Source organism: Leclercia sp. GHBNCSD (genome assembly GCF_055805075.1).
The window spans coordinates 2,294,169-2,351,839 of record NZ_JBQVYO010000001.1 but is presented as its reverse complement, the minus strand read 5'-3'; the positions used below and the strand labels follow the sequence as shown (position 1 = coordinate 2,351,839).

General features: G+C 57.0%; 49 protein-coding genes (2 of these 49 cut by a window edge). 10 read left to right on the top strand and 39 right to left on the bottom strand.

The genetic code is table 11. The annotated features are described in order from the left end of the window. Positions 1–829 carry the 3' portion of a gluconate transporter gene (gene gntT, locus ACT3IC_RS11305; protein ID WP_103177324.1) on the top strand. The gene continues 488 nt to the left of window position 1, outside the view, so only the last 829 of its 1,317 coding nucleotides appear in the window; its start codon lies beyond the left edge, outside the window; it ends in the stop codon at positions 827–829. Between the two features lie 126 nt (positions 830–955). Here gntT and malQ read toward each other — a convergent pair whose 3' ends face one another. Next, a complete protein-coding gene (gene malQ, locus ACT3IC_RS11300) occupies positions 956–3,040 on the bottom strand; it encodes a 4-alpha-glucanotransferase (protein ID WP_420193801.1) in 2,085 nt (694 codons plus the stop codon). A gap of 9 nt (positions 3,041–3,049) precedes the next feature. Then, on the bottom strand, positions 3,050–5,443 hold the full coding sequence (gene malP, locus ACT3IC_RS11295) for a maltodextrin phosphorylase (protein WP_473477466.1): 2,394 nt from the start codon (positions 5,441–5,443) through the stop codon (positions 3,050–3,052). Between the two features lie 584 nt (positions 5,444–6,027). On the opposite strand from malP, the gene malT reads away from it, so the two are divergent. Continuing rightward, entirely contained in the window at positions 6,028–8,733 is a 2,706-nt protein-coding gene (gene malT / locus ACT3IC_RS11290) for an HTH-type transcriptional regulator MalT (RefSeq protein ID WP_103177327.1), read from the top strand. 131 nt (positions 8,734–8,864) lie between these two features. Here malT and ACT3IC_RS11285 read toward each other — a convergent pair whose 3' ends face one another. Genes ACT3IC_RS11285 through glpE form a run of 3 tightly spaced genes read right to left on the bottom strand, consistent with a single transcriptional unit; the run spans position 8,865 to position 10,846 of the window. Beyond that, positions 8,865–9,623, bottom strand: a complete 759-nt coding sequence (locus ACT3IC_RS11285; RefSeq protein WP_103177328.1) for a DeoR/GlpR family transcriptional regulator — start codon at positions 9,621–9,623, stop codon at positions 8,865–8,867. Between the two features lie 18 nt (positions 9,624–9,641). Continuing rightward, positions 9,642–10,472, bottom strand: a complete 831-nt coding sequence (glpG, locus tag ACT3IC_RS11280) for a rhomboid family intramembrane serine protease GlpG (protein ID WP_103177329.1) — start codon at positions 10,470–10,472, stop codon at positions 9,642–9,644. 44 nt (positions 10,473–10,516) lie between these two features. Continuing rightward, a complete protein-coding gene (gene glpE, locus ACT3IC_RS11275; protein WP_103177330.1) occupies positions 10,517–10,846 on the bottom strand; it encodes a thiosulfate sulfurtransferase GlpE in 330 nt (109 codons plus the stop codon). 205 nt (positions 10,847–11,051) lie between these two features. Between glpE and glpD the strand changes: the two genes are divergently transcribed. Beyond that, the gene (glpD, locus tag ACT3IC_RS11270; RefSeq protein ID WP_473477462.1) at positions 11,052–12,560 is read left to right on the top strand and encodes a glycerol-3-phosphate dehydrogenase; all 1,509 of its coding nucleotides are present in this window, start codon (positions 11,052–11,054) and stop codon (positions 12,558–12,560) included. A gap of 140 nt (positions 12,561–12,700) precedes the next feature. Here glpD and glgP read toward each other — a convergent pair whose 3' ends face one another. From glgP to asd, 6 genes are all read right to left on the bottom strand, one after another. Next, positions 12,701–15,148, bottom strand: coding sequence for a glycogen phosphorylase (glgP, locus tag ACT3IC_RS11265; RefSeq protein ID WP_103177332.1), 2,448 nt, complete (start codon positions 15,146–15,148; stop codon positions 12,701–12,703). Between the two features lie 19 nt (positions 15,149–15,167). Then, complete coding sequence (gene glgA / locus ACT3IC_RS11260; RefSeq protein ID WP_103177333.1) at positions 15,168–16,601, bottom strand: glycogen synthase GlgA; 1,434 nt, start codon at positions 16,599–16,601, stop codon at positions 15,168–15,170. Further along, positions 16,601–17,896 (bottom strand): glucose-1-phosphate adenylyltransferase, encoded by a 1,296-nt coding sequence (gene glgC / locus ACT3IC_RS11255; RefSeq protein WP_103177334.1) that lies wholly within the window; start codon positions 17,894–17,896, stop codon positions 16,601–16,603. The genes glgA and glgC overlap by 1 nt, the downstream gene beginning before the upstream one ends. A gap of 18 nt (positions 17,897–17,914) precedes the next feature. Further along, entirely contained in the window at positions 17,915–19,888 is a 1,974-nt protein-coding gene (glgX, locus tag ACT3IC_RS11250; RefSeq protein WP_159340213.1) for a glycogen debranching protein GlgX, read from the bottom strand. Next, the gene (gene glgB / locus ACT3IC_RS11245; RefSeq protein WP_103177336.1) at positions 19,885–22,071 is read right to left on the bottom strand and encodes a 1,4-alpha-glucan branching enzyme; all 2,187 of its coding nucleotides are present in this window, start codon (positions 22,069–22,071) and stop codon (positions 19,885–19,887) included. Before glgB ends, glgX begins: the two co-directional genes overlap by 4 nt. Positions 22,072–22,321: 250 nt before the next feature. Continuing rightward, positions 22,322–23,425 carry an aspartate-semialdehyde dehydrogenase gene (asd, locus tag ACT3IC_RS11240; RefSeq protein WP_103177337.1) on the bottom strand — a complete coding sequence of 368 codons (1,104 nt, stop codon included), beginning with the start codon at positions 23,423–23,425 and terminating at the stop codon, positions 22,322–22,324. Positions 23,426–23,602: 177 nt separating this feature from the next. Between asd and yhgN the strand changes: the two genes are divergently transcribed. Then, positions 23,603–24,196: an NAAT family transporter YhgN gene (gene yhgN / locus ACT3IC_RS11235; protein ID WP_103177338.1), complete on the top strand. Its 594-nt coding sequence runs from the start codon at positions 23,603–23,605 to the stop codon at positions 24,194–24,196. A 463-nt stretch (positions 24,197–24,659) separates the two neighbouring features. On the opposite strand, the gene ACT3IC_RS11230 is transcribed toward yhgN, so the two are convergent. The 6 genes from ACT3IC_RS11230 to ACT3IC_RS11205 all read right to left on the bottom strand — a co-directional run bounded on the left by ACT3IC_RS11230 (position 24,660) and on the right by ACT3IC_RS11205 (position 30,773). Beyond that, positions 24,660–25,106, bottom strand: a complete 447-nt coding sequence (locus ACT3IC_RS11230; RefSeq protein ID WP_103177339.1) for a hypothetical protein — start codon at positions 25,104–25,106, stop codon at positions 24,660–24,662. A gap of 726 nt (positions 25,107–25,832) precedes the next feature. Beyond that, positions 25,833–27,173: a gluconate transporter gene (gene gntU / locus ACT3IC_RS11225; protein ID WP_103177340.1), complete on the bottom strand. Its 1,341-nt coding sequence runs from the start codon at positions 27,171–27,173 to the stop codon at positions 25,833–25,835. Between the two features lie 3 nt (positions 27,174–27,176). After that, the gene (gene gntK, locus ACT3IC_RS11220) at positions 27,177–27,704 is read right to left on the bottom strand and encodes a gluconokinase (RefSeq protein WP_103177341.1); all 528 of its coding nucleotides are present in this window, start codon (positions 27,702–27,704) and stop codon (positions 27,177–27,179) included. Positions 27,705–27,830: 126 nt separating this feature from the next. Further along, on the bottom strand, positions 27,831–28,826 hold the full coding sequence (gene gntR, locus ACT3IC_RS11215) for a gluconate operon transcriptional repressor GntR (RefSeq protein WP_103177342.1): 996 nt from the start codon (positions 28,824–28,826) through the stop codon (positions 27,831–27,833). A 90-nt stretch (positions 28,827–28,916) separates the two neighbouring features. Then, positions 28,917–29,612, bottom strand: a complete 696-nt coding sequence (locus ACT3IC_RS11210) for a pirin family protein (protein ID WP_103177343.1) — start codon at positions 29,610–29,612, stop codon at positions 28,917–28,919. Positions 29,613–29,735: 123 nt separating this feature from the next. After that, positions 29,736–30,773, bottom strand: a complete 1,038-nt coding sequence (locus ACT3IC_RS11205; RefSeq protein WP_159340211.1) for an oxidoreductase — start codon at positions 30,771–30,773, stop codon at positions 29,736–29,738. Between the two features lie 225 nt (positions 30,774–30,998). Between ACT3IC_RS11205 and ACT3IC_RS11200 the strand changes: the two genes are divergently transcribed. Both ACT3IC_RS11200 and yhhY read left to right on the top strand, forming a co-directional pair. Further along, the gene (locus ACT3IC_RS11200; RefSeq protein WP_473477456.1) at positions 30,999–31,646 is read left to right on the top strand and encodes a bactofilin family protein; all 648 of its coding nucleotides are present in this window, start codon (positions 30,999–31,001) and stop codon (positions 31,644–31,646) included. Between the two features lie 217 nt (positions 31,647–31,863). Continuing rightward, positions 31,864–32,352 (top strand): N-acetyltransferase, encoded by a 489-nt coding sequence (gene yhhY, locus ACT3IC_RS11195; protein WP_156655315.1) that lies wholly within the window; start codon positions 31,864–31,866, stop codon positions 32,350–32,352. Between the two features lie 82 nt (positions 32,353–32,434). Here yhhY and ggt read toward each other — a convergent pair whose 3' ends face one another. Continuing rightward, entirely contained in the window at positions 32,435–34,180 is a 1,746-nt protein-coding gene (gene ggt, locus ACT3IC_RS11190) for a gamma-glutamyltransferase (RefSeq protein WP_197431827.1), read from the bottom strand. 122 nt (positions 34,181–34,302) lie between these two features. On the opposite strand from ggt, the gene ACT3IC_RS11185 reads away from it, so the two are divergent. Beyond that, a complete protein-coding gene (locus ACT3IC_RS11185; RefSeq protein WP_156655316.1) occupies positions 34,303–34,683 on the top strand; it encodes a DUF2756 family protein in 381 nt (126 codons plus the stop codon). Here the strand turns inward: ACT3IC_RS11185 and ugpQ are convergent. The 10 genes from ugpQ to livK all read right to left on the bottom strand — a co-directional run bounded on the left by ugpQ (position 34,680) and on the right by livK (position 44,713). Further along, positions 34,680–35,420 (bottom strand): glycerophosphodiester phosphodiesterase, encoded by a 741-nt coding sequence (gene ugpQ, locus ACT3IC_RS11180; RefSeq protein ID WP_156655317.1) that lies wholly within the window; start codon positions 35,418–35,420, stop codon positions 34,680–34,682. The two genes, ACT3IC_RS11185 and ugpQ, sit on opposite strands and share 4 nt — an antisense overlap. After that, the gene (locus tag ACT3IC_RS11175) at positions 35,417–36,487 is read right to left on the bottom strand and encodes a sn-glycerol-3-phosphate import ATP-binding protein UgpC (RefSeq protein WP_103177348.1); all 1,071 of its coding nucleotides are present in this window, start codon (positions 36,485–36,487) and stop codon (positions 35,417–35,419) included. Before ACT3IC_RS11175 ends, ugpQ begins: the two co-directional genes overlap by 4 nt. Before the next feature lies 1 nt (position 36,488). Next, positions 36,489–37,334, bottom strand: a complete 846-nt coding sequence (gene ugpE, locus ACT3IC_RS11170; protein WP_156655318.1) for a sn-glycerol-3-phosphate ABC transporter permease UgpE — start codon at positions 37,332–37,334, stop codon at positions 36,489–36,491. Then, entirely contained in the window at positions 37,331–38,218 is an 888-nt protein-coding gene (gene ugpA / locus ACT3IC_RS11165; protein WP_103177350.1) for a sn-glycerol-3-phosphate ABC transporter permease UgpA, read from the bottom strand. The genes ugpE and ugpA overlap by 4 nt, the downstream gene beginning before the upstream one ends. Before the next feature lie 98 nt (positions 38,219–38,316). Next, positions 38,317–39,633 (bottom strand): sn-glycerol-3-phosphate ABC transporter substrate-binding protein UgpB, encoded by a 1,317-nt coding sequence (ugpB, locus tag ACT3IC_RS11160; protein WP_103177351.1) that lies wholly within the window; start codon positions 39,631–39,633, stop codon positions 38,317–38,319. Positions 39,634–39,876: 243 nt separating this feature from the next. Then, the gene (gene livF, locus ACT3IC_RS11155; protein ID WP_103177352.1) at positions 39,877–40,590 is read right to left on the bottom strand and encodes a high-affinity branched-chain amino acid ABC transporter ATP-binding protein LivF; all 714 of its coding nucleotides are present in this window, start codon (positions 40,588–40,590) and stop codon (positions 39,877–39,879) included. Between the two features lies 1 nt (position 40,591). Then, positions 40,592–41,359, bottom strand: coding sequence for a high-affinity branched-chain amino acid ABC transporter ATP-binding protein LivG (gene livG / locus ACT3IC_RS11150; protein ID WP_039032512.1), 768 nt, complete (start codon positions 41,357–41,359; stop codon positions 40,592–40,594). Then, complete coding sequence (livM, locus tag ACT3IC_RS11145; RefSeq protein ID WP_103177354.1) at positions 41,356–42,633, bottom strand: branched chain amino acid ABC transporter permease LivM; 1,278 nt, start codon at positions 42,631–42,633, stop codon at positions 41,356–41,358. The genes livG and livM overlap by 4 nt, the downstream gene beginning before the upstream one ends. Beyond that, on the bottom strand, positions 42,630–43,556 hold the full coding sequence (gene livH / locus ACT3IC_RS11140) for a high-affinity branched-chain amino acid ABC transporter permease LivH (protein WP_013099131.1): 927 nt from the start codon (positions 43,554–43,556) through the stop codon (positions 42,630–42,632). The genes livM and livH overlap by 4 nt, the downstream gene beginning before the upstream one ends. A 47-nt stretch (positions 43,557–43,603) precedes the next feature. After that, positions 43,604–44,713 carry a high-affinity branched-chain amino acid ABC transporter substrate-binding protein LivK gene (gene livK / locus ACT3IC_RS11135; RefSeq protein WP_103177355.1) on the bottom strand — a complete coding sequence of 370 codons (1,110 nt, stop codon included), beginning with the start codon at positions 44,711–44,713 and terminating at the stop codon, positions 43,604–43,606. 423 nt (positions 44,714–45,136) lie between these two features. On the opposite strand from livK, the gene panM reads away from it, so the two are divergent. Next, positions 45,137–45,529 carry an aspartate 1-decarboxylase autocleavage activator PanM gene (gene panM, locus ACT3IC_RS11130; protein ID WP_103177356.1) on the top strand — a complete coding sequence of 131 codons (393 nt, stop codon included), beginning with the start codon at positions 45,137–45,139 and terminating at the stop codon, positions 45,527–45,529. Between the two features lie 8 nt (positions 45,530–45,537). Here the strand turns inward: panM and ACT3IC_RS11125 are convergent, their stop codons facing one another. The 10 genes from ACT3IC_RS11125 to ftsY all read right to left on the bottom strand — a co-directional run bounded on the left by ACT3IC_RS11125 (position 45,538) and on the right by ftsY (position 56,304). Next, positions 45,538–46,248 carry a GntR family transcriptional regulator gene (locus tag ACT3IC_RS11125; protein ID WP_103177357.1) on the bottom strand — a complete coding sequence of 237 codons (711 nt, stop codon included), beginning with the start codon at positions 46,246–46,248 and terminating at the stop codon, positions 45,538–45,540. Between the two features lie 65 nt (positions 46,249–46,313). Then, positions 46,314–47,165, bottom strand: a complete 852-nt coding sequence (locus ACT3IC_RS11120; protein WP_473477447.1) for a DUF7916 family protein — start codon at positions 47,163–47,165, stop codon at positions 46,314–46,316. A 4-nt stretch (positions 47,166–47,169) separates the two neighbouring features. After that, positions 47,170–48,204: an oxidoreductase gene (locus ACT3IC_RS11115; protein WP_103177359.1), complete on the bottom strand. Its 1,035-nt coding sequence runs from the start codon at positions 48,202–48,204 to the stop codon at positions 47,170–47,172. A 9-nt stretch (positions 48,205–48,213) separates the two neighbouring features. Further along, positions 48,214–49,914 (bottom strand): PTS transporter subunit EIIC, encoded by a 1,701-nt coding sequence (locus tag ACT3IC_RS11110; protein ID WP_473477444.1) that lies wholly within the window; start codon positions 49,912–49,914, stop codon positions 48,214–48,216. Next, positions 49,911–50,084 (bottom strand): PTS lactose/cellobiose transporter subunit IIA, encoded by a 174-nt coding sequence (locus tag ACT3IC_RS11105; protein WP_139156308.1) that lies wholly within the window; start codon positions 50,082–50,084, stop codon positions 49,911–49,913. Before ACT3IC_RS11105 ends, ACT3IC_RS11110 begins: the two co-directional genes overlap by 4 nt. A gap of 498 nt (positions 50,085–50,582) precedes the next feature. Then, positions 50,583–51,680: a branched-chain amino acid ABC transporter substrate-binding protein gene (locus tag ACT3IC_RS11100; protein WP_103791337.1), complete on the bottom strand. Its 1,098-nt coding sequence runs from the start codon at positions 51,678–51,680 to the stop codon at positions 50,583–50,585. 297 nt (positions 51,681–51,977) lie between these two features. After that, positions 51,978–52,835, bottom strand: a complete 858-nt coding sequence (gene rpoH / locus ACT3IC_RS11095) for an RNA polymerase sigma factor RpoH (protein WP_032614938.1) — start codon at positions 52,833–52,835, stop codon at positions 51,978–51,980. A gap of 253 nt (positions 52,836–53,088) precedes the next feature. Continuing rightward, entirely contained in the window at positions 53,089–54,147 is a 1,059-nt protein-coding gene (gene ftsX / locus ACT3IC_RS11090) for a permease-like cell division protein FtsX (protein ID WP_103177362.1), read from the bottom strand. Then, positions 54,140–54,805 carry a cell division ATP-binding protein FtsE gene (gene ftsE / locus ACT3IC_RS11085; RefSeq protein WP_103177363.1) on the bottom strand — a complete coding sequence of 222 codons (666 nt, stop codon included), beginning with the start codon at positions 54,803–54,805 and terminating at the stop codon, positions 54,140–54,142. Before ftsE ends, ftsX begins: the two co-directional genes overlap by 8 nt. 2 nt (positions 54,806–54,807) lie before the next feature. Continuing rightward, positions 54,808–56,304 carry a signal recognition particle-docking protein FtsY gene (ftsY, locus tag ACT3IC_RS11080; protein WP_156655322.1) on the bottom strand — a complete coding sequence of 499 codons (1,497 nt, stop codon included), beginning with the start codon at positions 56,302–56,304 and terminating at the stop codon, positions 54,808–54,810. Positions 56,305–56,441: 137 nt separating this feature from the next. Between ftsY and rsmD the strand changes: the two genes are divergently transcribed. Together rsmD and ACT3IC_RS11070 are read left to right on the top strand one after the other, a co-directional pair. Continuing rightward, the gene (gene rsmD / locus ACT3IC_RS11075; RefSeq protein WP_103177365.1) at positions 56,442–57,044 is read left to right on the top strand and encodes a 16S rRNA (guanine(966)-N(2))-methyltransferase; all 603 of its coding nucleotides are present in this window, start codon (positions 56,442–56,444) and stop codon (positions 57,042–57,044) included. Further along, complete coding sequence (locus tag ACT3IC_RS11070; RefSeq protein ID WP_103177366.1) at positions 57,028–57,309, top strand: DUF1145 family protein; 282 nt, start codon at positions 57,028–57,030, stop codon at positions 57,307–57,309. The genes rsmD and ACT3IC_RS11070 overlap by 17 nt, the downstream gene beginning before the upstream one ends. Positions 57,310–57,372: 63 nt before the next feature. On the opposite strand, the gene ACT3IC_RS11065 is transcribed toward ACT3IC_RS11070, so the two are convergent. After that, a protein-coding gene (locus ACT3IC_RS11065; protein WP_103177367.1) for a DUF2500 domain-containing protein crosses the window boundary here: on the bottom strand, positions 57,373–57,671 show its 3' portion. 61 nt of this gene lie beyond the right edge of the window; only the last 299 of its 360 coding nucleotides appear in the window; its start codon lies beyond the right edge, outside the window — the gene reads right to left on this strand; the stop codon is at positions 57,373–57,375.

Genomic DNA, 57,671 nt, shown 5'->3' with positions numbered 1-57,671 from the left:
CGCCACCATCTTCCATGCGGACATGGGTAAAACCCTGCTGTTCGGTACTATCCTTGCGATCCCGACCGTCATTCTGGCAGGCCCGGTGTTTGCGCGCTGCCTGAAAGGAATCGACAAGCCGATCCCGGAAGGGTTGTATAACGCCAAAACCTTTACTGAAGCCGAAATGCCAAGCTTTGCCGTCAGCGTCTGGACCTCTCTGGTACCGGTTGTGCTGATGGCCCTGCGCGCCGTCTGTGAAATGGTGCTGCCGAAAGGCCATCCGGTTCTGGGCGTGGCGGAGTTCCTGGGCGACCCGGTAATGGCGACGCTGATCGCGGTTCTGATTGCGCTCTTCACCTTTGGTCTGAACCGTGGCCGCTCCATGGATCAGATTAACGACACCCTGGGCTCCTCGATCAAAATCATCGCCATGATGCTGCTGATCATCGGTGGTGGCGGTGCGTTCAAACAGGTTCTGGTGGATAGCGGCGTGGACAAGTACATCGCCTCCATGATGCATGAAACCAACATCTCTCCTATCCTGATGGCCTGGTCTATCGCGGCGGTTCTGCGTATCGCGCTGGGTTCTGCCACCGTGGCCGCTATCACTGCGGGCGGTATCGTGGCGCCACTGATTGCGACGACGGGTGTCAGCCCTGAGCTGATGGTTATCGCGGTGGGTTCCGGTAGCGTGATCTTCTCTCACGTCAACGATCCGGGCTTCTGGCTGTTCAAGGAGTACTTCAACCTGACCATCGGTGAGACCATCAAGTCCTGGTCGATGCTGGAGACCATCATCTCCGTCTGCGGCCTGATTGGGTGTCTGCTGCTGGGTATGGTGGTGTGATGTGATAGTGCCGGGTGGCGGCTGCGCCTTACCCGGCCTACATAAACAGAACATGCACATTCCGTAGGCCCGGATCGCTACGCGTCACCGGGCAATAAAAAACCCGCCATCCGGCGGGTTTTTTTATCACTTCTTCGCAGCCGCTTTTCGCCGCTTATCCAAATCCTTAATCAGCTTGTTCACGCCGTCATCGGCAAACATCGCCTCAAGGGAGGTGGAGAGCTTGCGACGCCAGTTCTTGTACTGGTAGCTGGTGCCCGGGATGTTAACCGGCTCCGCCATACCCAGCCAGTCTTCCGGCTGCAATCCCAGCAGCGCACTGTTGCTGTCGGCAATGTAGCGCTGCAAACCGCGGTTGAGCGTGGCGGTCATCGACATCAACGACGCCTTATGCCCGGTGCGTTTTGGCAGGCAGCCGTGCTCATGCAACGCATCCAGCAGCCCCTGCTTCGACAGCTCACGATCCTGATAGAGCCCGCGGAGCATCACTTCGTCAGGGTAGAGACCCAGCGTCTTGCCCAGGGTAAGGTCGCCGCTGTCCCACCAGCCACGAAGCGTAGGAAGGTCATGCGTCGTCGCGACTGCCATTGATTGTTCTGGATACGCCTCCGGCGCGCGGAAGTTCTTTTCAAGGTCGTTTTCAAAATAGAGCACCTTGTAGGAGTACACGCCGCTGTCACGCAGCTTGCTGACAATTTCTACCGGTACGGTACCGAGATCTTCGCCGATCACCATACAGTTATGGCGCTTACTCTCCAGCGCAAGGATAGAGAGCAGATCGTCCACCGGATAGTGAACGTAGGCGCCGTGGTCGGCGGTTTCGCCGTAGGGGATCCACCACAGACGCAACACCGACATCACATGGTCGATACGCAACGCACCGCAGTTCTGCATGTTGGCGCGCAATAGTTCGATAAAGGGCTCATAGGCGCGAGCCGCAATCACGTGCGGGTCCATCGGCGGCAGACCCCAGTTCTGGCCGAGCGGGCCCAGAATATCCGGTGGTGCGCCGACCGAGGCTTTCAGGCAGTAGAGCTCGCGATCGCACCAGGTTTCCGCCCCGCCTTCAGCCACGCCAACCGCCAGGTCACGGTAGAGACCAATCGGCATGTCGTAACCCTGGCTCTCCTGCCAGCAGGCTGCGAACTGGCTGTAGGCCAGCCACTGCAGCCAGAGGTAAAAATCGACCTCATCGGCATGTTCGTCGCAAAACGCTTTCACCGCCGGGGACTCGACGGACTGATACTGCTCAGGCCAGACCGGCCAGCCCCAGCGCATTTCATCCTCTTGCACCTGATGCGCATGCAGCGCGTCGAACGCCGCCTGCCAGTAGAGGCTCTCCCCTTCGCGGGCAACAAACGCCCGGAAGGCCGCCATCTGGTCGTCGTCACGCTGCGCAAAGCCTTTCCACGCCATACGCAGCGCGGCCATCTTCAGCGCGGTGACGGAGGCATAATCGACCCACTCGGCATCGCGGGCGCGTTGCAGCGTCTGCCGGGTAGTCTCCATCTTCCACCACGCCTGCGCCTCGTCGCTGTTGCGAAAATCCTCTACGGCGTTCACGTCGATATAAATCACGTTCAGCCAGCGACGGGACGACGGGCTGTACGGGCTGGCGCTCTCCGGGTTGGCCGGATAGAGCGCATGGATCGGGTTAAGGCCGATAAAGGCCCCGCCGCGCTTGCCAACGTCCGCCAGCATCTTTTTCAGATCGCCAAAATCGCCGATCCCCCAGTTAGCCTCCGAGCGCAGCGTGTAGAGCTGCACACAGGCGCCCCACAGCTTTTTGCCCTCTTTCAGCGCCTGCGGCTCGTAGCAGCGTTTTGGCGCCACAATCACCCGGCAGTGCCAGCGCTGGCCGTCCTGGGTGAGCGTCAGCGTGTGGTAGCCCTCCGGCAGTTTTGCCGGAAGGTTGAGGTTTTTGCCGCCCGTGGCGTGGCCCTTGTGCTGATGTCCCTCTTCGGTGGTCAGTAGCCAGCTAAAGTCGCCGCTGCCTTCGATCGTCAGCGGCATCTTTTTCCCGGCGGTGTAGACCATCACGTTCGGGACGGGGGTGACCGCCGCTTTCGCGACGGGTTTGGCTTTATGCATGGCATCCAGCAAACGCCTCTTGGTTTCAGCACCAATAGACTGCGGTTTACCATGAGCATTGATGTAGCTGGGGCTGATGCCCGCCGCCAGTGCGGCATTATCGAGACGTTTACTTTCCATCGCGCTTCCTTAGCGTTTTGCCTGCCAGATGCGGGCCTGGTAGTCGCGGATTGAACGGTCAGAGCTGAACATGCCACAGCGCGCGGTGTTCAGAATGCACGCCCGGGTCCAGGCTTCCTGGTCGCGGTACAGAACATCGACCTGTTTCTGCGCCTCAACGTAGCCGGCAAAGTCCGCCATCAGCAGGTACGGGTCGCCGCCCTCTTTGCCGATGCTGTGCAGCATCTGGTCGAACGCATGCTTGTCGCCATCGCTGTATTTGCCGCTCTCCAGCTCTTTCAGTACCGCATCCAGCAGTTTGTCTTTTTTACGCCATTTCACCGGGTCGTAACCTTTGGCTTTAATGGCTTTCACCTCTTCCACAGTATGGCCGAAGATAAAGATGTTCTCGTCGCCCACCTGCTCGGCAATCTCAACGTTCGCCCCGTCCAGAGTACCCACCGTCAGCGCGCCGTTCAGGGCCAGCTTCATGTTGCCGGTGCCGGAGGCCTCTTTACCGGCAGTAGAAATCTGCTCAGAAATGTCCGCTGCCGGGATTAACAGCTCGGCCGCCGAGACGCAGTAATCCGGCAGGAAGACCACTTTCAGCTTGTCGCCCACTTTCGGATCGTTGTTCACCGCGTCGGCCACTTTATTGATAGCGAAGATGATGTTTTTTGCCAGGTAGTAGCCCGGCGCCGCTTTCGCGCCAAACAGGAACACGCGCGGCACGCGATCGGCCTGCGGGTTCTCGCGGATCTCTTTGTACAGCGCCAGAATGTGCAGCAGGTTCAGGTGCTGACGCTTGTACTCGTGCAGACGTTTAATCTGAATATCAAACAGCGCGTTCGGGTTGATCTCAATCCCGGTACGGGCTTTGACGTACGCCGCCAGGCGCACTTTGTTGTCCTGCTTGATGGTGCGGTAAGACTCGCGGAATGCCGCATCGTCGGCATATTTCTCCAGGTTGATCAGCTGATCGAGATCGTTGGCCCACTCTTTATCCAGCGAAGAATCCAGCAGCGCGGAGAGTGCCGGGTTGCACTGCTTGATCCAGCGACGCGGGGTGATGCCGTTGGTCACGTTGTGGAACTTGTTCGGCCACAGCTGGTGATATTCCGGGAACAGATCTTTCCCCACCAGGTCGGAGTGCAGCGCAGCCACGCCGTTTACCGCAAAACCGCTCACCACGCAGAGGTTAGCCATGCGCACCTGTTTGTCGAACACCACTGCCAGCTTCGCCCATACCGCTTTATCGCCCGGCCAGGTTTTCTCGACCCGCTTTTTGAAGCGGTTGTTGATCTCGGTGATGATCTGCATATGGCGAGGCAGCAGGGTTTTAATCAGCTTCTCGTCCCAGCACTCCAGCGCCTCTGGCATCAGGGTGTGGTTGGTGTAGGCGAAGGTCTTGCTGGTGATCGCCCAGGCGTCGTCCCAGCTCAGCTGATGCTCGTCGATCAGCACGCGCAGCAGTTCCGGAATGGCGATGGTTGGGTGGGTGTCGTTCAGCTGGATCACTTCGTAATCCGCCAGCTCCGCCAGTTTGCGGCCTGCCTGGTGGTGGCGACGGAGAATGTCGGCCACGGAGCAGGCGCACTGGAAGTACTGCTGCATCAGGCGCAGCTTTTTGCCCGCCAGATGGTTGTCGTTCGGGTAGAGAACCTTGGTCAGCTTGTCGGCGTCGATCCCCTGCTGCTCGGCACGCAGGAAATCGCCGTCGTTGAATTTGGTCAGGTTGAACGGATGGGCATGGGTCGCCTGCCACAGACGCAGCGGCTGCGCCACGCCGTTACGGTAGCCCAGCACCGGCAGATCCCAGGCCTGGCCGGTGATGGTGAAGCCCGGCTCCCACTGGCCCGCTTTGGTCACTTTACCGCCAATACCCACCTGCACATCCAGCGCTTCGTTGTGGCGGAACCACGGGTAGCTGCCACGATGCCAGTCATCCGGGGCTTCCATCTGCTGGCCGTCGGCAAAGGACTGACGGAACAGGCCGTACTGATAGTTCAGACCATAGCCGATCGCCGACTGGCCTACCGTCGCCATGGAGTCCAGGAAGCAGGCCGCCAGACGCCCCAGGCCGCCGTTGCCGAGCGCCGGGTCGATCTCCTCTTCCAGCAGGTCGGTCAGGTTAACGTTATGCGCGTTCAGCACATCGCTCACCTCCTGATACCAGCCCAGGTTAAGCAGATTGTTGCCGGTCAGACGGCCAATCAGGAATTCCATTGAGATGTAGTTAACGTGGCGCTGATCTTTCGCCGGTTCTACTGCGGGTTGGGCGCTCAGTAACTCGGCGAGCGCTCCACTGACGGCCTGCCACCACTGGCGGGAGGTCATCTCTTCAGCGGCATGTAAACCAAAACGCTGCCACTGACGCGTCAGGGCAGCCTGGAATTGAGCTTTGTTGAAAGTAGGCTGTGACATAGGGAATCTGCATCCTGTAGAGAGAAAATAAAACGTTGGCGCTAGTGTGCCTGGCTACTTATGGCTCTTCCTCCTCCTGCCGGGGATTAGGCGGGGAGGAGTAGCGGGGATGAGCGATAAAGTGTGATCGCGGCCACTTTCCACAGCCAGAGTGTGGGGCATTGCAGACGAGATTACCGGGAAGAGTGTCAAAAAATGAAACAGGTTTTCAGAAGAAATATATGAGCGCAGTAATAATTACTTACCTGAAATAATAACTGTAGGATTTTACTGTATCGCAGAGGGTTATTTTACCAGGGTAACCATCCCGAGACTTTATTAACTTTTCACAGCCTTTACGATTCTATATTCCTTTTTATGCTTAACCTTCCGCATGCTCGCCAAACCAGTATCCATGCGCTTTCGAGGCCCATCGGAAAAGTTCCCGCACCCCAGCATATATTTTTGTGACCGAGTGCAAATTAAGGGATATAAAACCCGGACATAACTTGCAATAAAGAGGTTTCTGACCGACCTTATATGCATTAATTACGAAGCGCAAAAAAAATCAAAAATCTCGATTTCCACACAGTGAAGTGAAAACTATGTTGATTCCGTCCAAATTAAGTCGCCCGGTTCGTCTTGACCATACTGTGGTCCGCGAACGCTTGCTGGCGAAACTTTCCGGCGCGAACAATTTTCGACTGGCGCTGGTAACGAGCCCTGCCGGCTACGGCAAAACCACGCTCATTTCGCAGTGGGCATCCGGCAAGACCGATCTTGGCTGGTACTCCCTTGATGAGGGCGATAACCAGCAGGAGCGCTTCGCCAGTTATCTGATCGCCGCCATTCAGCAGGCGACCAACGGACACTGCGTAACCAGCGAAAGCATGGTGCAAAAGCGGCAGTACGCCAGCCTCTCCTCACTGTTTTCCCAACTGTTTATCGAGCTGGCCGAATGGCATCGCCCGCTCTATCTGGTCATTGACGATTATCATCTGATCACCAACCCGGTGATCCATGAGTCGATGCGCTTCTTCCTGCGCCATCAGCCGGAAAACCTGACCCTGGTGGTACTGTCGCGCAACCTGCCGCAGCTGGGCATTGCTAACCTGCGCGTGCGCGATCAGCTGCTGGAAATCGGCAGCCAGCAGCTCTCCTTTACCCATCAGGAGGCGAAGCAGTTCTTTGACTGCCGCCTGAAATCCCCTATCGAGGTGGCGGAAAGCAGCCGCCTGTGCGACGACGTAGCAGGCTGGGCGACCGCCCTGCAGCTTATTGCGCTGTCGGCGCGGCATAACAATAGCCCGACGCAGCAGTCCGCCCGTCGTCTGTCGGGGATCAATGCCAGCCACCTCTCCGATTACCTGGTGGATGAAGTGCTCAACAGCGTCGATCAAACCACCCGTCAGTTCCTGCTGAAAAGCTCCCTGCTGCGCTCGATGAACGATGCCCTGATTGTGCGCGTCACCGGCGAAGACAACGGCCAGATGCGCCTGGAAGAGATTGAGCGTCAGGGGTTGTTCCTGCAGCGTATGGACGACTCCGGCGAATGGTTCAGCTACCATCCGCTGTTTGGCAGCTTCCTGCGCCAGCGCTGTCAGTGGGAGCTGGCGACCGAACTGCCGGAAATCCACCGCGCCGCGGCAGAAAGCTGGATGGCGCAGGGGTTCCCGAGCGAGGCGATTCATCACGCGCTGGCAGCGGGCGATGCCCATATGCTGCGCGATATCCTGCTCAACCACGCCTGGAGCCTGTTTAATCACAGCGAGCTGGCCCTGCTGGAAGAGTCGCTGCGCGCCCTGCCGTGGGAGAGCCTGCTGGAAAATCCACGCCTGGTGCTGCTCCAGGCCTGGCTGATGCAGAGTCAGCATCGCTACAGCGAAGTGAACACCCTGCTGGCCCGCGCCGAGCAGGAGATGAAGGGCGAGATGGATGCCGCCCTGCACGGCGAGTTTAACGCCCTGCGCGCGCAGGTGGCGATCAATGACGGCGACCAGGAAGAGGCCCAGCGCCTGTCGATGGTCGCGCTGGAAGAGCTGCCCCTGGCGAACTTCTACAGCCGTATCGTTGCCACCTCGGTGCATGGGGAAGTGCTGCACTGTAAAGGCGATCTCACCCGCTCCCTGTCGCTGATGCAGCAGACCGAACAGATGGCGCGCCGTCACGATGTCTGGCACTACGCGCTGTGGAGCCTGATCCAGCAGAGCGAAATTTTGTTTGCCCAGGGCTTCCTGCAGGCCGCCTGGGAGACGCAGGAAAAAGCATTCAACCTGATCCGCGATCAGCATCTGGAACAGCTGCCAATGCACGAGTTCCTGCTGCGCATTCGCGCCCAGCTTCTGTGGGCGTGGGCACGTCTGGACGAAGCCGAAAGCACCGCCCGTCTTGGGGTCAATGTGCTCTCCACCTATCAGCCGCAGCAGCAGTTGCAGTGTCTGGGCCTGCTGGTGCAGTGCTCCCTGGCGCGCGGCGATCTCGACAACGCCCGGAACCATCTCAACCGCCTGGAAAACCTGCTCGGCAACGGTCAGTACCACAGCGACTGGGTATCGAACGCCGATAAGGTGCGGGTGATCTACTGGCAGATGACCGGCGACAAGAAATCGGCGGCCAACTGGCTGCGCCAGACGCCGAAGCCGGCGTTCGCCAATAACCACTTCCTGCAGAGCCAGTGGCGCAACATTGCCCGGGCGCAGATCCTGTTAGGCGAATTTGAACCGGCCGAGATGGTGCTGGAAGAGCTGAACGAAAATGCCCGCAGCCTGCGTCTGATGAGCGATCTCAACCGCAACCTGCTGCTGCAAAACCAGCTTTACTGGCAGTCAGGCCGTAAGAATGACGCCCAACGCGTGCTGCTGGAAGCGTTGCAGCTGGCGAACCGCACCGGCTTTATCAGCCACTTTGTGATTGAAGGCGAGACTATGGCGCAGCAGCTGCGCCAGTTGATTCAGCTCAACACGCTGCCGGAGCTGGATCAGCACCGTGCCCAGCGCATTCTGCGTGAGATTAACCAGCATCATCGCCACAAGTTTGCCCACTTCGACGAGACCTTTGTGGAGCGTCTGCTGAATCACCCGGAAGTGCCGGAGCTGATCCGCACCAGTCCGCTGACCCAGCGCGAGTGGCAGGTTCTGGGGCTGATTTACTCAGGCTACAGCAACGAGCAGATTGCCGGTGAGCTGGCGGTGGCGGCCACCACCATTAAAACGCATATCCGTAACCTGTATCAGAAGCTGGGCGTCGCCCACCGTCAGGATGCGGTGCAGCATGCGCAGCAGCTGTTGAAGATGATGGGGTACGGCGTGTAGGGCATTGCCCGGCGGCGCTGCGCTTGCGCGGGTCTACGGTTTTGTTGCCATTTATTGCCCGGCGACGCTACGCTTGCACGGGCCTACGGTTTTGTAGGCCGGGTAAGGCGAAGCCGCCACCCGGCACAAACTCAGCACAGTTCTAACTGCAACTTATGATCGCGAATCACTTTTAACACCCCTTCCGGCGGCATCACATCCGTATAGACCGCATTCACCATACTTATGCTGCCCATATTCACCATCGCGTTACGGCCAAACTTGGAGTGATCCACCACCAGCATGACATGGCGCGAGTTCTCAATGATCGCCCGTTTGGTGCGCACTTCGTGGTAGTCAAACTCCAGCAGCGAGCCGTCCGTATCGATACCGCTGATGCCGAGAATGCCAAAGTCGAGGCGGAACTGGGAGATGAAGTCGAGGGTCGCCTCGCCAATAATGCCGCCGTCACGGCTGCGCAGCTCGCCGCCCGCCAGAATGATGCGAAAGTCCTCTTTCTGCATCAGGGTGGTGGCGACGTTGAGGTTGTTGGTCACGATACGCAGGTTTTCATGGCCGAGCAGGGCATGCGCCACCGCCTCCGGCGTGGTGCCGATGTCGATAAACAGCGTCGCGCCGTTGGGGATCTGACTGGCGACCTTACGGGCGATACGCTCCTTTTCCGAGGTCTGCGTCGCCTTGCGGTCATGCCAGGGGGTGTTGACCGAACTGGAGGGCAGCGCCGCGCCGCCGTGGTGGCGCAGGATACGGTTCTGATCGGCCAGGTCGTTGAGGTCGCGGCGGATGGTCTGCGGGCTGACGGCAAACTGCTCCACCAGCTCTTCGGTACTGACGTATCCCTGCTTTTTCACCAGGTCAATAATGGCATCATGACGTTGTGTTTGTTTCATCGGAGTTCCCTGCCAGATTTATGTTCGTTTTCGCGCATTGAGCGTATCGGCAAACGCCATCGCCAGCCCGACCGCCAGCCCGGCAACGTGAGCACCGTTGGCAATCGCCATACCAAACAGATCAAACCATCCGGCAATAATCCAGATTAACGCGAAAGTCATTAACCCGCGCTGCAGGTAGATACCGCTCTCTGGATCGCGCTCGCCGCGCAGCCAGACATAGCCCATCAGCGCGTAGACCACGCCAGAAAGCCCGCCAAACCACGGGCCGCTGAATTTATGCTGGATAAAGCCGCTAAGCAGCGCGCTGATGAGGGTGAGCACGATGAGCTTGCCGCTGCCGAGCCGTTTCTCCACCGCCCCGCCGAGATACCACCACCACAGCAGGTTAAAGAGAATATGCAGGAACGAGAAGTGCATCAGCGCGTGGGTGAAGTAGCGCCAGAATTCGAACTCTAACGAGGCGTCATAGGGCCAGGCCAGCAGCAGCATGATCTGCTGATCGCCCACCACGCTCATCATAATGAAGACCAGAATGCAGGCCGCCATTAACCCCAGGGTAAACGGCCCCGCGCGTTCGCGCACGGTCGCAAGGAAAGGAAAGCGCTGATAACGCAGGCCGCTACCGGTATGGCCGGACTGCCAGCTCGCCGCCAGATAGCGCGCATCGCCGGGATTTTCCAGAAAACGCGCCAGCTCTGCCTCAACCCGGGCAGCCTGGCTCTCATCCGCCAGCCAGACGTCGGTTTGCGTATGTTGTTGAATGGTAAGAATGACACCCTGCGTCGCCATGTAGTCGACAAACGCCTGGGCGACGCGCGGGTTGTTAAAAGAGGTGATCAGTAGCATCGGCGGCAGTCGCTTATTCCACACAAAAGGGGACAGTATATACCCTAAATGCCCGCGTGCTCGACTTCTGCCGGGAAATGACGGTGCCAGGCATCGAAGCCGCCGTCCACGCTGTAAACCGAGTCATAGCCCTGTTGCAGCAGATATTGCGCCGCCCCCTTACTGCTGTTGCCGTGATAGCACATCACCATCACCGGGGTGTCGAAATCGTTGTCACGCATAAACTCGGCGAGCGAGGCATTGGTCAGATGGAATGCGCCCGGGGTGTGGCCCATCGCAAAACTTTGCGGATCGCGAATATCCACCAGCACTGCGGTGCCCTGGTGCATCTTCTGATGGGCTTCTTCTACGTTAATACATTCAAATTGTTCCATGGTGCTCTCTGTTGTCTGTTCACGTGCCGTGCGGCCTGGGACCGCACTATTTTAACGGTTAGTGTACGTCGTGGCGGCGGGTAAACGCCATTATGTTAGCTCTATCACTCAAAAATGTTTTTTTGATGTTACTAAAATCCATTTCCTTTGCTAATATGAGCGATATCGAACATTTTTGAGCTTTAACGAAAGTGCTGAGGGTACAATGGAAACTAAAGATCTGATTGTAATAGGTGGCGGTATCAACGGTGCAGGCATTGCGGCTGATGCGGCCGGGCGCGGGTTATCTGTCCTGATGCTGGAAGCGCAGGATCTCGCCTGTGCCACCTCCTCCGCCAGCTCCAAACTGATCCACGGTGGCCTGCGTTACCTGGAACACTACGAGTTCCGCCTGGTGAGTGAAGCCCTGGCGGAACGTGAAGTGCTGCTGAAAATGGCTCCCCATATCGCCACGCCGATGCGTTTTCGTCTGCCGCACCGCCCGCATCTGCGCCCGGCATGGATGATCCGCATTGGTCTGTTTATGTACGATCACCTGGGCAAACGCACCAGCCTGCCCGCCTCTGCCGGTGTGCGTTTTGGCGCAGACTCGGTGCTGAAGCCTGAGATTGTGCGCGGATTCGAATATTCCGACTGCTGGGTGGACGATGCCCGCCTGGTACTGGCCAACGCGCAAATGGTTGAACGTAAAGGCGGCGAGGTGAAAACCCGCACCCGCGCGGTCTCGGCGCGCCGGGAAAAAGGGCTGTGGATCGTCGAAGCGGAAGATATCGATACCGGCGAGCGCTTCAGCTGGCAGGCACGCGGGCTGGTGAACGCAACCGGCCCCTGGGTGAAGGAGTTCTTTGACCAGGGGATGCAGCTGCCGTCGCCGTATGGCATCCGCCTGATCAAAGGCAGTCACATTGTAGTGCCGCGCGTCCATACCCAGAAGCAGGCCTATATTCTGCAAAACGAAGACAAGCGCATCGTGTTTGTCATCCCGTGGATGGATGAGTTCTCCATCATCGGCACCACCGACGTGGAGTACAAAGGCGATCCGAAGAACGTTGAGATCGACGAGAGCGAAGTCAGCTATCTGCTGGAGGTCTATAACGCGCACTTTAAAAAGACGCTGGCGCGCGAGGATGTGGTCTGGAGTTACTCTGGCGTACGTCCGCTGTGCGACGACGAATCCGATTCACCGCAGGCTATTACTCGCGACTACACGCTCGATATTCACGACGATCACGGCAAAGCGCCGCTGCTGTCGGTGTTTGGCGGCAAGCTCACCACCTACCGTAAGCTGGCGGAACATGCGATGGAAAAACTGGCCCCCTTCTACCAGGGTATCGGCCCGGCATGGACCAAAGGCGCGGTGCTGCCCGGCGGTGATATCGGCGGCAACCGCGATGACTATGCGGCAAAACTGCGCCGTCGCTATCCGTTTATCAGCGAATCCATGGCCCGCCACTTTGCCCGCACCTACGGCAGCAATAGCGAGCTGATCCTGAACGGGGCGAAGGATCTGACCGATCTGGGCGAACATTTTGGCCATGAGTTTTACGAGGCGGAACTGCGCTACTTAGCCGACCACGAGTGGGTACGCCGCGCGGACGATGCGCTCTGGCGTCGCACCAAAGAGGGGATGTGGCTTAATGCGGAACAACAGTCGCGCGTGGCGCTGTGGCTGGCGCAGCGTATGGGAAAGCGTGAGCTGTCGTTAGCATCATAAAAAATGCCCGGTGGCGCTAACGCTTACCGGGCCTACAGGTTTCATGCGGGCTTCGTGCCCGGTGGCGCTGGCGCTTACCGGGCCTACAAAAGACAAATGAACGTAGGCCGGGTAAGGCGCAGCCGCCACCCGGCGTTTTTTTACAACCGCACCGGTTTGATATGCCAGATGTTCTCGGCATACTCCTGAATGGTGCGATCCGACGAGAAGTAGCCCATATTGGCGATGTTGTGCATCGCTTTGGTGGCCCACTCTTCCGGCTTACGGTACAGCTCGTCCACCCGGTCCTGACAATCCACATAGCTGCGGTAGTCCGCCAGCACCTGGTAGTGGTCACCGAAGTTAATCAGCGAATCCACCAGGTCGCGATAGCGGCCAGGCTCATCCGGGTTAAATACCCCGGTGCCGATCTGGGTCAGCACCTGACGCAGCTCTTCATCCTGCTCGTAATAATCACGCGGTGAGTAGCCCTTAGCACGCAGCGCCTCCACCTCTTCTGTGGTGTTACCGAAGATAAAGATGTTCTCTTCACCCACGTGCTCCAGCATCTCAACATTGGCGCCATCCAGCGTGCCGATGGTCAGCGCGCCGTTGAGGGCAAACTTCATGTTACTGGTGCCCGACGCCTCGGTGCCTGCGGTGGAGATCTGCTCCGAGAGATCGGCGGCCGGAATGATCAGCTGGGCCAGACTCACGCTGTAGTTCGGGATGAAGACGACCTTCAGCTTGTCGCCAATCTGCGGATCGTTATTGATCACCTTCGCCACATCGTTGATCAGATGAATAATGTGCTTCGCCATGTAGTAGGCCGACGCCGCTTTCCCGGCGAAAATGTTCACGCGTGGCACCCAGTCCGCATCAGGGTCGGCCTTGATGCGGTTGTAGCGGGTGATCACGTGCAGCACGTTCATCAGCTGACGCTTGTACTCGTGGATACGTTTGATCTGGACGTCGAACAGCGCTTTCGGGTTAGCGACTACGTTCAGATGCAGCGCCATCCACACCGCCAGCCGCTTTTTATTGAGCAGCTTGGCATCACGCACCGCTTTATTCACCGTCGGGAAGTCAGCATGCTGCTCAAGCTCGCTCAGCTGGCTTAAATCGGTCCGCCAGGTGCGACCGATGTTCTCGTCGAGCACATCGGAGAGCGGCTGGTTCGCCAGCGCCAGCCAGCGGCGCGGCGTTACCCCGTTGGTGACGTTGCAGAAACGCATCGGGAAGATTTTCGCAAAGTCTGCGAACAGCGACTGCACCATCAGGTTCGAGTGCAGCTCAGACACGCCATTGACCTTGTGGCTGATCACCACCGCCAGCCACGCCATGCGCACCCGGCGGCCATTGGATTCATCAATGATCGAGGTGCGGCTCAGCAGGCCGGTGTCGTGCGGATACTGCTCCTGCAACGTTCTCAGGAAGAAGTCGTTAATCTCAAAGATAATCTGCAGGTGGCGCGGCAGGATTTTGCCCAGCATATCCACCGGCCAGGTTTCCAGCGCTTCGCTCATCAACGTGTGGTTGGTGTAGGAGAAGACCTGGCAGGTCACCTCAAACGCCTCGTCCCAGCTGAACTTATGCTCGTCAATCAGCAGGCGCATCAGCTCAGGGATCGACAACACCGGGTGGGTATCATTCAGGTGAATCGCGATCTTATCCGCCAGATTGGCGTAGGTTTTGTGCAGCTGGTAGTGACGGCTCAGGATATCCTGAATGGTCGCGGAGACCAGGAAGTACTCCTGACGCAGGCGCAGCTCGCGCCCGGAGTAGGTGGAATCATCCGGATAGAGCACCCGGGAGACGTTCTCGGAGTGGTTTTTATCTTCCACCGCCGCGAAGTAGTCGCCCTGGTTGAACTTACCGAGGTTAATCTCGCTACTGGCCTGGGCGTTCCACAGGCGCAGCGTGTTGGTGGCGTCAGTGTCGTAGCCGGGAATGATCTGATCGTAAGCCACGGCCAGGATCTCTTCGGTCTCGACCCAGCGGCTCTTCTTGCCTTCCTGCTGAATACGGCCACCGAAGCGGACTTTATAACGGGTATTGTGGCGCTTGAACTCCCACGGGTTGCCGTACTCCAGCCAGTAGTCCGGAGACTCTTTCTGTCGGCCATCGACAATGTTCTGTTTGAACATGCCGTAATCGTAGCGGATACCGTAGCCACGCCCTGGCAGGGCGAGGGTCGCCAGCGAATCGAGGAAGCAGGCTGCCAGACGACCCAGACCACCGTTGCCGAGGCCAGGGTCGTTCTCTTCGTCAATCAGCTCTTCTAAATCTAACCCCATCTCTTCCAGCGCGGTTTTGACGTCGTCATAGATACCCAGCGACAGCAGCGCGTTGGAAAGGGTGCGGCCAATCAAAAACTCCATCGACAGATAGTAAACCTGGCGAGTCTCCTGTGAGAGCTGAGCGCGGTTGGAGCGCAGCCAGCGCTCAACCAGCCGGTCACGCACCGCAAACAGGGTGGCGTTGAGCCATTCATGTTTGTTGGCGATGACCGGGTCTTTGCCAATGGTGAACATCAGCTTGTAAGCAATGGAGTGCTTTAACGCCTCAATGCTTACCGTGGGAGACGCATAGGAAAAGGGTGCATTCATATCTCTGATTCCAGCATTGTTACATCAAGCGTTGATAAAGATCGCGGTAGGACTGCGCCGCAACTTGCCAGCTAAAATCCATGGCCATCGCCTGACGTTGAACAAAACGCCATAAAGAAGGACGTGACCACAACACGAAAGCACGACGAATCGCGCGTAACAGCGACCAGGCATTACTGTCTTCAAAGACAAATCCGGTGGCGATCCCATCCGCCAGATTCTCCAGCGAGGTGTCGGATACGGTATCCGCCAGCCCGCCAGTACGCCGCACCAGTGGCAGTGTGCCGTACTTCAGACCATACAGCTGGGTTAAGCCGCAGGGCTCAAAACGGCTCGGCACAAGAATAACGTCTGCGCCCGCCATGATGCGGTGCGAAAACGCTTCGTGATAGCCAATCTGCACACCCACCTGTCCCGGATGTTCGGCGGCGGCGGCGAGGAAGCCCTCCTGCAGTACCGGATCGCCCGCCCCCAGCAGCGCCAGTTGCCCGCCCTGCTCCAGCAGACCCGGCAGCGCCTCGAGCACCAGATCGAGTCCTTTCTGGCTGGTCAGACGGCTTACCACCGCAAACAGCGGCACCTTGTCGTTGACCTTCAGTCCCATGGCAACCTGCAGCTGACGTTTGTTCTCGGCCTTATCTTCCACGGAGTCGCGGTTATAGCGCGCGCCCAGCAGCAGATCGGTTTCCGGACTCCAGATTTTTTCATCCACGCCGTTGAGAATGCCCGACAGTCGGCCTTCGCGATGACGCTGACTGAGCAGCCCCTCCATCCCATAGCCAAACTGCGCTTCGGTGATCTCCCGCGCGTAGGTTGGACTGACGGCGGTAATGTGATCGGCGTAGTAAAGCCCGGCCTTGAGGAAGGAGATCTGCCCCTTAAACTCCAGCCCGTGCATATTAAAGAATGACCATGGCAAATCGATGTCATCCATATGTTTGGCGAAATACATGCCCTGGTATGCCAGGTTATGCACGGTAAAGACCGACTTCGCCGGATGGCCGCGTGCCGCCAGATAGGCTGGCGCTAACCCGGCGTGCCAGTCGTGGGCATGCACCACGTCCGGACGCCAGAACGGATCCAGCCCACAGGCCATCTCCGCCCCTACCCAGCCGAGCAGCGCGAAACGCAGCACGTTATCGGTATAGGCAAACAGGTTAGTGTCGTGGTACGGGCTCCCTGGGCGGTCATAAAGATGCGGCGCGTCAATCAGGTAGATGCCCACGCCGTTGTAATGGCCAAACAGTAATGTGATGCGCCCGGCAAAGGTCTCGCGGCGGCTGACGATCTGCGCGTCAGGCACGCCGCGACGAATATCTGGAAAAGCGGGTAACAGCACGCGGGTATCAACCCCACCTGCAATTTGCGCCGCCGGTAACGCCCCTATCACATCCGCCAACCCGCCGGTTTTGAGCAACGGGAACATTTCAGAACAAACGTGTAAAACCTGCATCATCGCTCCTGTTTGATCTGCAGTTTACGCAGCATTTCACGCGTAACCAGCACGATACCTTCTTCTGAGCGGTAGAAACGGCGCGCGTCCTCTTCCGCATTTTCTCCAATTACCATGCCTTCCGGAATCACGCAGGCACGGTCGATAACGCAACGACGCAGGCGGCACGAGCGGCCCACCCAGACGTCGGGTAACAGCACTGATGAATCAATATTGCAGAAGGAGTTCACCCGCACGCGCGGGAACAACACCGACTGCACCACCACCGAGCCGGAGATAATGCACCCGCCGGAAACCAGCGAGTTCAGGGTCATGCCGTGGCTGCCCGAACGGTCCTGGACAAATTTTGCCGGCGGCAGAGACTCCATATGAGTACGAATCGGCCAGTTATGGTCGTACATATCCAGTTCCGGCGTGACAGAGGCCAGATCGAGGTTAGCCTTCCAGTACGCCTCCAGGGTTCCTACATCGCGCCAGTACGGTTCTGAATTCGGATCGGACTGCACGCAGGAGAGCGGGAAAGGATGTGCATAGGCCATGCCAGATTTGGTGATTTTAGGGATGATGTCTTTGCCGAAGTCGTGGCTGGATTTTTCATCCTTGTCGTCCTCTTCCAGCAGCTGGTAAAGGTAATCTGCATCAAAGACATAGATACCCATGCTGGCAAGCGCTTTAGTGTCATCGCCCGGCATTGAAGGTGGGTTTGCCGGTTTTTCCACGAAATCGATCACCTTGTCGTTTTCGTCCACCGCCATGACGCCAAACGCCGTCGCCTCGGCAACGGGCACCGGCAAACAGGCTACGGTGCAGCGCGCCCCTTTTTCGACATGGTCGATAAGCATGCGCGAGTAGTCCTGCTTGTAGATATGGTCCCCGGCAAGGATCACCACATACTCGGCGTTATAACGGCGGATGATATCGAGGTTCTGCGTGACCGCATCGGCGGTGCCGCGGTACCAGTTTTCGCCATGTACGCGCTGTTGGGCAGGCAACAGATCGACAAACTCGTTCATCTCCTCACTGAAGAACGACCAGCCGCGCTGAATGTGCTGCACCAGAGTGTGTGACTGATACTGGGTAATGACGCCAATACGGCGAATGCCTGAGTTGAGGCAATTGGACAGAGCAAAATCGATAATACGGAATTTACCGCCGAAGTGGACGGCGGGTTTGGCGCGCTTGATCGTTAAATCTTTTAATCGGGTACCGCGGCCGCCAGCAAGAATCAGGGCAACAGACTTCAATGGCAGCTGACGCGCCAACATTAGAGGGTCGTTCTTATCTAACCTAACCATGATCAACTCCTTTTATTATCATCTCTGGAATACACATACACCGTGCGCAGGCCCATGCCAGACAGTCATAACGACCGGATTATCCTCTCCGGCAAATGGGGGGATAGCCCGCCACTCCCCTTCAGGTAAAATAATTTCTGCGACCTCATCTGTGGCATTGAGGGTGATGAGCCAGCAATCCGAAAGCAGGATTTGCAGGCGCGGCACACCGTTCTGCCACTCGTGCGCACCTAACGGTTGCGCCATTTTATTTAACCAGCGAACGTTGCCGTCGCCCTCTTCCCACCACCGATCCTCGGTGAGCGCCGGGAGCTGCTTACGCAGATGGACCAACGCGGCAGTAAAGGCGACGAGTCCCTCGTTTGCCTGCTGCCAGTCAAGCCAGGTTAACGCGTTATCCTGGCAATAAGCATTGTTGTTGCCGTGCTGACTGTGGCCATGTTCATCGCCCGCCAGCAGCATCGGCGTACCCTGTGACAGTAAAAGCGTCGTCAGCAGCGCATGCACGCTGGCGCGGCGCCGCTCGATCACATCCAGATTGCCACTTAACCCTTCAACGCCATGGTTAAAACTGTGGTTACTGGAGGTGCCGTCACGGTTCTCTTCACCGTTTGCTTCATTGTGTTTCTGATTGAAACAAACGCAGTCGCGCAAGGTGAAACCGTCGTGCGCCGTCAACAGGTTGATCGACGCGGAAGGCAAGCGCCCGTTGCGTTTAAACAGATCGCTGGAAGCGGCGAAACGTCCGGCAAATGTTCCCAAAGAGAGATCGCGCGCCAACCAGAAGCGGCGCGCCGCATCACGATAGTGATCGTTCCACTCCGCAAACGGCGGCGGGAAATTTCCCACCTGGTAGCCGCCCGGGCCGATATCCCAGGGTTCTGCAATCAGCTTCACACCTGAGAGCAGCGGGCAGTTTTTTATCGCCTCAAACAGCGGCGACTGCTGGCTGAATTCCGGCGTGCGTCCCATCACCGACGCAAGATCAAAACGAAAACCGTCGACATGGAAGGTTTCAACCCAGTACTTCAGGCAGGCATACGCATAGTCTGTCACTGCCGGATGGCTGAGATTGAGAGTGTTACCGCAACCGGTCCAGTTGTGATAATCACCATCCTCTCTTAACCAATAATAGCTAGGGTTATCAATTCCGCGCAGGGAGAACGTCGGCCCCTCAAGATCCAGCTCGGCGCTGTGATTGAGGACGATATCCAGAATGACCTCGATACCCGCTTCGTGCAGCGCCTTCACCGCGTCACGAAACTCATCTCTTGCCCGGTCGGGATGCGAGGCATAGCGCGGTTCAAGGGCGAACATCGCCATTGGGTTATAGCCCCAGTAGTTACTGAGACCGAGGCGTTGCAGGCGCGGCTCGCTGGCGAAATGGGCCACCGGCAATAATTCCAGCGCAGTGATGCCGAGGTGCTTAAAATAAGCAATCATCACCGGGTGGCTGAGCGCTTTGTAGGTGCCGCGGATATCTTCGGGGAGGTCAGGGTGCAGCCAGGTCAGCCCTTTGACATGGGCTTCATAGATAACCGTTTTGCCCCACGGTATGTTGGGCGGGGCGTCCTCTTCCCAGTCGTAGTGATCGCTGACCACGACGCTTTTTGGCGCAACGGCCGCGCTGTCACGGTGATCCGGGGTATCTTTGCCGCTGTGCAGCAGGGGATCATCATTCAGCGTGCCTTCGACCTGATACGCGCGCGGATCAAGCAGCAGTTTTGCCGGGTTAAAGCGCAGCCCCTTTGCTGGATCCCACGGGCCATAAACCCGAAAGCCATAGCGCATGCCGGGGCGGGCATGTTCCAGATAGCCATGCCAGATATCGCCGCTGCGCGCCACCATATCGTACCGATGTTCAATGCCTTTGCCGTCAAACACGCAGAGTTCAACCCGATCAGCGTGGGCGGAAAAGAGAGTGAAATTCACTCCTTTTCCGTCATAGCATGCGCCGAGCGGAGCGGGTTTACCTGCGGCGAGTTGCGTCATTCCCCCTCCCGGACCAGCCAGATAGTGGCTAGCGGCGGCAACGTAATGCTCAGAGATTGTGGACGACCGTGGCTCTCCTGCTCATCGCTCTGTACCAGCCCCCCGTTACCCGCGTTGCTGCCGTGATAGTGCATGGAGTCGGTATTCAGCACTTCACGCCATTTGCCTGGCTGATTGATGCCGAAACGGTAGTGATGGCGCGTCACCGGGGTGAAGTTACTGGCGACGATAATTTCGTTACCCGCCTTGTCGCGACGGACAAAGATCAGCACCGAGCGCTCGTGGTCATCTACCACCAGCCACTCAAAGCCGTAATCATCAAAGTCGAGTTCGTGCAGGGCTTTGTGGTGACGGTAGGTATGGTTGAGGTCGCGCACCAGGCGCTGAACGCCGTGGTGCCAGTTGTCGCCCCCTTCCAGCAGATGCCAGTCGAGGCTCGCATCGTGGTTCCACTCGCGGCCCTGGGCGAACTCGTTGCCCATAAACAGCAGCTTTTTCCCCGGGAAGGCGAACATCCAGCCGTAGTAAGCGCGCAGATTGGCAAATTTCTGCCACGCGTCTCCTGGCATACGGTCGAGAATCGATTTTTTGCCGTGCACCACTTCATCGTGGGAGAGCGGCAGGACAAAGTTCTCGGTGCCGTTATAGAGCATGCCGAAGGTCAGTTTGTCGTGATGATACTGACGATGCACCGGATCCAGCTTCATGTAATCCAGGGTGTCATGCATCCAGCCCAGGTTCCACTTGTACCAGAAGCCCAGCCCGCCCATTGACGGCGGACGGGAGACGCCCGGGAAGTCGGTGGACTCTTCAGCCATCGTGACCGCCCCTGGCGCCTGTTCGCCAAGAATGCGGTTGGTGCTGCGCAGAAACTCAATCGCTTCCAGGTTTTCACGGCCCCCGAACTCGTTCGGGATCCACTCGCCCTCTTTGCGGCTGTAGTCGCGGTAGATCATCGAGGCGACGGCGTCCACGCGCAGGGCATCAATGCCGAAACGCTCGATCCAGTAGAGGGCGTTGCCCACCAGGTAGTTGGTCACTTCCCGACGGCCATAGTTATAGATCAGGGTATTCCAGTCCTGGTGATAGCCTTCCCGCGGGTCGCTGTGCTCATACAGGCTGGTGCCGTCAAATTGCGCGAGGCCAAAATCATCGGACGGGAAGTGGCCCGGCACCCAGTCGAGGATCACGTTCAGCCCGGCGGCGTGCGCGGCGTTGATAAAATAGCGGAAGTCGTCGCGGGTGCCGAAACGGCGGGTCGGGGCATACATCCCGGTTGGCTGGTAGCCCCAGCTGCCGTCAAACGGATGCTCGTTAATGGGCAGCAGTTCCAGATGGGTAAAGCCCATCCACTTCACATAGGGGATCAGCTGGTCGGCCAGCTCCCGGTAGCTGAGCCAGAAGTTGTTGTCGGTATGACGACGCCAGGAGCCAAGATGGACTTCGTAAATAGAGATCGGCATATCGAACTGGTTCGCCCGAATACGCTCTTCGCTCTGGGCGACTTTCTCCGGCAGGCCGCAAATGAGTGACGCCGTTTCCGGGCGCATCTGCGCTTCGAAGGCATACGGATCAGCCTTGATGCGCAGCTTGCCCTGCGCATCGATCAGCTCATATTTGTAGAGCTGGCCGTTCAGGGCTCCGGGGATAAATAGCTCCCAGATGCCGGTTTCACGCCGCAGACGCATCGGATGGCGACGGCCATCCCAGTAGTTGAACTGCCCCACCACGGAGACGCGCTGGGCATTCGGCGCCCAGACGGTAAAACGGGTGCCGGTGACGCCATCCATGGTGTCGGCATGGGCGCCAAGCGTTTCATAAGGACGCAGGTGCGTACCTTCAGACAGTAGCCAGGCATCCATCTCCTGCAACAGTGGACCAAAGCGATAGGGATCGTCGATCAGATTCTGTTGTCCATGCCAGATCACAGCGAGCTGGTAGCGGAAGAAATTTTTACGGCGGGCCATCACGCCAGCGAAAAAGCCGCGTGAATCGAGACATTCGAGTTTCCCGACCTTGCGGCCGGTTTTAGGTTCAATCACCCACACTTCCGTTGCGTCAGGTAACAGTGCCCGGACTTCCAGGCCGGCATCAGTGCGGTGCATGCCAAGTACAGAAAACGGATCCGCAAAGTGACCCGTAATAAGCGCATTAATCACGTCTCTATCAATACGAACGGACATGGTATTCATCCTGTTTTTTTAGTTGCCGCCCCTTTCGCGCGCCGGGTACGACCTTGATGTGACCTGAACGGAACCGCACATTGTGCATCCTCTCTGTTCCGTTCAACCTCCAGGCGGAATATGTGACATCCCGCATAAAGCATAGCCAACGCTTTATATGACTCCTGAAAAATTATGGACCATTTGGCGTTTACTCCATGTAGTACGCAAAAAAAGGGGTGATAAATCACCCCTTAGTATTAAGTATTTATTACGCGAGCTGGCGCAGCATTCTGCGCAGCGGTTCGGCAGCACCCCACAACAGCTGGTCGCCGACGGTAAAGGCGGAGAGGTACTCCGGCCCCATATTTAGTTTACGCAGACGGCCTACCGGGGTAGATAATGTGCCGGTGACGGCCGCAGGGGTCAGTTCGCGCATGGTGATGTCGCGGTCGTTTGGCACCACTTTCGCCCACGCATTGTGTGATGCGAGCAGTTCTTCCACGGTTGGGATAGACACATCTTTTTTCAGTTTAATGGTGAATGCCTGGCTGTGGCAGCGCAGTGCACCGATGCGCACGCACAGGCCATCAACTGGGATCGCGGAAGCGGTACGCAGGATTTTGTTGGTCTCAGCCTGGCCTTTCCACTCTTCGCGGGTCTGGCCATTATCCAACTGTTTGTCGATCCACGGGATCAGGCCACCGGCCAGCGGTACGCCGAAGTTATCCACCGGCAGCTCGCCGCTGCGGGTCAGCTGAGTCACTCTGCGTTCGATATCGAGGATAGCGGACGCCGGGTTTGCCAGCTCATCAGCAACACTGTGGTGCAGTTGGCCCATCTGGGTCAGCAGTTCGCGCATATGGCGCGCGCCGCCGCCGGAGGCCGCCTGGTAGGTCGCCACAGAGACCCACTCCACCAGATCCTGAGCAAACAGGCCACCCAGCGACATCAGCATCAGGCTGACGGTGCAGTTGCCGCCCACGAAGGTCTTCACGCCCTTGTTCAGGCCGTCGGTAATGACATCCTGGTTAACCGGGTCAAGAATAATGATGGCGTCGTCTTTCATGCGCAGCGAAGAGGCCGCGTCAATCCAGTAGCCCTGCCAGCCGCTTTCACGAAGCTTTGGATAAATTTCGTTGGTATAATCGCCGCCCTGGCAGGTGACAATAATATCCAGCGCCTTCAACGCTTCCAGATCGTAAGCATCCTGCAATGTGCCTGTGGTACCCCCAAAGGACGGTGCAGCCTGGCCGAGCTGGGAAGTGGAGAAGAAGACCGGACGGATAGCGTCGAAATCGCGCTCTTCAACCATGCGTTGCATGAGTACAGAGCCGACCATACCGCGCCAGCCGATAAAACCAACGTTTTTCATAGCATTTTTTTCCTGCAGAGGGTGTGTGCTGTTTGTGCAAGCCAGTATTGAACTGGGATATGCTTCACATTACAAAATGCTGCCAAAGTCGCAAGCGAAATTAATCGATGATTGCCCGGCTATCAGAAAAAGAGCTAATCATCGGGGAAACCATACAAGTATCAGGGATAATTTACGATGAGTGAAATCATTTCCGCAGCTGTTTTATTGATCCTAATTATGGATCCACTCGGAAACTTGCCTATTTTCATGTCGGTGTTGAAGCACACCGAGCCGAAGCGCCGTCGGGCCATCATGATCCGCGAGCTGCTCATCGCTCTGCTGGTGATGTTTATCTTCCTGTTTGCCGGCGAGAAAATTCTCGCATTCCTGAACTTACGCGCTGAAACGGTCTCCATTTCCGGCGGGATCATTCTGTTCCTGATTGCCATCAAAATGATTTTCCCGAGCACCGAAGGCAACAGCAGCGGCCTGCCTGCGGGTGAAGAGCCGTTTATTGTGCCGCTGGCGATCCCGCTGGTCGCCGGGCCGACCATCCTGGCGACGCTGATGCTGCTGTCGCATCAGTATCCGAACCAGATGAGCCATCTGGTGATTGCCCTGCTGATTGCCTGGGGCGGAACGTTCATCATTCTGCTGCAGTCGTCGCTGTTTTTGCGCCTGCTGGGGGAGAAAGGGGTAAATGCGCTGGAGCGGCTGATGGGGCTGATTCTGGTGATGATGGCGACGCAGATGTTCCTGGATGGGATTCGGGCGTGGATGAAGGGGTGACGTTGTTTTGGCGTTATGGAGTGAGAACATGCGGCGGGGGTGGTAGTTCCGTTCACTTTACTGCCAGTACTTCTCTGTTACACCCGCGCCGGTGAACGTGCCAGGGTGGCTCAGTCGCCACCACCCTGGCAACCCGGGCTACCGGCAAGAAAATCGCCGCTTCGCGGATTGTTCGCCCCATCTCTGGGGCTCACCCCTTCGGGGCCAGCGCAAGCGCTGTCCAAAATTGCTCCCGGCAATTTTGTCTTCGTCTTTTTCCCTCCGGCTATCGGGTCGGGCACCAGCCTGCATCCATGCAGGCTATGCCCTCTCGGCGCGTCCATGCGCCTCGCCCCGGCCTGCGGGAAACGACTCAGCGATTTTCAGCCGGACCTGGGAGCCGCTGTAGCTTTTTTACTTTCCTGTAATTTGGCCATCGCGTTAAGAAATGTAGGCCGGGTAAGCACAAGCGCCACCCGGCGTTTTACAGCAGCACGACACCTTCATCTGTGCGCAGCCAGCGCGGTGCTTTTAGCGTATCGCTATAAAAACTGACCAGTTCCTGGAGTAAATCTCCTGCCACTCTTTCATCACTTTTTGACAGGGATTGACTGAGAAGTAGCTGTGTTAATAGCTGGCAGTAACGCCCAAGCTGATCTGCTTCCGGCTCAAAGACCGGCACGTCCAGCGGCAAGTCATCCACCGTCAGGCTCGCTTTTAAATGCTCGGGTACAGGTTCAAGCAGGGTTGGCTGAAGCAGAGCAAGACAAGCTGAAAGCCGCCCGCACAGCGCCATCTTTTGCGCCGGATCGTCGCACTCGGCCAGTACATCAACAAAGCGCGCACAGTTATCCGCCAGCGCAGTGAAATCCGTGTTGTGATCGAAGGGTGTGGTGAATAAAGAGTGAGAAAAGCTAAGGGTAGTAGTCATAAGACAGCCTCTGATGAGTTAATTTGACCACCACAGAAGGGACCAACCTTACTGGTGATGGACTGAACGGAGTTGGTCCTACCGGCCTCATCAGCTACCGGCGCACCTTGCGGTGCCACCGTCCAGCCCACCATTGAGGTGTAACGGGCTGCGCGATAAAAACGAGCTTTATCACGGATGAGAATAACAGGGGACCAACCCTGACGCCCGATTTTGCAGGCGTGGCGAGAAGATACCGCTTTGCTGAGGGTGTATCAAGCGAGGCTCTGGAAGGCTGCTCGCATAACCCGAAATTAAATCTCCAGCGGCAAAAGTAGTCAGATAAGCACAACACCCGCAGCGGCTCCCTGTTCCGGCTGAAAATCGCCGAAGCGTTGACGGGAGGCCGGGGCGAGGCGCAGGGATGCGCCGAGAGGGGGCGACCTACAGGGATGTAGGATCGCCCCCGACCCGATAGCCGGAAGGAATAAGCTGAGGGCACCGCGAAGCGGCGATTTTCCTGGCCGGGAGCCGGGGTGGTCAGGGGGGCGGCGGCGAGCCCCCCTGACACGTTCACGGGTTCTGGCGCCCCAGAGAAGCTTTGAACGTAAAGTGAACGGAACCACCGCCATTGCCACATGTTCACCGCCGGGTGGCGGCTATGCCTTACCCGGCCTACGTTTCCTGCACGCACAAAAAAGCCGGGTGGCGGCTACGCCTTACCCGGCCTACGGTTTACGGTAGCCGCTAGCTCAACAACGTAAACGCAATCATCCCGACAATCGCCCCGGTCGTCCCGAGGATAGTTTCCATCATCGTCCAGGTCTTCAGCGTCTGCGCTTCCGTCGCCCCGGTAAATTTACCGAACAACCAGAATCCCGCGTCGTTCACATGAGAGACCACAATAGATCCCCCCGCGATACAGATAGAGAGCGCCGCCATCTGCGCGCCGGAGTAGTTCAGCTGTTCAATCACCGGCATCACCAGCCCGACGGCGGTCAAACAGGCCACGGTAGCGGAGCCCTGAATGATACGCACCGCCGCAGCCAGCACGAAGCAGGTCACCGCAATCGGCAGACCCATACCGGTAAGCGCCCCACCTAACGCCGGGCCAACGCCGGAATCCACCAGCACCTGCTTGAACACCCCACCCGCACCGATCACCAGCAGAATAATACCCGCCGGCTGCAGCGCTGCACCGCAGATCTCCATCACGCGGTCTTTTGCCATGCCCTGGCGCATTGCCAGACCATAAATCGCCACCAGACAGGCCACCAGGATCGCCGTGAACGGGTGACCGATAAACTCAAACCATTCGTAGGCGGTAGAGCCTTCCGGCACAAAGCGCGCGGCGATGGTTTTGAGCCCGACCAGCACCAGCGGCAGCAGGATCAGGGCAAGGCTAAAGCCGAAGGAGGGCATTTTGTTTTCGCCCAGATGCGGCTCGGTGATCTCGTCAGGAATGTGCAACTCAACGTAACGGCTGATAAAGTTACCCCACAGCGGACCGGCAATGAGCATGCCCGGGATTGCCGCGCACAGGCCGATGAGGATCATCCAGCCAAAATCAGCGTGCATCTGCGAGGCCAGCAGCATCGGCGCGGGGCCAGGCAGCAGGAACGCGGCGGCGGCGGCGACACCGGCAAACAGCGGAATAACAAGCTTCACAAGGTTGGTGCCGGTGTGGCGCGCCATCGAAAACGCCACGCTAATCAGCAGCACTACCGCCACTTCAAAAAACAGCGGCAGGGCGCAAATCAGACCGGCCAGACCGATGGCGTAATGCGCCCGGCTGTGACCGAAAGATTTCAGCATCTTGACGGCGATCTGATCGACCGCGCCGGTTTCATGCAGGATTTTGCCAAACATCGCGCCAAGCGCGACCACAATCGCCAGGAAGCCCAGCGTGCCTCCCATCCCTTTTTCCATGGTCGCAGCGATTTTGTCGAGCGGCATGCCGGAAAAGAGACCTGCACCAATAGAGACCACCATCAAAGCCACGAAGGCGTGCATACGGGCCTTCATGACCAAAAACAGCAGTAGCAGCACGGAGCCTACTGCTGTTAAAACAAGCGTTAACGTACTCAAAACTTACTGCCTTTTGTTGATGACCTCAATGGTGCTTGCCACAACACCGTCTAACGGTTGATCGATATCGACCACCAGCACATCGCTTTCATCTGCGCCCGGCTCTTGCAGGGTTTCAAACTGCGTCACCAGCATCTGGGTCTTAAAGAAGTGCCCTTTGCGCGCTTTCAGACGGCTTTCGATCACCTCAAAGTCGCCCTTCAGGTAGATGAAAGAGAGGTTGGCGTTACCTTCGCGAAGCTGGTCGCGGTAGGCTTTTTTCAACGCAGAGCAGACGATCAGCGAGACTTTGTTGGTGCGCTGCATGGCAAACGCCGCATCGTTCAGGGCCTGCAGCCATGGTTTACGATCGTCGTCGTTCAGCGGCTCACCTGAGGCCATTTTGTTGATGTTGCTGCGCGGATGGAGAAAATCACCATCAAGAAACGCAGCATGGATTTGATGTGCCACTTCGCTGGCAACGGCGGACTTACCGCTACCGGAAACGCCCATCAGGACATAAACGTGGTGATCTGGATTTGTGGTGCTCAAAGTATGTCCCTCAGTCGATTGTTACGGGTAACAGTTATCGGTAACATTGTCCTGCCGGGGCTGAAGAGAAGCAATATCCAAACGTGCGCGAAGTGAATAAGTGTGAGCTAGTTCAAACTTGTCACGCTAAATAGATCCGCCTGGTGACAGGGTGAAACCTAAATCTAACATTTTAGGCGACACCGCTTCACCACGAATGCGCGCCAGCAGGCGTTCCGCACCGATACGGCCCATGCGTTCACGCGGCGTCAGGACGCTCGCCAGACGCGGCTCCATGACCTGGCCGATGTCGTGACCGTGGAAACCGGCAATCGCCATATCCTGCGGGATTTTCAGGCCCAGACGCTGGCATTCAAAAGCGGCGCCCACCGCGAGGTCATCGTTAGTACAGAAGATGCCATCAAGCTGCGGATATTCACGACGCGCCTGACGCATCAGCTCAATGCCGGAGGTGTAGGAAGAGGACTGCTCTACCATCACACTGTAGGGCGTTAAGTTCGCGTCGAGCATCGCCTGCTCGTACCCCTTCTGTTTGATGATAGTACGTTCGTCCAGACGTGCGCCAAGATAGGCGACATGGCGATGGCCGCGGGCGATGATCGCCGCCGTCATCTGCCGGGCCGCTTCAAAGTTATCGAACCCGACCGCGATATCCAGGCACGGCGACTGGCTGTCCATCAGCTCCACCACCGGAATACCCGCCACTTCGATCATCTTCAGCGTGCGTGGGGTGTGGGTGCGTTCGGTCAGGATCAGGCCGTCAATGTTCCAGGAAAGCATAGATTCGAGACGCTCCTCTTCCAGCTCCGGCTTGTAGCCGTAGTGGGCGAGCATGGTCTGATAGCCAAAGGCGTCGGTGACGCTTTCGATGCCGCGAAGCACCTCGGCGAAAACCTGGTTGGTTAAGGAGGGAAGCAGGACGCCCACCGCACGGCTGGTCGCATTCGAGAGAATGTCGGGTGCACGGTTGGGGATATAACCCAGTTCATCGAGAGCAGCAGCAATCTTGCCACGTAAGGCCACGGAAACCTGTTCCGGGTTACGTAAAAAACGGCTGACCGTCATTTTGGTCACACCGACGCGATCGGCGACATCCTGAAGTACGGGGCGTTTCTTTTTCATCGTCCTGAGAAATCATGAGTGAGAGATTTTCTCAGTTTATCACGGACAAAGCGCAACCTTCCCCGTTTAAAGGGAAGGTTGCGTAATTATTTAGACCGGCGGCAGGTCGAACAGCAGGATTTCAGCGGCGCTGTCAGCATGGACAGAGATCGCCTGCTCATCCCAGATGGCCAGACCGTCGCTGGTGGTCGCTTTAGTGCCGTTGATGGTCACGTCGCCTTTCACCACCTGGATCCACACTTTACGGTTGGCGGCAATCTGGTGCACAGACTGCTCATCTTTCGCCAGCGCCCAGCGGTACAGCTCCATATCCTGATGCACTTTCAGCGAACCTTCACGCGCATCCGGTGACAGGACCAGCTGTTTACCCTGCTGCGCGTCAAAGCGGCGTTGCTCGTAGCGCGGGGTGATGCCTTTCGCTTCTGGAATGATCCAGATTTGATAGAGGTGCAGTTTTTCCGTTTTGCTCGGGTTGTATTCAGAGTGACGCACTCCGGTACCCGCACTCATAATCTGGAACTCACCCGCTGGCACCTGCTCTTTATTACCCATGCTGTCCTGGTGCTCCACCGCCCCTTCCAGCACGTAAGTCAGGATTTCCATATCTTTGTGCGGGTGGGTACCGAAGCCCTGGCCTGCGTCAATCACGTCATCGTTAATCACGCGCAGTGCCGAGAAGCCCATAAAATTCGGGTCGTAATAATCGGCGAACGAGAAGCTGTGCCATGAGTCCAGCCAGCCATGATTTGCGTGTCCACGGTCGTTTGCTTTGCGTAAGAAGATCATTGTTTTTACCCTCAGTTCGTTTCGATGGAGTAAGTGTGGACGCAATCGACCTGGGATCATAGAGGGTGAAAATTGACTCCTCTGTTCAAAATATCTGAACAAGAACAGAGGAGTCATTCAGGCTTATCGGGCAAGGGTTATCGTGGCAGGTGATGCCTGTTCGAAGGCGCGTTCAAGGATTTCCAGGTTGGTCATCACTTCAATTTCCTTGACGTAATTTGGCGCGCCGCAGGTGAGGGTCTGGTACAGCGCATCGTAGACCTGGCCATAGTCGCCGGTGCCCGGTTTGATCTCCTCTTTCACCGTCACACCCGCGTCGTTAACGTACTCCAGCACGCCCACGGAATCGTCCGCCGCAAACCCTGGTTCACCCGGCATGATATTAGCCTTCAGGCTGGTCTCCTGCTGGTCGATACCGTATTTGATAAACGAGCCTTTGGTGCCGTGAACGATAAATTTCGGGTAATCAGTCTTTACCAGATGGCTGGTTTTGACAATCGCTTTCAGGTCGCCGTAGAAGAGCTGTGCTTCAAAGGTATCGTCCGGGTTGGCTTTATTACGCAGGCTGCGGATGTCATAGGCCACGTGATCCGGGCGGCCAAACAGGCTGATTATCTGGTCCATGGTATGGACGCCAAGGCCATAGAAAGAGCCATCCTGCGGCAGGCCGGGTTTGGTCTCCGCCACCGGGCGGTAGTAATCGAAGTGGCTTTCGATTTCGACAATCTCGCCCAGCTTGCCGCTCTCAATCGCCTGCTTCGCGGTAAGGAAGCAGGTGTCAAAGCGACGGTTCTGATAGGGCGTGACGGTCAGCCCTTTGCTGCGCGCCAGCTCGAACAGCGTTTTCGCCTCGGCCATCGTCGGGGTAAATGGCTTCTCCACCAGCACGTTTTTACCCGCTTCCAGCGCGCGTTTCGCATACTCAAAATGGCTGTCGGCATGGGTACAGACGATCACCAGCTTCACCTCGGGATCGTTCAATACCTCGTCGAGATCGCTGGTGAAGTGAATATGGGAGTACTGCGGAGACTGCTCTTCCGGTTTCGGGTGGCGGCGGAAGATATGCGCCACATGCCAGCTGGCTTTACGGGTAAGTACATAGGGAAGGTGATAGCGGGTGGTGCTTTTGCCAAATCCAATAAATGCGCAGTGTAGTGTCATGATGTTGTTCCTGGCTAAGGTCTCTGCCTTCAACCATAGCGCAACCTGCTGGCGAATTTAACCCCATCAATCTTTTAGGCTTATTCCGGGGGGAAAACCGCGCGGTGAATATATTGCTATATCGAATCCGAAAATAAGGGGCATAACCTTGACCCTGCTGCTGAATCCCAGGATAAGAAGGCAGTCAAATTAACATGCTCGCGAAAGGAGTCGCGCTCATTTTCTATGGACAGAAAATACCTCGCGTTAAATAGCGCACTTCTCTTCTGGCTGCTCGCCCTGGTCGCCTGGGGCTTCAACGCCCGCTCCCTGACGTGGCTGTTCGCGGCATTAACCCTAAAGGCTTTTAGTCTCCCTCTCCTATCTAATCAGGTTAACCTCATGTTTAAAAAACAAAAAAAGATCGAAACTGACAAGCAAGAAATCCTCCCTCAGGCACCGGTCATTGAAAAAGAACCTACTGCGGTGGAGAAGTACGGCACCACCGTCATAGCCAGCGATGTGCAATTTGAAGGCAATATCGTTTCCGGCGGGCACGTCTATGTTCACGGCACACTGAACGGCAATATCGACTCTAAAGAGAGCCTGATAAAAATTATGCGTGGCGGCCAGGTGGAGGGAAACATCACCTGCCGGGAGCTAATCGTGGACGGTAAGGTCATCGGTCAGTGCAGCAGCGATACTATTGAAATCTGCGAAAATGGTCAGATTACCGGCACCCTGCTCTACCGGACCCTGGCGATCAAAAAAGGCGGCGTCTTTTCCGGGCAGGCGGAGGTCTTACCGACTGTGACGGAGAAGAACAACGTGGTGGGTATGATAAAAGAGAACCTGTCTGATATGCCGGATCGCCTGCATTCACAAAAGCTTTAAACAAAAAAAAGCCAGCGAGACGCTGGCTAAAATAATACTGGAAGCAATGTGAGCAATGTCGTGCTTTCAGGTTTCCGTCGTGGACTCCCTGAACGCAAGACAATAATAATCATTCTCATTCGCACTTGTCCAATACTTTTTTGCAAAAAATGGCGGTTGACGCACATTTCAAACTCATGGATGTTGGAAAGGAACCTAACTGACTGAGGAAGAAGGAATGAGTGAGATAGTGATACGCCACGTTGAAGCCGCCGATGCCGAAGCTTTACGCCTGCTTAATACCCATCCGGGGGTGTATCACCAGACACTACAGCTTCCTCATCCATCGATGGAGATGTGGCAGGAACGGGTAATGAAAAAGTCGGGCAGACGCCATCTGGTGGCCTGCCTGGACGATAAGGTTGTCGGTCATCTGGCGCTGGACGTGATGGAAAACCCCCGACGCAGCCACGTGGCGACCTTTGGCATCAGTGTCTCTGCCGAGGTGCAGGGGCGCGGGGCGGGCAGCGCATTGATGCGGGAGATGATCAACCTGTGCGATAACTGGCTGCGCATCGAGCGCATTGAATTGACGGTGTTTGCCGACAACGCGCCTGCCATTGCCTTGTACCGCAAGTATGGATTTGAGGTGGAAGGCACCGGGAAGAGATTCGCCCTGCGTGACGGCGAATTTGTGGATGCGCTCTATATGGCGCGGGTTAAGTGAGTATTGCCCGGTGACGCGTAGCGATCCGGGCCTACGAAACCTTGTAGGCCGGGTAAGGCGGAGCCGCCACCCGGCAAACCGTTTAATACCCCGCCGTCAAATCCCCTGGCGAGCGCGGATCCGATGCCCCATACAGCGCGCCATCGGGCCCGACCATAATGCTTTGGGTGCTGCCCATCGCCTCTTTCACCGCCACTTTTTGTCCGCGCTGCTCCAGCAGCTTCAGCGTATCCGGGCTAAAGCCCTTCTCCACCCGCAATTCATCCGGCAGCCACTGGTGATGGAAGCGCGGGGCGTTGGTCGCCTCGGCCACGTTCATCCCGAAATCGATGCTGTTTACCACCATCTGCAGTACGGTGGTGATAATCCGGCTGCCGCCCGGGCTGCCGGTCACCAGCCAGGTTTTGCCATCTTTCACCACAATCGTCGGCGACATTGACGACAGCGGACGCTTCTTCGGCCCCACGGCGTTGGCATCCCCGCCCACCAGCCCGTAGACGTTCGGCACGCCCGGCTTGGCAGAGAAGTCATCCATCTCGTTGTTGAGCAGAATGCCGCTGTTGCCCGCCACGATCCCGGTCCCAAAGGTGGTATTGAGGGTATAGGTCACCGCCACCGCGTTACCATCTTTATCCACCACCGAGAAGTGGGTGGTCTGGTTGCTCTCATACGGCGCCAGCTTGCCGGGGCGGATCTCGCTCGACGGTCTGGCCTTGTTGATATCAATCTGATCGGCCAGGGTTTTGGCGTAGGCTTTATTGGTCAACGCCTGCCACGGCACCTTAACGAAGTCCGGGTCGCCCAGATACTCCGAGCGGTCGGCATAGGCATATTTCTCCGCCTCGGCCATCACCTGCAATGTGTCGGCACTGCCGAAGCCAAACTTATGCAGATCGAAATTTTCGAGGATGTTGAGGATCTGCACGATGTGGATCCCGCCGGACGACGGAGGCGGCATGGAATAAACCTGGTACCCGCGGTAGTCGCCGCTAATCGGCGTGCGCTCCACCGCCTTGTACTCCGCCAGATCCGCTTTGGTGATCAGCCCGCCGTTCTTACTCATCTCTTCGGCAATCTGGTCGGCAATCGCCCCTTTATAGAAGGCGTCCGGGCCGTTCTCCGCGATCATCTCCAGGCTTTTGGCGAGGTTCTTCTGCACCAGCTTATCGCCCTTCTTCAGCGGCTCGCCCTCCTTCCAGAAGATCGCTTTGCTGTTCTCATGGTTGGGGATCACTTCGCTGCCGTAGGTTTTCAGGTCGTCGGCCAGCGCGTCGTTGACCTCAAAGCCGTCCCGCGCCAGTTTGATGGCGGGCTGCACCACCTTGTTCAGCGGCAGGGTGCCATATTTATCCAGCGCCAGCGAGAAGCCCGCTACGGTGCCCGGCGTACCGGTCGCCAGATGGGAGGTAAGCGATTTTTTACTGTCGGCATTGCCCTGGTCATCGAGGAACATGTCCCGCGTGGCCTGGTTCGGCGCCATTTCGCGGAAGTCGATCGCCGTGGTGGTGCCATCTTTGGTACGCAGCATCATAAAGCCGCCACCGCCGAGGTTGCCCGCCTGCGGGTGGGTCACCGCCAGCGCATAGCCCACCGCCACCGCCGCATCCACCGCATTACCGCCCTGTTTGAGGATATCCACCCCCACCTGAGTAGCGAGGGCGTCTACTGAGGAGACCATCCCCTTCTGCGCCCGCACGGGATGGAACACATCCTCTTCCACACCATAGGAGACCGGCGGTGCCGCCGGCGGATTCGCTGCCACGCAAAACGTACCGCCTGCCGTCAGGGCAGCAATCGCCACCCAGCGTAAAAACGTTGGTTTCATCATTGTTATTCTCCAGGTACAGGGACTCATGCTCCCGCTTAAGCCTGGTTCATAACTCTTAAAAAATCATCGTAATGGCGGATTCGAGATAAACTTACAGAAGGCTTCAGATGGAGGGAATGACCATGAAACGTCTCATTCTTGTGGCGACATTACTGCCGTTTGCCGTATTCGCGCAGCCTATCAACACCCTGAATAACCCCAATCAGCCGGGCTATCAGAACCCCAGCCAGCAGCGAATGCAAAATCAGATGATGATGCAGCAGCAACAGCAAACAGGGATGCTAAACCAGCAGCTGCAAACGCAAACCCGCGTTCAGCAGCAGCACCTGCAAACGCAGATGGATAACAACACCCAGCGGATTCAGCAGAGCCAGCCGGGGGGGCAGGTACTGCCTAATACCAGCGGCGGGATGCTCAGCGGCGGCAGTGTCGACTCTGGCGGCGTGCAGCAGCAACATATGCTGCCGCAGCGGCAGAATGGCGACATGCTCAATAACCCTTAGGGCTGAAAGTCCGGGCCGATAAGGGCAATCGCATCGGTACAGATACAATCGACGCCCCAGCGCAGCAGTTCCGCTGCTCGCTGGGGCTGATTGACGGTGTAAACCAGGATACGTAATCCGGCGTTTTTCAGTGTGCTTACCCGCGCTTCATCCAGCAGGCGATGGTTCAGGTGAATGGATACGCACGCCAGTCGAGTGGTCAGCTCGCGCCAGTCATCACGCCAGGCATCCAGCAGTAACCCACGCGGCAATTCAGGCGCAGCAGCCTGCGCGGCTTCCAGCGCGTCAATCTCAAACGACGACAGCAGCGGTGGAGTCATTCCTGCCCATAGCTCACGCGCCGCCAGCGCAATCACCTTGCCGGTTAACGGCCCCGTACCGGTGGTCGGTTTAATTTCGATGTTGGCCATCATCCCGTGTTGACGACAGCGGTCGGCCACCTCAGTCAGCAGCGGCAGCGGCTCGCCTTTAAACTCGCCGCTAAACCAGCTTCCGGCGTCCACCTTCAGCAGATCGCGCCACGGCAGGTGACCCGCCACGCCCCAGCCGTTGCTGGTGCGCTCAAGATTGTCGTCATGCAGGAGGAAAATCTCCCCGTCTTTCGACAGCTTGGCATCGAACTCAATCATGGTATGACCGTAACGCGCGCCAACGTCGATGGCCGCCAGGGTATTTTCCGGTGCCAGTTTACCGCCGCCCCGGTGGGCGACGATGCGGGGATAAGGCCAGTTACTCATATGCGTTGTCCTGTTTCACCATCAAATAAGTGCAGATGATTTTCCGGCAGATGCAGCCATAGCGTGCTGCCCGCTTTCGGGCGCTCCTCGTGCGACATACGCACCACCAGCTTCTGTTCGCCCCAGCGTCCGTGCGCCAGGTTATCGGCCCCCAGCATCTCCAGGGTGTCCATCACCAGCGGTACGCCGCCTTCCGCCTGCGAGCTTAGCGCAATATGTTCCGGGCGGATACCCAGGGTCATCTTACGCCCGGCGTAGCCGCGATAGTACCAGTTGATCGGCAGCGCCATGCCGCTCTCCAGTTCGAAATGGGTGCCCGCAGTGCTGATGCGCCCTTCCAGCAGGTTCATCGCCGGGCTGCCGATAAAGCTCGCCACAAAGCGGCTGGCGGGCTTTTCATACACCTCCACCGGGGTGCCAATCTGCTCGGCCACCCCTTTGTTCATCACCATCACCCGCTGGGCGAGGGTCATCGCCTCCACCTGATCGTGGGTAACGTACAGAGAGGTGGTGTTCAGTCGTCGGTGCAGCTGCTGTAACTCAAGGCGCATCTGCACGCGCAGCTTGGCATCGAGGTTGGAGAGCGGTTCATCGAACAGGAATACCGCCGGGTCACGCACGATAGCGCGGCCCATCGCCACGCGCTGGCGCTGGCCGCCGGAGAGCTCGCGCGGGCGGCGCTTCAGCAGGCCATCCAGCTCCAGAATGCGCGCCGCCTCTTTGACGCGCTCGTCGATGTGGCTTTTACCCATCCCACGAATTTTCAGCCCCCAGGCCATGTTCTCTTCCACGCTCATGTGCGGATAGAGGGCATAGTTCTGAAACACCATCGCGATGCCGCGATCTTTGGGTTCCATCTCGGTCACGCGCTGGCGGTCAATCCAGATATCGCCCGAGGTGACGCGCTCGAGCCCCGCCACCATGCGCAGCAGGGTGGATTTGCCGCAGCCCGACGGGCCAACCATCACAATAAATTCGCCGTCCGCCACGTCGAGGGTCAGCGGCTGAATCACCTGGGTCTTGCCATCCCAGCTTTTGGTTACTGCCTGTAATTTAAGTCCTGCCATCTTATTTCTCGCTATCGACCAGGCCGCGGACAAAGGCACGCTGCATGGCTAAAACAATGACTACGGGTGGGATAAGGGTGAGCAGCATCGCCGCCATCACCTGGTTCCAGAGGGTGGTGCCTTCGCCGGTTGAAATCATGCCCTTGATGCCCGCCACGGCGGTGCCGAGGTTGACGTCCTGGATAATCAGCAGCGGCCACAGGTACTGGTTCCAGCCGTAGATAAAGGTGATGACAAAGAGCGCCGCGAGGTTGGTTCTCGACAGCGGCAGCACGATGTCGCGGAAAAAGCGCATCGGCGAGGCGCCGTCGATCCGCGCGGCCTCAATCAGCTCGTCCGGCAGGGTCATAAAGAACTGGCGGAACAGGAAGGTGGCGGTGGCCGAGGCCATCAGCGGCAGGGTTAAGCCCGCATAGCTGTCGAGCATGCCGAGATTGGCGATCACCTCCACCGTCGGGAAGATACGCACTTCCACCGGCAGCATCAGGGTGATGAAGATCATCCAGAAGAAGAGGTTACGCAGCGGAAAGCGGAACCAGACGATGGCGAAGGCCGAGAGCATCGACACCGTAATTTTGCCCACTGTAATACCGAACGCCATGATGAAGCTGTTGAGCATCATCAGCCAGAACGGGGCGCTGTTAACCCCCACACCCTGGGTCCAGATGGTCGCCATGTTTTCGAAGAGATGCGAACCCGGCACCAGGGTCATTGGGGTTTCAAAGATGGCGTTTCTGTCCAGCGTGGCGGCGACAAAGGCGACGTACAGCGGGAACAGGATAACGACGATCCCCAGGATCAGCATGGTATGGCTGAAAATCGTCAGCCCGCGACGGTTCTCAATCATTGGTAGCGCACCTTACTTTCAACATAGCGGAACTGCACCACCGTGAGGATGATGACGAGGAACATCAGCACCACCGACTGGGCGGCAGAGGCCGAGAGATCCAGACCGGCAAAGCCTTCGCGGTAGATCTTATAGATCAGCGTGGTGGTGGCCTGCACCGGGCCGCCTGCGGTGGCGGCGTCGATCACCGGGAAGGTGTCGAAGAAGGCGTAGACCAGGTTGACCACCAGCAGGAAAAAACTCACCGGGGCGATCAGCGGCAGCGACAGCCGGAAGAAGCGGCGGATCGGGCCTGCGCCGTCAATCGCCGCAGCTTCTACCAGCGAACGCGGAATGGACTGTAGCGCGGCAAAGAAGAAGAGGAAGTTGTAGCTGATCTGCTTCCACACCGAGGCGAAAACCACCAGGAACATCGCCTGGCCGCTGTGCTGGGCGTGGTTCCAGTCATAGCCCAGCTCGGCCAGGAAGTGGGTAATCAACCCGCGCCCGGGGTTAAAGAGGAAGATCCACAGCACCGCGGCGACGGCGGGGGCCACGGCATAAGGCAGCAGCATCAGGGTCTGGTAAAGACGGCTGCCGCGCACCACGTAATCCACCAGCGCGGCAAAGAAGAGCGAGGCGAGAAGACCGCTCACCGTCACCAGGGTGCTGAATTTGATCGTCGTCCAGAAGGCGTCGATGTAGTAGCTGTCGTGCCACAGGGCAGCGAAGTTATCCAGGCCAACAAACTGGCTGGAGAGCCCGAACGGATCGACGCTTTGCACCGAGTACCACAGCGCTTCGCCCGCAGGCCAGATAAAGAAGATAACGGTGATGACCAGTTGCGGCGCGACCAGCAGGTACGGCAGCCAACGGGAGCGAAACACCGGACGGGATGAGGACATGAGGGTTGTGTTCCTGAACAGCGCCGGGTGGCGGCTACGCCTTACCCGGCCTACGGTCTTCCAGGCCCGGATCGCTACGCGTCACCGGGCATTTCACATTACGATTTGGTCGACTGCTCAAAGCGGCGCAGCAGCTGGTTTCCGCGCTCGACTGCCGCATCCAGCGCCTGCTGAGGGGTTTTCTTGCCGGTCCAGACGCTTTCCAGCTCTTCATCCACGACGGTACGGATCTGCGGCATGTTGCCCAGACGCAGCCCTTTGGTGTACGGCAACGGTGGTTTGTTCAGCATCTGACGCGTGGCGATGTCTGCCCCCGGGTTCTTGTCATAGAAGCCCTGTTCGCGGGTCAGGTCATAAGCGGCTTTGGTGATCGGCAGGTAGCCAGTCTTCTGGTGCCATTCGGCGGCGTTTTCCGGCTTCGCCAGGAAGTCGAGGAACTCCGCCACGCCCTTGTAAGTGTCCTTGTCTTTACCCTGCATTACCCACAGGCTGGCCCCGCCGATGATGGCGTTCTGCGGCGCGCCTTTTGAGTCGGCGTCGTATGGCATCATCCCCACGCCGTAGTTAAATTTGGCGTAGTGACGGATATCCGCCAGCGAGCCGGACGAGGCGGTGGTGATGGCGCAGTCGCCGCTGTAGAACTTCTCGGTGGATTCGTCTTTACGTCCGAAGTAGCTGAAATCGCCCTTCTTGTTCAGATCGGCCAGCAGGGCAATGTGCTTCACCTGCTCCGGCTTGTTGAACTCCAGGACCGCGTTGGTGCCGTTGAAACCGTTGTTCTCGGTGGCTACCGGCTGGCCGTGCCAGGCGCTGAAGTTTTCGATCTGGATCCAGCCCTGCCAGCCGCTGGCGTAGCCGCACTTCATGCCGGCCGCTTTTAGTTTGGCGGTGTACTCCGCCAGATCCTGCCAGGTTTTCGGCGGCTGCTCCGGATCTAAACCGGCTTTCTTAAAGGCGTCTTTGTTGTAGTACAGCACCGGGGTGGAGCTGTTAAACGGCTGGGAGAGCAGATGGCCGGATTTGGAATCGGTGTAATAGCCTGCGACGGTTGGCACGAACTGCGATTCGTCGAAGTTAATGCCCGCCTCGTTAAACACCTCATAGACCGGCTTGATGGCTTTGGAGGCCATCATGGTGGCCGTACCCACTTCATAGACCTGCAACAGCGCCGGGGCGTTACCGGTACGGAACGCGGCAATGCCCGCGCTCAGGCTCTGCTCGTAGTTGCCTTTGTACACCGGCACAATTTTATAATCCGGGTGGCTGTCGTTGAAACGCTGCGCCAGGGAGTCAACCTCTTTACCCAACTCCCCTTCCATGGAATGCCAGAACGGAATAGTGGTGACGGCCATTGCGTTAGCCGCAAAAGCCAGACCCATTGCCAGACCCAAAGCTGTGTGTCGTAACGATGTCATTGTCATCTCTCTTATTGTGCCGGATGCGCGATATCACGCGTTTTGTGCTCGCGAGGTAACATGACATGCTCGAATGACAGAAAAATAACCGTTTGTTTACAGAGATATGACAACAGGGCGTCAGGGGGATGATGGTTGTGTGAAGGGGTTTATGTGAAAAAGCCGGGTGGCGGCTTCGCCTTACCCGGCCTGGGCGATCCCGTAGGCCCGGATCGCTACGCGCCACCGGGCAATAGAGACGGCTCAGCCGCCTAAATACGCGCTCCGCACCGCCTCGTTCGCCAGCAGCGCGTCGCCGGTGTCTTCCAGCACCACCCGACCATTCTCCAGCACGTAGCCGCGATCCGCGAGCTTCAGCGCCTGGTTGGCGTTCTGCTCCACGAGGAAGATGGTCATCCCCTCGCTGCGCAACTGCTCGATGGTGTCGAAGATCTGCTGAATGATGATCGGTGCCAGCCCGAGCGAGGGTTCGTCGAGCAGCAGCAGGCGCGGCTGGCTCATCAGCGCACGGCCAATCGCCAGCATCTGCTGTTCCCCGCCGGACATGGTGCCCGCCCGCTGAATACGGCGTTCAAACAGGCGCGGGAAGAGGTCATACACGCGCTTGATGCGGGTCTGGAACTGTTCGCGCTCGGCAAAGAAGCCGCCCATCGCCAGGTTCTCTTCTACCGTCATGCGGGAGAAGACGCGCCGTCCTTCCGGGACAATCGCCACCGCTTCACGCATGATTTTTGCGGTCTGCCAGTCGGTGATGTCTTTACCGTCAAAGACGATACGCCCGCTGGTGGCGCGCGGGTCGCCGCACAGGGTGCCGAGCAGGGTGGTTTTCCCCGCGCCGTTGGCGCCAATCAGGGTGACGATTTCGCCCTGATTGATGTGCAGACTGACGTCGTGCAGGGCCTGGATCTTGCCGTAGTGGGCATTAACCTTGTCAAAAGATAACATCGCTTTTTCCATCTTATGCCTCACCCAGGTAAGCGCGGATCACGTCCGGATTGTTGCGGATCTCTTCCGGCGTGCCGTTCGCCAGCGGCGTCCCCTGGTTCACCACGTAAATACGATCCGAAATGCCCATCACCAGCTTCATATCGTGCTCAATCAGCAGGATGGTGGTGTCGTGATGGTTACGCAGCTCGACAATCAGTTCGTCCAGCTCTTTGGTCTCTTTCGGGTTAAGCCCTGCCGCCGGTTCGTCGAGCATCAGGATCTCCGGCTGGGTCACCATGCAGCGGATAATCTCCAGACGACGCTGATCGCCGTAAGCGAGGTTGCTCGCCTGGCGGTTGGCATGCTGAAGCAGGCCGATACGATCGAGCCAGGTGGCGGCGCGATCTAATGCTTCGTCCTGGGCACGGCGAAACGCCGGGGTTTTCAGCAGGCCGGAGAAGAGCCCGGTTTTCAGCTGCTGATGCTGGGCTACCAGCAGGTTTTCAATTACCGTCATCTCGCGGAACAGACGCACGTGCTGGAAGGTACGCACCACGCCCATGCGGGCAATCTGCTGGCCCGGCAGCCCTTCCAGGTGCTGGTCGCGCAGCATGATAGTGCCACCCGTCGGCTTGTAGAAACCGGTCAGGCAGTTAAAGACCGTGGTCTTACCGGCACCGTTCGGGCCGATCAGCGACACAATCTCTTTTTGATGCAGATCCAAAGAGACATTGTTGACCGCCAGCAGGCCGCCAAAACGCATCATCAGGCCGTTAACGGATAATAATGGCTGACTCATGCCTGCTCTCCTTTTGTCTGCCCGTTCTTCAGCTTCAGCTGCGGACGGGTCATCGGCAGCAGACCCTGCGGACGCCAGATCATCATCAGCACCATCAAACCACCCAGCATCAGCATGCTGTATTCGTTAAAGTCGCGCATCAATTCACGGGAGACCACCAGCAGGATCGCCGCAAGAATAACCGCGAACTGCGAGCCCATCCCACCCAGCACCACAATCGCCAGCACGAAGGCGGATTCCGCAAAGGTGAACGACTCCGGGCTGACGAAGCCCTGACGCGCGGCAAACAGCGTTCCGGCAAAACCGGCAAACGCGGCGCTGATGGTAAAGGCAGTCAGCTTGATGCGGGTCGGGTTCAGGCCCAGGGAGCGGCAGGCGATCTCATCTTCACGCAGCGCTTCCCATGCACGCCCCAGCGGCATACGCAGCAGGCGGTTAATCACGAACAGGGTGAGAACCACCAGCAGCAGCGCCACCAGATAGAGCCAGATCACGCGGTCGGACGGGTCGTACTTCACGCCGAAGAAGTTGCTGAAGGTGTCCCAGCCGCCTTCACGGGCGGAACGGCTGAACTCCAGGCCGAAGAAGGTCGGTTTCGGGATCTGGCTAATGCCGTTCGGGCCGCCGGTCACTTCGGTATTGTTGAGCAGCAGGATACGGACGATTTCGCCGAAGCCTAAGGTCACAATCGCCAGATAGTCACCGCGCAGGCGTAGCACCGGGAAGCCGAGCAGGAAACCGGCGGCAGCAGAGACCAGCCCCGCCAGCGGCAGACAGGTCCAGAAGCCAAGACCGTAATAGTGGTTCAGCAGGGCGAAGGTGTAGGCGCCGATGGCATAGAAACCGCCGTAGCCCAATACCAGCAGGCCAGAGAGCCCCACCACTACGTTCAGGCCGAGGCCGAGGATCACGTAAATCATGGTCAGGGTGGCGATATCCACCGTCCCACGCGAAACCACGAAGGGCCACGCCACGGCCGCCACCAGCAGCGCCACGAGGAACAGCTTCTGTTTAACGGTTGAGCCGTCGATAGCCGGCAGAACGAACTTCGGCCCGGAGACGCTTTTCAACGTCTTCTGGAAAACCGGACGCAGCAGCTGGAAGAAGAAGACCACTGCGGTGCCAACAAAGACCCACTGCCAGCGGATATCCGACGCGGAATCCACCACCAGCTTAGTGCCGCTCAGCTCCAGCTGAACGCCCATAAAGACCGCCGCCAGCACGAAGAACATCGCCGCAGAGAGCAGTGCCATAGCAAAATGCATCGGTTTCATACTTTCTCTACCTCCGGACGACCCAGAATACCGGTAGGCATGACCAGCAGAACCAGAATCAGCAGGGCAAACGACACCACATCTTTATATTCGGTACTCAGATAGGCCGAGGAGAGCGCTTCGGCCACGCCCAGAATCAGGCCGCCGATCATCGCGCCCGGAATACTGCCGATACCGCCCAGTACCGCCGCGGTGAAGGCTTTCATCCCGGCCATAAAGCCGATGTACGGGTTAATCACGCCGTAGAACTGACCGAGCAGAACACCGGCAACCGCCGCCATCGCCGCACCAATCACGAAGGTCAGGGCAATCACGCGGTCGGTGTTGATACCGAGCAGGCTCGCCATTTTCAGATCTTCTGCACAGGCGCGGCAGGCGCGACCCATGCGGGAGTAGCGGATAAACAGCGTCAGGGCCAGCATCGCAATAAAGGTCACAACCCAAATCACCAGCTGCATGGTGGTGATGGAGGCGGAGAAGTTCTCGCTGGCACCGACAATCCACTGGCCGTTAAACAGGCTTGGCAGCGCCACGTCGCGCGACCCTTCGGTGAGGCTAACGTAGTTTTGCAGGAAGATGGACATACCAATCGCGGAGATCAGCGCAATCAGACGCTTGGAGCTACGCACCGGGCGGTAGGCCACCCGTTCGATACTCCAGCCGTAGGCGCTGGCAATGACAATCGCCCCGACAAATCCGGCGGCCACCAGCAGCCAGCTACTGTCGATGCCCATCATCATCAGCGCGGCGATAATCATAAAGGAGACATAGCTGCCGATCATATAGACCTCGCCGTGGGCGAAGTTGATCATGCCGATAATGCCGTACACCATCGTGTAACCGATGGCGATCAGTGCATAGGTGCTTCCCAGCGTGACGCCGTTAAACATCTGCTGCAGAAAATAGAGAAACTGCTCGGACATAAGGTAACCTTTCTATTCCCGCCCGGTCCTGCCGGGCGGTGGGATAATTATTTGGCGGCCGAGGATGAACCGTCGGCGTGCCACTTAAAGACACCAAACTCAAATCCCTTCAGATCGCCTTTCTCATCCCAGTTCAGCGGCCCAATCACGGTGTTAGCCCCGTGTGCTTTTAAATCTTTAATCAGATCCTGCGGCGCTTTGCTGCCGGTACGATCCATGGCGGTAGCCAGAGACTGTACGGCGGCATAGGTGATCCAGACGTACGGACCACTCGCATCTTTCTTCTCGGCTTTCAGGGCGTTAACGATAGCGCTGTTCGCCGGATCCTGGTCATAGCGTTTTGGCATCGTCACCAGCATGCCTTCGCCCGCATCGCCTGCAATGTTCGACAGGGAGGCGTTACCTACCCCTTCCGGCCCCATAAACTGGGTTTTCAGGCCGATAGCGCGCGCCTGGCGCAGCATCTGCCCCATTTCCGGGTAGTAGCCGCCGTAGTAGACGAAATCGATGTTCTCTTTTTGCAGACGCGCCAGCAGTGCGGAGAAGTCTTTTTCGCCTGCGGTGATGCCGTCGAAGAAGACCACATTGGCGCCGCCTTTTTTCAGGCCATCCTGTACAGAGCGGGCCAGCCCTTCGCCGTACTGCTGCTTATCATGAATGATGGCAATACGCTGCGGCTTCACGCTCTCGAGAATGTACTTCGCCGCAGTCGGCCCCTGTGAAGAGTCGAGCCCTGCGGTACGCATGATGTACTGATAGCCGCGCTGGGTCAGCTCAGGGTTAGTGGCGCCCGGCGTGATCATCAGAATGCCTTCATCCTCGTAGATATCGGAGGCAGGCTGGGTGGAGGAAGAGCAGAGATGGCCAATCACATACTGAATGCCATCGTTCACAATTTTGTTGGCAACGGCCACGGCCTGTTTCGGGTCGCAGGCATCGTCATATTCCACACCGACCAGTTTGTCGCCTTTTATGCCGCCTTTGGCGTTGATGTCTTTAATTGCCTGGCGCGCGCCGTTGAACTCCATATCACCCCACTGGGCAACCGGACCGGACAACGCACCTACCACAGCAACTTTAATATCCTCCGCCATGGCCGCCTGCGAAACTGCCAGTGCAACCATTCCCGCGATCAATGTCTTCGCGTTCCTTTTCATTGGTGAATCCCCATTCGTGACGTGATGTATATATTTTGTTTTATTATGGTTAAAAAGCATTCTGTACTTTTATTAAACAACGCAACTTTTGCTATTGCCTTTAATGGTTTAGCACAGTTTTTTCACAAAAATCAGAGTAAAATCTCTATATTTCAGGTGATTAAGCAAAGATAATATTCTGAAATCAGGCAGAGATAAACAACTAAAAGTACAAATTGCAGCATAAAATAACGGTACAAAGAGCGGAATAAAACGCTGCCTTTTAGGTTAATATTCTGCTTATTTTTCGATCCCTGCGTTTTCTGGCTGCACATTTGGCTGCTAAAAAAGTAATCACCTGGAGAATGGATTGAAAAAGGAGAAGCCGCCAGCAGGATAAATTGAGTACACTGCCTGTACTTTTTTTACGTGGATAAGCTGCTAATGAAACTGACTATCGTTCGTCTGGTGACCTTTAGCGACCAGGATCTTATCGATCTTGGCAAAATCTGGCCGGAATACTCCCCCGCCTCCCTCACCGTTGATGATACCCATCGAATTTATGCTGCGCGCTTTAACGAGCGGCTGTTAGGCGCGGTGCGCGTCACGCTGAGCGGGACGGAAGGCGCGCTGGACTCCCTGCGCGTGCGTGAAGTCACGCGTCGTCGCGGCGTAGGGCAATATCTGGTTGAAGAGGTGGTGCGCGATAACCCGAGCGTAGCCTCGTGGTGGATGGCGGACGTGGGCGTCGAAGACCGCGGCGTGATGGCGGCCTTTATGCAGGCGCTGGGGTTCGTGGCGCAGCAGGATGGATGGGTCCATCACGGGCAGGAATAAACCCGGCCTTAATTGTATTTAATAAACTCGGTGGCGAATTTAAACCGGTTATAGCGGTGAGTGGCGACCGAGTATTCAAACAGCTTACCGTTATCTAAATAGGCGGTCTGCTCAACGTGAATAACCACCTCCGGCTCTGCCAGCTGCAATAGCTGGCTTTGCTGCTCATCAGCTATGGAGGCGGTGATCATCATATGGCTGCTGTGGATCTGATAGCCCAGCGCGTCGGTAATATAGCTATATATGGAGTCCGCCACGTTGGCATAGTTGAGGCCTGGAATAACGTTCACCGGCATAAAGGTTTTTTCGATAATGGCCGGCACGTCGTTAATAACCCTGACGCGAAGGATCGAATAGACCATCTCATCGCCGCCAAGCTGGAGCTTTTCCTGCACGTCGGCCGGGGCGGGAATGGCGGAAAAAGCAATTACCCGCGTTGTTATTGTCTCGCCTGATTCATCACAGCGCGCTTTCGTGCCCTTCAGATGGCTATTAATTGACGAGGTATTAAACGGTAATTTAACAAAAGAGCCGAGACCTCTTTTTCTGACGACCAGCCCCTCTTTAACCAGAATATCCAGCGCCTTGGTAATAGTCAGTTCGCTGCAATCAAAAAGCAGCGCGAATTTCTTTCCTTCCGGCAGCTGGCTATTCTGTGCGTAATAGCCAGAAAGTATTCTTTTTTTAATCTCTTTATATATTGCAAGATACTTCGGCATTCTGACCACAATACAGACCTATAAACATAGGCCTGTTATACTATAAATACAGGCAGATAGAAATCTCAACGCCTTATAGATGAGGCCATTCGAACCCAGGTGTGCCTCTTTCCTCTTACGGCAATCGACAGGCGGTAAATCGCTTCCGGGTCGGCTATTCCCGCGCAGCCAGCATCCCCAAAGCTATGGATGTCGCTGCCGCAGCGCTTGCTGGCAAGACCAATCTGGCTCACCGTTGCGCCGTCTGCCCCCTCCTGACTGGTACTGATGGTGGTGATAGCCAGCGCACCCGCCAGGCGTACGGCATCAACGATCGCGCTCACCTCCCCCTCACGGCTCCCCTGACAGGTTCCTGGTGCGGGGATCACTACCGCGTTGGCGCCCGCCGCCGCGTACTCCGCATATTCCGCCGCCGCCATCAGCCCCCGGGCGCTGAACTTTGCCACCATGATAAAGCCAGGAAAGTGCGCCTTCGCAAGGCTTATCGCCTGAAGCATGCTGTGCCGATCCACCCCCGGCTTATCGTAGCCGGTCAGGCAGAGGAAATCCGCACCCTGCACCTGTTCAAGCGCGTGCCGCGACAGGCTGCGCGGGTTATCGGCGTCGTTTTCGGGCGTCACCTCAAGGCTGACGCCCACCAGCCTGCCGGTAAGGGCTTTGACCTGCTCAATTCCCCCCGCCACGGGCGCTCCGGCAACCACATGGGTGGCGGTATTGTATCCCTTGAGCAGAACCATATCGGCACCAAACGCCACCACCAGCTCGGCATTGGTGACGTCCGGGTAGAGTGGCGGGGTTTCCGCCGCCACTTCGGCGAGCACGACCCGCCCCTCAGAGGCACGAATAGCCGCCACTAACTCTTCTGCTTCAGACTGACGCTGAAAATCGGATGCCCGACAATTTAATATCCGTTTCATAGTATTAATCCAAATCGATAACGAAAGGCGTGGCGCGACTAAAACCGCCCTCAAGTATTTCCAGGTTGGTCAACATATCCTGCTCGCTGACGTAATTGGCGGCACCGTTCATTATGGTGTCGTAGAGCGCGTCATACACCCGGCCATAATCGCCGCGCACCGCAGGCACCTCGCGCTTAACCGTCTGCTGCTCCTCATTCAGATATTCAATAATGCCCGGCTGGTTATTGGCACAAAATGTCGGGTGGTCCGGCATGATATTCTCTTTCAGGTAACTCTCCTGCTGGTCGATCTGCATCTGAATAAAGGAGCCGCGGGTGCCGTGAACGATAAATCGCGGATAGGGCGTCATCACCAGATGGCTGGTTTTAATGATCGCCTTCAGGTCGTCGTAATAGAGCTGGGCTTCAAAGGTATCGTCGGGATTTTGCTTCAGCCGCAGGCTACGGATGTCATAGGCTACCTGGCGCGGCCGGCCAAACAGCGCCAGCATCTGGTCAAGGGTGTGGATCCCAAGGCCATAAAATGCGCCGTTGAAGGGGTGGTTAACCTGCGGCTGCGCCTCGGGGCGGAAATAGTCGAAGTGGCTCTCAATTTCCACGATATCCCCGAGCAGGCCGCTCTTAATTACCTGCTGCACGGTCAGGAAACAGGAGTCGAAGCGGCGGTTCTGAAACGGCGTGACGGTGACGCCGTGCTGCTTCGCCAGCGCCAGCAGCGTCTTCGCCTCGTCCAGCGTGGTGGTGAACGGCTTCTCGACCATGACGTTTTTGCCGTGCTCGATACAGGCCTTTGCCCAGGAATAGTGGCTGTCCGGGTGGGTGCAGATAACCACCAGGCGGATGGTGTCATCCGTAAGGATCTCGTTAACGTCACGGGTAAAAGTAATTCCGCGGTATTGCGGCCGGGACTCAATCTCCGGCTTAGCGACAATATCGTAAATCGTTTTCACACGATATTTATCGTTGCGGATCAGGACGTAGGGCAAATGGTAGCGGGTAGCACTTTTACCAAAGCCAATAAATGCGCAATTAATCATATAACTTCCTTATTTTAACAACGTGACGGCATGCTCAATGAGCGCCTGACCATCCATATTTGAAAAATGCTGCGGGTTAACCCGCGCCACGAGGCAGCTATCTCCTGCCGTTTCCCGAACGTTGCTTTCCATATAGGTAAGCTGCGGCGAGAGGAGTATCAGGTCAGCTTTTTGCACGGTTTCTTCGAGGTTGCCGATATGGGTGGCGCTAATCGACGCGGTACAGTGGATGCTCTCTGCATATTGCCGCATCTTTTTTGCCACCAGCGAGGTGGACATGCCCTCGTTACACACCAGCACGATGGTTTTATTGTCCAGCGGGTGGGCCTCGCCCTCGCGCAGCGGCTGCGCGATTGCCGGTTCTGGCTGAGGATCTGTTGGCGGCGTCGTGGCGATGGTCTCGATGACCTGCTGCGCTTTTTTCGCGCTGATTGAGCGCTCATAGGCCAGCAGGAAGGGAAGGTAAATCACGACCCCAACCCCAATCAGGATAATTTGCAGCACCACGTTGCGCAGATCGCCCCCCGATCCCAGCCAGCCGGAGAGCAAAGGCGGTACCGACCAGGGCACGTAGGCGACAATATGCGATACCCAGCCCCAGGCGGTGGCGTAATAGGCGATGATAAAGTTTATCTGCGGGTAGAAAATAAACGGGATCATCATCAGCGGGTTGAGGATCACCGGCAGGCCAAAAATCACCGGCTCGTTGATATTAAACACCCCAGGAGCAATCACCGTTCTGGCGAACTTTTTATGGCTGCTCATGCGGCTGCGCAGCAGGATCGCCAGCAACAGCGCCAGCGTTGAACCCGTTCCGCCCATGTGACCATACAGGTCGCGAAACGGCAGCACAATAATGTGCGGCGGCGGCAGGCCAGCGGCGAAGGCGGCCATGTTCTCCTGCATGGCGACCAGCAGCGGCGGCTCTAGTACCGGGTTGATAATACCTGAGGGATGAATACCCAGCGAAAACAGCAAGTTCGTCAGGGTGGTTAAGGTAATAAAGCCCGGCAGGCTGGTGGTCAGATGGACCAGCGGCTTTTGCACCAGGGTCTGGATCAGCGCAAACAGCTCGGTATGCGTCAGGCTGGTAATGGCAAAGGTGGCGACGGAGAAGAAAGCCACGGTGATCATGATGGCAGACAGGGCGTTAAACGACTGCTGCACCATAGGAGGCACCTCCTCTCCCAGCGAGATCCGCAGCGCCGGAGAGCCGGAGATCTTCAGAAAAATGCTGGTAGAGAGAAAGGCGCACAGAATCGCCAGAAATACTCCACCCGCGTTGGTCTGCGCGTAGGGCACCACGCCCGTCACACTCACCGTCTCGCCGGTGGCAGCGGTAACGGAGGCGGTGACCGGCATCAGCACAAAAAAGCAGGCCAGCGAAACCATCGCGGCAATGATCGGGCTTTCGAACTTACGCTTGCTGGCCAGCGAATAGGCCACCAGCACCGCCAGCATAATGGACAAAATGTTCATGGTGCCGTTCAGCGCCCGCTCGCCGATCCCCCGCCACTGCACCATGGTGTCGGCAGAGAGCACGTGGCGCATAAAGCCGTTGGTATCAAGAAAGACGTAGTTGACCATAATAAAAAGCCCGGCCAACACTAAAAACGGGATAGCGATAATAAAGCTGTCGCGCAGGCTGCGCAGATGCACCTGGCCAGCCAGTTTTTGCGAAAAACCGGCTATCGTATCTAAAACCGTCATGATCTGCCTTCCGCTCTGTTCTGGTGGACCTTTTTCGCCCCGGCTAACAGACGCTGCACCTGATCATGATCCTGTCGTTTCGCCCCCTGAAGCGCAGCGAAAGCCAGGCTGTTGCAGCTGCCGGCATGGGTAATCAGCCCCGTAATCATTCCTTCGTAATTTTCTGGCATAGGTATTCTCCCTTTATGCAAAACCCCTGTTTTTGTGCAGAGCGGCAATAAGTTATTCGCGGATAAATGCCATTTGGGCGCAGGCGGGCCAAACGCTATCGGCAAAGCGATATTGTCTATTATCCTCAGCAATTATTTATTGTCGTAATAAGCGGCAAATATAAGGCTTTAACAGAAAAATATTTAAAGCGCAGTTGCACGCCGTAGCGGTCGTCGGAATCATTGCCGTCGCGCTGCAAGTTATATACATCCCATTGTATTAACGAGCTGTATATATCAAAATAAATTTTTAAAGTTATCCATATATAAAACGTTATCCATCAGCCTGCAATAGCGACATATTAAAACTATATAGTTTTAAAAAATAAGGTATATGATCACATTTTATGAGATTAGAAAGAGGGAATAGCAGCGAGCGCTAAGCGGCGGGGATGATGCCAGAGGAGAGAATTCGAGAAGATAAGAAAAGGGCGAGCGTTTCATCGCTCGCCCTGAGGATTATTTGGCGTCGGTCGCCGTACCGTTGGCATGCCAGTCAAACACGCCGAATTCAAAGCCTTTCAGGTCGCCTTTCTCATCCCAGGAGAGCGGCCCCATTACGGTTTCAACGGAGTTCGCTTTCAGCCAGGTAGCGATGTCAGCCGGTTCAGCGGACTGATTCAGGCCCGCCTGCAGGGTTTGCAGCGCAGCGTAGGTGGTCCAGACGAAGGCACCGCTTGGATCCTGTTTCTTCGCCTTGATGGCGTCTACGATCGGTTTGTTGGCAGGAACCTGGTCGTAGTTCTTCGGCTTGGTCACCAGCAGGCCTTCAGCAGATTCACCGGCGATGTTAGACAGGGAGACGTTCGCCACCCCTTCCGGACCCATGAACTGCGTTTTCAGACCGGCAGCGCGAGACTGACGCAGGATCTGGCCCATCTCCGGGTGATAACCCCCGTAGTAAACGAAATCGATGTTCTCTTTCTTCAGGCGCGCCACCAGAGTAGAGAAATCTTTCTCACCGGCAGTGATACCGTCGAAGAAGACCACGTTAGCGTTCGCTTTTTTCAGGTTGTCCTGCACGGAACGCGCCAGGCCTTCACCGTACTGCTGCTTGTCATGGACAATGGCGATACGCTTCGGCTTCACTTTCTCAACGATATATTTCGCTGCGGTTGGGCCCTGGTCAGAGTCCAGCCCGGTGGTACGCATGACCATCTTATAGCCACGGGAGGTCAGCTCCGGCGCGGTAGCCGCTGGGGTGATCATCAGAATGCCTTCGTCTTCGTAGATGTCAGACGCGGGCTGCGTGGAAGAGGAGCAGAGGTGGCCGATAACGTATTTGATGCCGTCATTCACCACTTTGTTGGCAACCGCAACCGCTTGTTTCGGGTCGCAGGCATCATCATATTTTACGATCTGCAGTTTTTCGCCTTTGATGCCGCCCTTGGCATTAATGTCGGCAACTGCCTGCTCTGCACCAGTGAATTCCTGGTCGCCGTACTGGGCTACCGGACCGGACATTGCGCCGACAACGGCCACTTTGATATCAGCCTGAGCGGTGCCGAAAGCCAACGCGATACATCCTGCCAGTAAGGCTTTACCCTTCATATTCATCCTGAGAATCCCCATTGTGATGGTTATTGTGTTTGTTGTGATGTTGTTTTTTGGCGCTTTATTTCAATTATGCGTCTGCCGTGCGCGCCTTTTCAGCATACTCTGCTAAAACATACCCCATTTTTATCGAATTGGAATAGCTATTTTGTAATGTATATAAGGTAAGCGAGGCTTTAACGAGTCAGCACACGGCATCAGGTAACTGTTTGCCAGGAGGGGAGTATTTGCCAGTACGGGCGCTAAAAAAACAAAACCCCCGAATTTGCATTCGAGGGTTATCGGGGAACTTCGCGAGGATTACGCTTCGATAGCGGCGCGAAGTTTTTTCATGGCGTTCTTTTCCAGCTGACGCACACGTTCAGCGGAGACACCATAGCGGTCGGCCAGCTCCTGCAGGGTGGACTTGTTGTCTTCGTCCAGCCAGCGGGCACGGATGATATCCTGGCTACGCTCGTCAAGGCCTTCCATTGCATAGGTCAGCTTGTTGGCGGCCTGCTCTTCCCAGTTATCATCTTCAATGCCGTCGGCAAAGTTAGATGACTTATCCTGCAGATAGAGGACCGGGGCCATCGGCTGGCTGTCGGAGGCATCGTCGTCAGAGGACATATCAAAGGTCATGTCCTGCGCGGCCATCCGCGATTCCATCTCACGCACGTCTTTGCTGGAGACGCCCAGCTCGCGGGCAACCATTTCCACTTCGTCCTGGTTGAACCAGCCCAGACGCTGCTTGGTTTTACGCAGGTTAAAGAACAGTTTACGCTGTGCTTTGGTGGTGGCGACCTTCACGATACGCCAGTTACGCAGCACGTATTCGTGGATTTCCGCTTTGATCCAGTGCACAGCAAAGGAGACCAGACGCACACCCACTTCCGGGTTGAAGCGACGCACCGCCTTCATCAGGCCAATGTTACCTTCCTGGATCAGGTCTGCCTGCGGCAGGCCGTAGCCCGCGTAATTACGAGCAACGTGAACAACAAAGCGCAGGTGAGACAGGATCAGCGTCTTAGCTGCTTCCAGATCGCCCTGGTAATGCAGCTTTTCAGCAAGCTCCTTTTCTTCCTCGGCCGTCAACATCGGCCAGGTGTTAGCGGCCCGGATGTAAGATTCCAGGTTACCAACAGGGGCTAAAGCTAAAGTTTGCATTTCTTTGGTCATTCATTCCTCTCAATCAATTTTTCTGGCGGCGGTTAGTCCCCATCAGGCAACGAACATGCCAGAATTAATGAGCAACGAGAATATCACTCACTCTTTTATCAGACAGTGATTTTATCCACAAGTTCCGAGTGAAACTGTGAATAAATTACGCACAAAATGTGACGTGAAGATGATGATGCGGGTCAGAGTCAACGAAAGGCTCTTTCCCTGCACGGTGATTCTCAATGCAGGGAAAGATTATACCAGAGATTTTTTAGTCAGGGGTAAAGTGACGTAAATGTTGCACGGTTGCTAACCAGGCCGCTATCCAGCCGATCATCGAGCAAACCAGCAGCAATAAGAGGCACTCGTCAAAGGATAAACCGCTGATATTAAACTTAGTTCCAAAAACCTGCGCCACTTCGGTTACCGCGGCGGAAAGTCGCATCACCAAAATTTCTGACAAAATCAGTGAAAGAAATGCACCGGCAAAACCGAGCAGTGCGCCGCCATACAGGAACGGACGCAGGATGAAGCCATCGGTGGCGCCGATCAGCTTCTGTACGTTAATGGTGTCGCGACGGGCAAAGATGCTCAGGCGCACGCTGTTGCCGATAACGAGGAACACCGCCGCTACCATCAGCACGCCGATCATCGCCGCAACGCGCCCCACAAGGCCCGTCAGCGCCGTCAGACGGGCGAACCAGCTGTCGTCCATCCGCACCTCATCAATGCCGTGAATACGGGAGACGCGATCGCGCAGGGTGTTTAGCGACTCGGTGCCCTGGAAATCGAGTTTTGGGATCACCACCGCCACCGCAGGCAGAGGGTTCTCTTCCAGCATATCCAGCGCGCCGCCAAACCCGGACCAGTTACGGAACTCGCCCAGCGCGTCTTCCCGCGACAGGTAGTTCACCTTCTCAACCCCCTGCTCGGCCTGTAGCTGACCCACAACCTGGGCAGCGGCGTTATCGTCGAGGGATTTATCGAGATAAACGGTGATCTGCGGAGAAGGATAGTACTGCGACGCCGCCTGATTAACGTTTTTATAGACCATGTAGCAGACGCTGGGCAGGGTCAGGGAGATGGCGATCACCATGACCGTCAGGAAGGTGGCGAACGGTTTGCTTTTCAGATCCTGCAGCGCGCCCTGGAAGGCGTAACGCACCTGCTCGTTAAACACGTTGGTTTTGCGCGAGTTGGGTCTTGGCGCGGATTTGCTGCGCTTCGGCGCATTGCGGTTGCCCTCTCCCGGGCCGCCTGCCGATTTACGAAAACGGTCAAGTTTGCTGCCAAACTGCCGCATCTGGTTCATTGCGTCACGCTTATTCACCGAGGCCTCCGTGCAAATGACCGTCGCTGAGCGTCAGCATGCGGTACGAACGACGAGCAATCAGCCCCATGTCGTGCGTCGCCATCAGTACTGTCACCCCCACGCGGTTAAACTCCTCAAACAGACGCAGGATCCCTTCGGAAAGGGCGTCGTCCAGGTTACCGGTCGGTTCATCCGCCAGCAGCACCGCCGGTTTATTCACCACCGCGCGGGCAATGCCCACGCGCTGCTGTTCACCGCCGGAAAGCTGGATAGGGAAGTTCTTCGCTTTGTCCAGCAGCCCGACCTTATCCAGCGCCGCCGATACGCGACGACGAATATCATCCCCGCTGGCGCCCGCGATAATCAGCGGGATCGCCACGTTGTCGAAGACCGTGCGGTCCATCAGCAGATGGTGATCCTGGAAAATCATGCCGATCTGCCGACGCAGAAACGGCACTTCGCGGTTTTTCAGGCGGCTGATGTCGTGGCCGCTGAACCAGATTTTCCCGGCGCTTGGCCGTTCGATCCCACAGATAAGCTTGAGCAGGGTACTTTTCCCCGCGCCGGAGTGGCCGGTCAGAAATGCCATCTCGCCCGGCTGCAGGTGGAATGTCACTCCCTGCAGCGCTTGTCTCCCACCAAGATAGGCCTTGCTGACGTGTTCAAAGCGAATCATTGTTAATCCTCTCGGGCAAAAAGTGCCTCAATAAAGTCGCCCGATTTAAACGGACGTAAATCTTCGATACGTTCGCCAACACCGATGTAGCGGATAGGAATACCAAACTGATCCGCTACCGAGAAGATCACCCCGCCTTTCGCGGTGCCATCCAGCTTGGTCAGCGTGATCCCGGTCAGCCCTACCGCTTCATGGAACAGCTTCGCCTGGCTGATGGCGTTCTGTCCGGTGCTGGCATCAATAGTCAGCATAATTTCATGCGGTGCATCTTCGTCCAGCTTTTTCATCACGCGGACGATCTTCTTCAGCTCTTCCATCAGGTGCGATTTATTCTGCAGACGCCCTGCGGTATCGGCAATCAGGACATCAACATTGCGCGCTTTCGCCGCCTGAATCGCATCGAAAATTACCGATGCGGAGTCTGCGCCGGTGTGCTGGGCAATCACCGGAATATTGTTGCGCTGGCCCCACACCTGCAGCTGCTCAACGGCGGCGGCACGGAAGGTATCCCCCGCGGCCAGCATCACCGATTTACCTTGCTGTTCAAACTGACGCGCCAGCTTGCCGATAGTGGTGGTTTTACCCACGCCGTTAACGCCCACCATCAGAATAACAAAAGGCATTTTGCCTTCAATATTAAGCGGTTCGTCAACTTTTGCGAGGATTTCACCCATCTCTTCTTTCAGCAGGCCGTAGAGCGCTTCGGCATCGCGCAGCTGTTTACGGCTGGCGCTCTCCGTCAGGCTGCTGATGATTTTGCGGGTGGTTTCCACGCCAACATCGGCAATCAGGAGCTGTTCTTCCAGCTCTTCAAAGAGATCATCATCGATTTTCTTGCCGCGGAACAGACTGATAAATCCGGAACCGAGGTTCTCTTTGGTTTTGATCAGGCTGCGTTTCAGGCGCGCAAAGAAACCTTCTTTGGTCGGCTTTTCCTGCTCCTGAACAATCTCTTCAACCGGCTCGTTCTCGTCGGCGACCGGGACAACCATCACCGCCTCTTCTGCCGCCTCAGCCGCCAGCGCCTGCGCTTCAAGCTCTTCGTCGCTGATCGTCTCTTCTTCGGTTTCTGGCAAATACTCTTCCGGGATCGCCTCTTTACTCTCTTCAGCGATCTCTTCCGGCAGCGGTAATTCTTCATGCTCGACAGCCTGCGGCGGGACCGCCTCCGCGACCGGCTCGACAATCTCCTCGACCGCGACAGGTTCTGGCTCAACGGCGACAGGCTCCGGTTCAACCGGCTGCGGTTTTTCACGCTCCTGAACCTGCTCTGTGACCTCAACCACCTCTTCAGCAAAGGCTTCAGTCTCTTGCGGGCTGTGGGTGCGCGCTTCTGCTTCTACGTCAGCGACGGTTTCAACAGGGGTTTCAGGCTGCGGCTGTTCAACCGCTGCGGGCTGTTCTGCGCTCTGTTGTTCTTCGTTCTGCTGCTCGGTTTCCTGCTCTTTTTGACCAAATCCCAGCCAGGAAAAGAAGCCACGTTTTTTCTCTTTTGCCATCTGCGACTACACCCCTCGCGGTTAATTACTGGCGCTATATACATGGAAGCTAAAAAAATGATGAAATAGTTTATCACTTAACTTAACGCACATCACCGCCTGCAAACGCAGGCCGTACGAGTGACCTGAGCAACAATATGAAGAAACCCAACCGTGCTGCCGCGGGCCAAATTCGCATTATCGGTGGTCAGTGGCGTGGCCGTAAACTTCCCGTCCCGGACAGCCCCGGCCTGCGCCCGACCACCGACCGCGTCCGTGAGACGCTGTTTAACTGGCTGGCACCTTCAATGGTAGATGCCCGTTGCCTGGACTGCTTCGCCGGAAGCGGCGCGCTCGGCCTTGAAGCCCTTTCACGCTACGCCGCCAGCGCCACGCTGCTGGAGATGGATCGCAGCGTCGCCCAGCAGTTGCAGCAAAACCTGGTGACGCTGAAAGCGGCGCACGCCCGCGTCGTTAACACCAACACCCTCGCGTTTCTGGCCCAGGCAGGCACCCCGCACGATGTAGTATTTGTCGATCCGCCGTTTCGCAAAGGGCTGCTGGAAGAGACGCTGTCGCTGCTGGAAAACAACGGCTGGCTGGCGGATGATGCGCTAATCTACGTCGAGAGCGAGGTAGAAAACGGTTTACCGCCGGTGCCCGCCCACTGGGATCTGCACCGGGAGAAAGTAGCCGGACAGGTCGCCTATCGTCTTTATCACCGTCAATCACAAGGAGAGACTGATGCCGGTACTGATTAATCTGGGTCGTTTGCTGATGCTGGGGGTCTGGGCATTTTTGCTCCTCAACCTCGTCCACCCGTTCCCACGCCCGATGAACATTTTTGTTAACGTGGCGCTGATTTTTACCTCGTTTATGCATGCCCTGCAGATGGTGATGCTAAAAAACGGCTTACCGAAAGACGGTCCGCAGATGACCGGCTGGCAGCAGGCCCGCGTCTTTATCTTCGGCGTGTTTGAGCTGCTGGTGTGGATGAAGAAATTTAAAGCGCAGGCGAAGAAGTAACCTGCGGCCTTCTGCCCGGTGGCGCTGCGCTTACCGGGCCTACGTTTCGTGCGGGCTGGCTGACTACGGCGCCGGATCAAACCCCTCAAACCGTGACCCCTTGTAACGCAACGTTCCTTTATCCCCCACCGTCAGCTGATGGTACTGCTTCTCGTCGAGGCGAAAGGTCATCTCCAGACCGCCGCTTTCCGGCTTAAAGCTCGCTTCATAGCGCATGCTGGTGCCGGCAGGCGTAACCTGCTGCTGACGCGATCGACGATCGTTTAGCGCTTTTTCCCGTTTATTGCTCACCACCACCCGCTTTTGCAGCAGCGGCGCGGCGTCGTTATCGGCCTTTTCCCGACGCTGCTGCACAAAGCGAA

Excerpts from the sequence above, each read along its gene's own strand:
- livM (WP_103177354.1), bottom strand. The coding sequence starts at position 42,633 with ATGAAACCGATGCATTTTGCTATGGCACTGCTCTCTGCGGCGATGTTC.
- glgX (WP_159340213.1), bottom strand. The coding sequence starts at position 19,888 with ATGACGCAACTCGCCGCAGGTAAACCCGCTCCGCTCGGCGCATGCTAT.
- yhhY (WP_156655315.1), top strand. The coding sequence starts at position 31,864 with ATGAGTGAGATAGTGATACGCCACGTTGAAGCCGCCGATGCCGAAGCT.
- livH (WP_013099131.1), bottom strand. The coding sequence starts at position 43,556 with ATGTCCGAGCAGTTTCTCTATTTTCTGCAGCAGATGTTTAACGGCGTC.
- ACT3IC_RS11230 (WP_103177339.1), bottom strand. The coding sequence starts at position 25,106 with ATGACTACTACCCTTAGCTTTTCTCACTCTTTATTCACCACACCCTTC.
- ggt (WP_197431827.1), bottom strand. The coding sequence starts at position 34,180 with ATGATGAAACCAACGTTTTTACGCTGGGTGGCGATTGCTGCCCTGACG.
- ACT3IC_RS11205 (WP_159340211.1), bottom strand. The coding sequence starts at position 30,773 with ATGACACTACACTGCGCATTTATTGGATTTGGCAAAAGCACCACCCGC.
- ACT3IC_RS11070 (WP_103177366.1), top strand. The coding sequence starts at position 57,028 with ATGCCGGTACTGATTAATCTGGGTCGTTTGCTGATGCTGGGGGTCTGG.
- ugpB (WP_103177351.1), bottom strand. The coding sequence starts at position 39,633 with ATGACATCGTTACGACACACAGCTTTGGGTCTGGCAATGGGTCTGGCT.
- yhgN (WP_103177338.1), top strand. The coding sequence starts at position 23,603 with ATGAGTGAAATCATTTCCGCAGCTGTTTTATTGATCCTAATTATGGAT.
- malT (WP_103177327.1), top strand. The coding sequence starts at position 6,028 with ATGTTGATTCCGTCCAAATTAAGTCGCCCGGTTCGTCTTGACCATACT.
- ACT3IC_RS11185 (WP_156655316.1), top strand. The coding sequence starts at position 34,303 with ATGAAACGTCTCATTCTTGTGGCGACATTACTGCCGTTTGCCGTATTC.
- malQ (WP_420193801.1), bottom strand. The coding sequence starts at position 3,040 with ATGGAAAGTAAACGTCTCGATAATGCCGCACTGGCGGCGGGCATCAGC.
- ugpQ (WP_156655317.1), bottom strand. The coding sequence starts at position 35,420 with ATGAGTAACTGGCCTTATCCCCGCATCGTCGCCCACCGGGGCGGCGGT.
- glpD (WP_473477462.1), top strand. The coding sequence starts at position 11,052 with ATGGAAACTAAAGATCTGATTGTAATAGGTGGCGGTATCAACGGTGCA.
- ACT3IC_RS11285 (WP_103177328.1), bottom strand. The coding sequence starts at position 9,623 with ATGAAACAAACACAACGTCATGATGCCATTATTGACCTGGTGAAAAAG.
- malP (WP_473477466.1), bottom strand. The coding sequence starts at position 5,443 with ATGTCACAGCCTACTTTCAACAAAGCTCAATTCCAGGCTGCCCTGACG.
- ugpE (WP_156655318.1), bottom strand. The coding sequence starts at position 37,334 with ATGATTGAGAACCGTCGCGGGCTGACGATTTTCAGCCATACCATGCTG.
- glgC (WP_103177334.1), bottom strand. The coding sequence starts at position 17,896 with ATGGTTAGGTTAGATAAGAACGACCCTCTAATGTTGGCGCGTCAGCTG.
- glpG (WP_103177329.1), bottom strand. The coding sequence starts at position 10,472 with ATGCTACTGATCACCTCTTTTAACAACCCGCGCGTCGCCCAGGCGTTT.
- ACT3IC_RS11200 (WP_473477456.1), top strand. The coding sequence starts at position 30,999 with ATGGACAGAAAATACCTCGCGTTAAATAGCGCACTTCTCTTCTGGCTG.
- livG (WP_039032512.1), bottom strand. The coding sequence starts at position 41,359 with ATGAGTCAGCCATTATTATCCGTTAACGGCCTGATGATGCGTTTTGGC.
- ftsE (WP_103177363.1), bottom strand. The coding sequence starts at position 54,805 with ATGATTCGCTTTGAACACGTCAGCAAGGCCTATCTTGGTGGGAGACAA.
- panM (WP_103177356.1), top strand. The coding sequence starts at position 45,137 with ATGAAACTGACTATCGTTCGTCTGGTGACCTTTAGCGACCAGGATCTT.
- glgA (WP_103177333.1), bottom strand. The coding sequence starts at position 16,601 with ATGCAGGTTTTACACGTTTGTTCTGAAATGTTCCCGTTGCTCAAAACC.
- asd (WP_103177337.1), bottom strand. The coding sequence starts at position 23,425 with ATGAAAAACGTTGGTTTTATCGGCTGGCGCGGTATGGTCGGCTCTGTA.
- ACT3IC_RS11120 (WP_473477447.1), bottom strand. The coding sequence starts at position 47,165 with ATGAAACGGATATTAAATTGTCGGGCATCCGATTTTCAGCGTCAGTCT.
- rsmD (WP_103177365.1), top strand. The coding sequence starts at position 56,442 with ATGAAGAAACCCAACCGTGCTGCCGCGGGCCAAATTCGCATTATCGGT.
- glgB (WP_103177336.1), bottom strand. The coding sequence starts at position 22,071 with ATGTCCGTTCGTATTGATAGAGACGTGATTAATGCGCTTATTACGGGT.
- glgP (WP_103177332.1), bottom strand. The coding sequence starts at position 15,148 with ATGAATGCACCCTTTTCCTATGCGTCTCCCACGGTAAGCATTGAGGCG.
- livK (WP_103177355.1), bottom strand. The coding sequence starts at position 44,713 with ATGAAAAGGAACGCGAAGACATTGATCGCGGGAATGGTTGCACTGGCA.
- glpE (WP_103177330.1), bottom strand. The coding sequence starts at position 10,846 with ATGGAACAATTTGAATGTATTAACGTAGAAGAAGCCCATCAGAAGATG.
- rpoH (WP_032614938.1), bottom strand. The coding sequence starts at position 52,835 with ATGACCAAAGAAATGCAAACTTTAGCTTTAGCCCCTGTTGGTAACCTG.
- ACT3IC_RS11115 (WP_103177359.1), bottom strand. The coding sequence starts at position 48,204 with ATGATTAATTGCGCATTTATTGGCTTTGGTAAAAGTGCTACCCGCTAC.
- ugpA (WP_103177350.1), bottom strand. The coding sequence starts at position 38,218 with ATGTCCTCATCCCGTCCGGTGTTTCGCTCCCGTTGGCTGCCGTACCTG.
- ACT3IC_RS11210 (WP_103177343.1), bottom strand. The coding sequence starts at position 29,612 with ATGATCTTCTTACGCAAAGCAAACGACCGTGGACACGCAAATCATGGC.
- ACT3IC_RS11110 (WP_473477444.1), bottom strand. The coding sequence starts at position 49,914 with ATGACGGTTTTAGATACGATAGCCGGTTTTTCGCAAAAACTGGCTGGC.
- ACT3IC_RS11105 (WP_139156308.1), bottom strand. The coding sequence starts at position 50,084 with ATGCCAGAAAATTACGAAGGAATGATTACGGGGCTGATTACCCATGCC.
- gntR (WP_103177342.1), bottom strand. The coding sequence starts at position 28,826 with ATGAAAAAGAAACGCCCCGTACTTCAGGATGTCGCCGATCGCGTCGGT.
- ACT3IC_RS11125 (WP_103177357.1), bottom strand. The coding sequence starts at position 46,248 with ATGCCGAAGTATCTTGCAATATATAAAGAGATTAAAAAAAGAATACTT.
- ACT3IC_RS11175 (WP_103177348.1), bottom strand. The coding sequence starts at position 36,487 with ATGGCAGGACTTAAATTACAGGCAGTAACCAAAAGCTGGGATGGCAAG.
- ACT3IC_RS11100 (WP_103791337.1), bottom strand. The coding sequence starts at position 51,680 with ATGAATATGAAGGGTAAAGCCTTACTGGCAGGATGTATCGCGTTGGCT.
- ftsY (WP_156655322.1), bottom strand. The coding sequence starts at position 56,304 with ATGGCAAAAGAGAAAAAACGTGGCTTCTTTTCCTGGCTGGGATTTGGT.
- livF (WP_103177352.1), bottom strand. The coding sequence starts at position 40,590 with ATGGAAAAAGCGATGTTATCTTTTGACAAGGTTAATGCCCACTACGGC.